Here is a 57,671-nt window from a genome sequence, read left to right as displayed (position 1 = left end):
TCCTATCCTGAGATAGAATATCAGGTGATTTCGGCCAAGTTTACCGAGGTTTTTTCCACAAGGTCAAAAGTGCTGAAGCTTATGAAGCAGGAAAATAATGGAGTTACTGTATGCATAGGTTTTACAGCTCCTTACTTTTTACCAGGGAGCAAAAGCGGAGTTCATATTTGGTGCATCAATGGTATCCCGGAAGAATCCCTTCTTCATCGAAATACTTTCTCAAAAAGACTGGAAGTGTCTTTAAAATGGAAACTCTTAGGGATGCTGTATACTCCCAATCTAGTGATAACTGTATCGGACCGGATGAGTCGCTATGTCTCCGAAAAAGTCTCTTGCCCAAATTTTTTTGCTATACCTCTTTGCGTTGATTTGGATCGGTTTTCGACAAAAAATAGAATTGAGCGCAAATATTTTACCTATTCAGGTTCTGGGGCCCCATGGCAAAACCTTACTCAATTGAGTGAAATTTGGGTTGAATTATTCAAGTTGGACAGCTCCCTCAAATTCAGGGTAATCAGTAGAGATGCTAGAGCTAAGATCCTTGGAAAATACTTGCCTGTCGAGGCAATTGAATTTGTCGGGACCTCCGATTTGGATGAATTAGCCTCCTTAATGGATCAAGCTGAAGCCGGATTTCTGATCCGAAAAGACTCCTTGGTGAATCGGGTATCTTTTCCCACCAAACTGTCCGAATATTTAGCTTCTGGCGCTTGGGCTGTAGTTTCGGATATCGATTGGGATGTTTCGAAATACATCAAAAAAAATCAAGTCGGTGTTTTAGTGAATCCCCAAGCGGCTTCATCCCTTATCGCAAAAGAAATACTGGAAGCAAGAAGACGATTCAAACAGGATGAGGGGATTGATCAAAGGCTGAAAAACACAGTGGTTGAATTAGGTAAAAAACATTGGCTTAAGGTGGGAAATGGCATTTTAATGGATTCGGGTTATTTTATTTAAAAGGGATGATAGTTTGAATTCTCTTCAATGTGTTTCAATAACCTCAATGCTTTCAACAATTATTAGGCGTTTGGAATAAATTTATTATGGCACGTTATGAAACTGAAAGAACTTGTTTTTAGGTCATTAGGATATCGATTACAAAACCTTTCCTCTTGGTTTAAATCCTTAGACATCCAAAGAGATTTTGGAAAGATGATGATCAGAAAGGGAAGTTCTGATATTCGAGTCTTTAAGCAGATTTTTTTGGATGAGGTATACCATTTTTTTCCGGCAGATTTCAATCCCGAAGTCATTGTAGATGCCGGAGCCAATGTTGGCTATTCTGCGGTTTGGTTTGCGTCAAAATTTCCGAATTCAAAGATTTATGCAATAGAGCCGGAGGCCTCCAATTTTGAGATTTTACAGGAAAATGTAAAAAGCAGATCGACCATATTTCCAATCAAGGCCGGGTTGTGGCATGAAAATACCTTTCTGAAAATTCATGACTCAAAGGCAGGAAGTTGGGCTTTTGAAACAAAATTGACTAAAGACGGTGAGAAGTCTGATATAGTCACGATTACGATCCCTCAATTGATTCGAGAAAATGATCTTGATCAAATTGATTTATTGAAAATAGATATTGAAGGATCGGAATTTGAATTATTTAAAAATCGGGCAGAGGAGTGGTTACCGGTTGTGACAATGATAATGATTGAAACTCACGACCGAATCAAACCGGGATGCAGTGAATTGATTGACCAAGTGGTCAAACCATTTGGGTATTCGAAATTCACCACTAAGGAATTGTCTATTTATTACAGATTTTGAGTTGGAAAAAGTAGCGCTGATTATCGTCACCTTTAATCGACTGGATACATTAAAAATGAATCTGGAACATATCAGGAAACAAAGCAGAAAGCCTGACAATGTATTAATTGTTGAGAATGGGAGTAATGACGGTACACTCGAATATTTGACAAACCAGAGTGAGTTTGATTTTTTACCCATGGGCCAGAATATCGGTTGGTCAGGAGGCTTGGATATTGGGATGCGTGAGGCAAATCGAAAATGGGGTGTTGATTTTTTTTGGTTGATGGATGATGATAGTTTTCCAAGTCCGATGGTCTTGGAAAGTTTATTGAATGCTTCCCGATCAATTAGTGAAAATGCGATCATAGGATTGGAAGGATATATTTTCAAGAAGGGGATACCAAGACGGCAAGAGGCCAATGACGGGTTGATTCCTGTGGATTTCGTATTGGTTGACAATGCTCTTGTTCCCAAAAAACTAATGGAAGTAGTAGGAACCCCTGACCCGGATTATTTTATCATGGCTGAGGATTATGAATATTGCCAAAGAGCCAAAAGGAATGGATTTCAGGTTTTTCTCCTTTGCACAAAGGAGAAATTGGTCAATAGGTTGCATTTGGGGAGTCAAGCTTCGTCCAAGTCATTGATTTGGAGGGGATACTATCAATCTAGAAATCACATTTTTGTATTGCGCGATCAGTTTTCTTGGAAGCGTTTGATGGGCTACATCAACCGACAACTTCGGTTTATCATTCATGCAATGATATTCGGGAAAACGCCCGTCCAAACGGTGAAATACAGATTGATGGGGATCTGGGATGGAATAATAAACAAAAGAGGGAAAACGATTGATCCATTAACTTTGAAAAGGATTTTTTGATATGAAACTCCTCCTCACCCAAGACGCCCTAGTCAACGCCGGAGCAGAGCGCAGCCATTTGGAGATTCTCTACCGTTTTTCGCAGGATATTGAAGTTACTGTAGTCTATTTTTACCCCAAACACGAGTTAAAAGAAGCCTACGAAAAAGCCGATATCCGGCTCATTTTTTTAGATATTCCGGAGTCATACCATTTTGTAAAGGCGATAACTAAGCTTGTGCGGTTGATCAAGCAGGAAAAACCTGATCTGTTGATTTCCTGCTTATGGCGTGCAGATATCATTACCCGAATGGCTTCTCTACTAACAAGAGTGCCTTTGGTCGGTACATTGGTGAATGATTCATACGCTCCAATTGCTTGGAAAGATAAACACGGCTTGAAATATAAGTTGGTGTATTGGCTGGATCGATTGACTGCAGAAATCCCCATCCATTGGATTGCCAATGCCCAAGCCTTGGCTGATTCCCATGTCAAGACCTTAGGAATTGCCAAAGAAAAAATTTCGGTTGTTTACCGTGGACGGCCTGTTCCTGCCCAGTCCAGACCACACAAGACTGAACCAATCAAACACTTTATTTCCTTCGGTCGCCTCCTCGAACGGAAGGGATTTCAAGATGCCATTGAAGCCTTTGCCCAAATCCTACCAAGCAATCCTGACTGTACCCTAACAATTTTTGGAGAAGGACCATTTCGTAAACAACTGGAGACCAAAATTAACAGCTTGGGGTTAAGCAATTCAGTCTTCCTCCCAGGAAAAATAGCCGATCCAATGAAAGTCTTACTTCGAGGATATAGTCCAGAGGCTACGGTTAACGGTCAACAGTCAACTGACAACTGTCCACCGTTCACTGATCACTGTTCACTATTCACTCCTGACTGTTTTCTATTCCCTTCCTGGTACGAGGGTTTTTCAGGTGCTTTAGTAGAAGCAATGATGGCGGGTATGCCCATTATTGCATCGGATATTCCCATGAATTTGGAGGCCGTTAACGATCAAGAATCGGCTCTGATTTACCCAGTAGGTAACAGCCAAGTTCTTGCTCAAAAAATAGCTTGGCTACAAAGTGATCCCCAACTGGCAAAAACAATGGGACAAAGGGCTCGAATAATTGCACTCGAACGATTTACTATTGAGACTATTGCACAAACCTATGAGCAAATATTGCATAGAATTTTTGATTTTCGTACGAAAAAATCCCTTAAAGTAGTTTGAAGATGGCTATGTACCGAATTGGAATTATGGTAGACCAATTACATCTTCAAGCTTGGCAGCTCAATTGTGTCCAAGAATTGCAGCTTTCTGGACTTGCACGGATAGAAGTGATTATCTTGAATCAACATCCCTTATCCAGTAAAAAATCATCTAATTTTTTGTACAAACTCTACCGAAAAGTAGATCGCTTTTTATTCAAGCCAGCTCAAGATGCTTTTAAGAAACAATTCATTTATAGCTTACTAGAAAAAACTACTCCTGTAATTCCAGTCCAACCCATCCAAAGCAAGTATCGTGATGCATTCAGTTCGGAAAATCTAAACGAAATAGCATCATTTCACTTAGATATAATCTTGCGTTTTGGTTTTAGAATACTTTCTGGTCCTATCTTAGCGCTTCCACGTTTGGGTATATGGTCTTTTCATCATGGCAATCCCCGATATTATCGCGGTGGTCCACCCGCCTTTTGGGAAGTTATGGAAAAACAGGCATCTACAGGAGTGGTTCTCATGCGACTCTCGGAAGCATTAGATCAAGGAGAAATCTTATATGAAAGCCTTACCCAAACCGATCCATTAAGTGTAGAAAGAAATGCCCAAAAACTTTTTTGGGTTTCTTCATTTTTTCCTGTTCGTGTCTTAAAACGATTCGCACTAGATCCATTAGTTGTCCCAGCTAGTTCACCCATTGCACCTCCTGCTCCGCTCAAAAGGAATCCAAGCAATTGGCAAATGCTTGCTCTTTTAACAAAGCACTTATGGAATACAATTGATAGGAAATTCGATGAATGGAAATTACCCGCACACTGGGAAGTAGGATCTGCCAATGTTGAAATTATTCAGATTTCTGGAAACACCGTAATTCCACCGAAGAGTTTTCTAAAAAATCCATTTCCAAACACATACTTAGCTGATCCATTTCCCGTGAAAGAAGGAAAAACAACATGGATTTTTGCCGAGTGCTATGACAAAAAATCAGCTAAGGGATCAATCGTAGTATTAGACGGCAATGGACTAGGTCATCGAGTGCTGGAAGAATCCTGGCATGTATCTTATCCATTTATTTTTTCAGTAAATGATACTTTTTTTATGGTACCTGAATCTTCACAGGTTGGGAAACTATACTTATATGAAGCCATCAAATTTCCTTTTCACTGGGAAAGAAAATCCATTCTATTAGCAATAGAGGGCTATGATCCTACTATTTATAAAAATGAAAAAGGATTTTGGCTTTTTGTTAATCAAAAATCGCATGAGCTATCTTCTCCTTTCGACGAGTTGCACCTGTACTTTTCTCCAACCTTAACTCAAGCTCATTGGGAACCTTCCCCACTGAATCCCATCGTATCCGATGTGAGAAAAGCTAGGCCTGCTGGTAACATTTTTAACTGGGGAGATCAATTGATAAGACCTGCTCAAGATTCTGAATTACGTTACGGTCATCGCATTCGATTAATGGAGATTACCAATCTTTCCCTTACCCATTATCAAGAGCAAGAAATTGGTAGGGTAGAGGCTGATGCCCCAGCTTTAGGAATCCATACACTCAACTTTCAAGAAGAAACAGCTTGGGTAGATTTTTATTTTAGAAAATGAGAATTTTACTCCTAATCCAACGTCCCCAAGCGAGAGGGCAAGAGCTGTTTGCTTCTCAAATAGGCAATGAATTGCTTAAACACGGTCATCACGTGCAGTTGCTCACCTTATACCAACAAGGAACATTTGATTTACCATTTACAGGAACTCAGAATTCCCTGAATCTACATGCTAAACGTAATTTATTGCATTGGAGGCCTTGGCTTAGGCTACATTCGATCATAAAAGAATTTCAACCGGATATCGTTCAGGCTAATGGAGGTGATACCTTATTAGTGGCATCTTTAGCCAAAAAATTAGGAATAATTACCAGCAAATTGATTTTCAATAATGGGGGAGTAGTCAATTATTACATCCACTCGTACTTACATAGCCTACTCTACAAATTCCTAGCGCAAGAATTGAATGCATGTGTTCATGTATCCGATTTTTCCTACCAAGATTTTCAATCCATCAAAAAAGGAAAATATATTGACTGTAGTAGTATGGTTTTTGAACAAGATTCAAAATCAACAATTTTCAACCGATCTCACCAAAGAATTCCACAAACAGTCATCCCTATAGGTGTATCGCATACCACACTCACAAAGCCATATACATCAGATGATGGTATTTCACTAGTTTGCATAGCCGGATTTACAGCTGAAAAAAACCAACGATGGTTAATTGAAAATTTTGAATTTCTACTAAATAGCAATCCTACAATTACCTGTACCTTTTTTGGGGATGGTCCATGCTTAGCTGAATGTCAACAACTGGCTAGGGAAAAATTTACAGATCGATTGATTTTTAAAGGTGCGATCGAGCATCCTTGGGAACAAATTCCTTCCAATGCCTATTTGATTCTTCCATCAGCTATTGAAGGCTGCCCAGCCGTAATTGCCGAAGCGATGCGTTATCACATTCCAGTATTTGCATCTCATGTGGGAGGAATCCCTGAAATGATTGAAGATGGAACCGCATGTTTTACGTATGACTATAATTCCATGAGTTCCTTACTCGAAAAGTTGAAAAAATGGGAAGTAATGCCACTAGAAGAAAAATGTACTCGATTAAAACAAGGTTTTAGTGTAGCTATAGAAAAATTTTCTCTCCCTGTCCAAGCTAAACGATTCTTGAACTTTTATCAGTCGGTATGCGGATAGTTCAAGTCATCACAAGACCTCAGCGAAGAGGTGCGGAAATATTCGCTGTGCAATTAGCCGAGCAGTTAACCAAACTTGGACATGAGGTTATCGTGATTTCTTTGTTTCAAGGGTCAGGAGAGCTTTTGTATACAGGGAAATTTATTCAATTGAATTGTAGGAATGAGTCAAAATTGGCATTTGAAGCTCCTAAGCAATTGGCAAAAGTACTTCGAGATTTTTCTCCCGAGATCGTTCAGGCTAATGCCTCCCATACGCTTAGGGTGTGTGTCATGGCTAGATTTTTTGGAAAGGTAACGTATGCACTGATTTATAGGAATGCCAATAAGATGAGTGATTTTATAAAGAATTCACCGAAAAAGCTCTTATACAAGTATTTTTTAAGTCAAATAGACGGGATTGTTTCTGTTAGTAATGCAACGAAATCAGATTTGCTGGGTTTCTTTAAAATTTCAAAAAAACCATGTGTGGTGATTACAATTGGGATAGATGAAAAAAAGCTTCGAAAACTATCGCAAACATTGGATTCATTTTCTAAAATAACTTCATATCTGCTTCAGTTAGGTAGTTTAGTTCCTGAAAAAAATCCTCTGAATATGATATCAATATTTGAAAAATCGGAAAATCAATCAATTAAATTAATGTTAGTTGGAGATGGGGCTTTAAAAAATGCTCTCATTGAAAAAGTTAATCAATTAAATCTAGTACAAAGAATTCACATTTTACCTAATCTAAGCAATCCATATACTATTCTTAAACATGCAAAAGCTTTGGTAATGCCATCATCTATCGAAGGGCTCCCTGCGGTGATTTTGGAAGCCATGGCCCTGCGGGTTCCTGTAATTGCCTATGGGGTAGGAGGGATTCCCGAGGTTTTAAATAAACAAACTGGCTACTGTGTCCAACCAGGAAATGATAAAGCCTTTATCCAAGCCATCCATACTTGCCTGCTTTCTGATAATACCCCAAAGTTGGATGCAGCACAAAAACTAGTATTGGAGCATTATACGATTGAAAAGATTGCAAAGCAATTTGAAGGATTCTACATGGAATTGCGCTCGCAGAAGACACGGAAATAAAGGGAATGGATATTGGTGAGGAGAGATTTTGGGAGTTTGAAAAAGGAAATATGCTTCGCGAAATAAGGTAGAAATAGATTGAAAAATGTTTCGCGAAATAAAGTGGAAATAAATTGAAATATGCTTCGCGAAATAAAGTTGAAATATTTTTTGCCATCCATGTTACAATCTGCCAAATCTCCTCTATCAATGAAAATTTTACGTATAAAATCTGTTCAATCTCCTTTATCTGCGAGAAACTCTTCTGCATGAAATCTGCTCAATCTCCTTTATCTGTGAGAGATAGGAGCTTGCGACGTTCGGCTTCCACGATTCGATTATAAATTTCTCCCCGCTTTTTAATACGCTGCGTTTTTTGCCAATCCAGAAAGGCTGCCACCACAAAAAGCATGTAAAACATGATTTGGGATTTTTGGCGGATGATAATACCTAGATTGGACATGATATAGGTCATTGAGATGGAGATGGAGAAAAATACAATTCCCGACATCTTTACCATGGCAGGGGCATCTTTGATATATTTAATAAAGTCCTTGTGAAAGATTTTGCTAAACATGTACAGGTAAAGCACATTTTCAATAGAAACCACAATTCCCAAAGCATTGGGTGAGTCTACAAATAATGGCCTAAACCAAAAAGTAAATAGTTTCATGGGTAAACTATAATTACTCATATCCACCCCAGAACCAGCCGACTGTAAGCGTTGTGCATTTAAGGCTGACTCCTCTTCAAAGCTTTCAAGCAGGTTATTGGGGTCGTAGCCCAAGTACAAAATGATTTTTTCATAAAATAGAACCGATAGCACAATCCCCGCTATCGCTGTGAGGTATTTTTGATACAAAGGTACTTTTTCCCTTCCCAATACATATCCCACCGCCATTCCTATCAGCACCGCAAAGAAAATATGTGGGCGAATCATGTACACTAAAAATCCCCCAATGAGCAATTGAGGGATTCTTTTGGCAGGAAAGGATAAACCATAAGTCAATAAGCCCAATCCTCCAAAAATAATGGCACCTTTTCCCAACGAAGAAGTCCAAAAATGCATATTCGGTAGAAACATAAAAATGGTAATCGCATCCCAACCTTCAAATTTGGGGTTGAAACGAAGATTTTCTTTAAAAAAACAGTAAAAGTAAATAAAACCAAGGAATCCAATCCAGGTGCAGAAAAACATGATCATTTCATAGTTGAAAAAAAGATAATTGACAAAAGGATAGGCAAACCATTCAACAAATTCCGTACCGGCATGAAAGGCATCAAACCAGTTGTTATAACCGTTTTTTGCCATTTTAAAATAGTTTTTTGAATCGGATGGATTAAAAACTGCATAAGTGTAATACACCAATCCAAAAAACATGTGATACCAGTACATTTGGTTGAGGAGACCTGCTTTGAGATAGGGATGTTTTTGTTGCAACCCATTCATAATAGGCTGCGAAACCCCAAATAGGACTATGATTAAAAATATGGCACCAAACATTATGGAAAGGTAAATAGAAATTGGGAATTTGAAAATTTAGTCATTGGTTAATTTTTTGCTTGTTGGGTTGGCAAGGGGAGATCTGTTGTCGATGTTTATTTTTGTAAGAAAACCTAGCAAAGGTATAGAATTGACAAAATCCTAATCTTATGCAGAGTAGCTAGTATGTTATATATTTTTTAATTGATCATTTATACTGCTATCCTAACCATAATTGTTTGTTCCACATCATTTTTCTACATTTGATTTCAAACTTGGCAGTTCATCCCTTGCTAGTTCACCCAAAGCATGTCACAAAAAATAAGAGTGCTTCACCTCATCAAGTCTTTAGGCAGAGGAGGGGCAGAGAAGCTAATACCGGAAACGGTGTTAATGCACCATAAGGATAAATTCGAGTTCCATTGCATTTATTTCTATCATCAGGAAGAAAACATAGTTGATGAGTTGGAAGGTGCCGGTGTGCGTGTTCACTTAATCCCTTCTGGGAATTTGGGCTTGTTTTTTCAAATTTCTAAGGTTAGAAAGTACTTACATGCGCATGGTATAAATTTGATACATTCCCACTTACCTTGGGCAGGTATTTTGGCCCGTTTGGTTGGGAGAAATCAGTCAATACCCATTGTTTACACAGAGCATAATACCTGGGATCGATATAATAAGCTTTCGTACTAGGGAAATAGGCTGACGTTCAAAATGCAGGATGTGGCTATCGCGGTATCCAATGAAGTCGCTCTTTCGATGCAGTTGAATCTTTTGTTGAGCCCTTTAAGACCTCATGGGAGATTGCGCGTGCGAACCGTTCAAAATGGTGTCAATATTCATCAGTTTGCTAGGTCCACCAAGCAAGCCATGGAGCTGCGCAGGGCATTGGGCATTCCCGAGGAGGCTTTTGTGGTGGGCAAAGTGGCTGTTTTCAGGAGTCAAAAACGCTTATGGTTGTGGGTTGAGGTTGCTTTAGAATTGTTGAAAAATGCACCTGATACTCATTTTTTATTAGTGGGTGATGGAGATTGGAAAGAAAAGATTTTGAATCAGATTCAAGTTTCTGGAAAAGCAGCCAATTTTCATTGTGTAGGTGTTCAAAAGCAAGTGGTTCCGTATTTGTCCTGCATGGATGTGTACATGAGTTCATCTGAATTTGAGGGATTACCTATTGCTATGTTGGAAGCAATGGCCTGTGGCGTGCCTGTGGTAGCTACCCGTGCTGGAGGTATTGGGGAAGTAATTCAAGATGGAGTGGAAGGGTTTTTATGTAATGTGGAAAACTGGCAGGAATTGAAACCATTAGTTCTTAGGCTGATTCAGGATAGAAATTTGCAGGAGAAATTTTCTGCCGCAGCCCGGAAAAGAGTAGAGGAGGAGTTTTCCATGGAAACTATGGTTCAGCAATTGGAAGAAATTTATTACCAAGTTCTTGAAAAGTATTCCTATGCTTGAAGTAAGAAAAGCGACCGATCAAGACTTAGCTGAGATAGTACAGGTACTGAAGGCTTCATTAGGTGATTCCTTGATGCCCAAGTCCGAAACCTTGTGGCTCTGGAAACATCAACAAAACCCTTTCGGTGTTTCACCTGTTTTACTGGCCTGTGAAAACGGAAAGATAATCGGTGTCAGAGCCTTTCTCCGTTGGGAATGGATGTACGGAAGTAAGAAATATCAAGCTTTGAGAGCAGTGGACACGGCTGTACTGCCGACGTATCAAGGTAAGGGGATTTTTTCAAAGCTTACCAAGCAGCTAATAGATGAGGTGAGAATTGATGGTTTTGATTTCATTTTTAATACTCCTAATCAATATTCTGAACCTGGCTATTTAAAACTTGGATGGAGAAAAATTGGTTCTCTGGCTGTTGGGATTAAGCCAACTTGGTTGTTGGGAGCTCGGATTGGGCAGGTGGAAAGTAACTGGGAAGCTTTAGAAGGATTTGACTTTTCTAAATTTGAACAAACGTATCATTGGCAGACTGTTTTATCTAAGGATTTTCTTTATTGGAGGTATTTACACTGTCCTGTTTCTACTTATGTATGCCTTAGTAATGGAAAAGATTTTTTTTGCATTTATCGAATCAAGCAATTGAAAGGATTGAGGGAATTAAGAATAGTTGAGCTAGGATTTACATCTTTTGGGAATGGGGAAGAAGTTTTTTTAAATCAGTTGAAACATGCAATTTCCACAGAAAGGGCGCATTTACTTACGGCTTCTTCTCTTCATGCCAAGAAATTACAGCAATTGGGTATCGGAAGATTTTGGGTATTCAATGGCCCTGGTCTGACAGTTAAAAATTTAACCAAGGATTTTCCTACGGAACTCTTTCAGTTACAAGCCTGGACTACTGCATTGGGAGACATGGAGGTTTTTTAGGACACTGCCATTCTCTTTCAACTAGAAAAGAGATCTATGCCCATACTACAGAAGGGCTTTTTTAATGGATCTGTGGGGTAATGAGTCCTGCCGAGGTGTCATGCATGGATGATGAAATGAGTGACTTCATGGAATGGGATTCCATGCCATATTTGCTTTTTAACAGTTGAAAATGCTGAAGTATCTGTTCAAGCTCTTGAAGGGATGTTTGGGGATTTTTTCCAAAATTATGAGGATGCCACCATAAATGGTACATTTTTTTGGATTGGGCACTAAGGGTCAATTCATTGAGGATTCTTTGTATGCGCAATTTATTGATAAGGGTATTTGATTCTTTGTGTGGGCGTAATAAACGGGAGGCAGGCACGATCCAAGGACCATTTTCATATGGATAAATTTGTGCGGGAGTAACCAAGGAACTCGTTCCAATTGGAATGAAGCAATCAACAGTTCTAGATACTTTTTTCAGTAATGATTCGTGCTGGGTTTCCTGCCAATACCAATTTAATGGATTGCCTCTGACAAAATCAAACCCTTCCTGCTTGCATATACTCAAGTATTGCAGGTGCATATGATTTCTAGGAAACACCAAGGATTGTAAAGAAATACCTAACTTTTCCTTGGCAATGCGCTGTGCGGCTTGAAGGTCTTTTCTGAACTGCAAGGGTGTCTGACCACGCATTAACGTGTAATAATGGGCAAATGTATGGCTACCTATTTCTTGTCCGGGAGTTTTGAATATTTCTTCAATAAGTTGGAATGCAAAGTGTAAATCTTTGTCAAGTCCATTTTTTGTAGTCCATTCATAAGCTGAAAAAGCAGGGTTTCTATAAGAAGGCTTGTACTCAGGTTGATAGGAAAGCCATTCTTCCTCATTTTCTGCAAATAACATCCCTACCGTAGCCCAAGTAGCTTGGATCTGATATTTTTCAAATAAATCCAGAATTTTGGGTATGGTATTGCGAGTATTTAAAAAATAGGTTTTATCAATTTTAGAACCCACTTTGTCAAACACTCCCCATAATAATTCGAAGTCTAAGCTAATTACAAAAGCACTACTTGTATTCATGGTTGAAAGTTAGAAATTTTCCTCATTTTTGATGGTATTTCATTAGTTTTAAATTAATCTGCGAAATTTGATTTGTGAAAATCGGTAAGACATTTACTATTGTCATCTGGACAGTTTTTCTCCTTCACTTGGTATTGGTGATAGTAGCGATACCTAGGGGATTTGATTTTTCTGATGAAGGGTTGTATGGATTGATGGCATCTCCTGACCAAGAAAATGTACAGCGCATATTGAATTACGATGTGTTTTTTAAATTGATTTTTCAATTTACCTCCATAGAGTTTTCTATCATTGAGTTAAGGTTTCTTCGCCTCTTAGTTACTGGAGTTTCCTGGATAGCAGCCATGCAAGCATTGCGAATACTCGAGAGCAAAGTTGAAAGTTGGCAGCTTGTGATGCTTGGAATCAGTGTATTGCTGTCTTACACATTTCTCCCACAATCGCTTTCTTACAATCATTTGACGGTGATGTCAGGTCTGTGTATGCTTCCCATAATTATCAAATGGTACCACTACAAAAAGTCCAGCTTACTGGATGTCATTGTGATTGGATTGCTGTTGGCTTTATTGGCATATGTCAAAGTAACGGCAGCCTTGGGTATGGGTCTATTGATGGTTGGGTTATTGGTGAGGTCGAAGCAACTGTTCAATTGGAAAAATTTGTTTTTATATCTGCCCTTTTGTTTGATGGAAACCATCAGCTACTTTTTTTTGGGTGAAAGTAGGTTTTATGAGGTGTTTATACAATTGATGGGAGGAGTGGTGCTTGTGCATTATCCTACTTCTTATGTTGTCAAAACATTGGTAGTTGGTTTTTTATGGTTCATGTGGATTTTTTTAGCAGGAAAACTCATTGGAACAACTTCACAATTTATTGGCAATCCTTGGATTCGGTGGAGTTTTGGGTTCCTTATGATTGGTTGGAGTGCCTATGTCACGTTCATCGTTCCGGAACCAAGTATCCTTTTTGTTGTAATTTTTATAAGTATTCTGGGCATGTTAAGTACTTCAGCTATTTCTTCTTCTTCTTCTGTTGGATTAACTTTGCTATTAGTCGGTATTCCATGGCTACTACATGCAGGGAGTAATGTGTATTTTTTCCGAATGGCTATTCATTATTTACCATTTTGGATGCTTTTTCTGTTGTCTTTGGAAAACACAAGACCACGTGTTTTTAAGCGTTTTTTTTGGTTTTTCCCTTTCGCTAGTCTAGGGCTAATGGTTTATGCTTTGTGGCTACATCCCTTTAGGCAGCCTTCCTTATTGCTGCAAAACAGGATTTACACCATGGGTAATGGTCAGGAGATTTTGATGGATAAAGCAAGAATGGAGTTTTTGCATGATATTCGTGCATACATGGAGCAGTATGACGTTGGTACTGATGAGCTGTTTTCCTTTTATCAAAATCCTGGTGTTCTCTATGTACTTGGCTTAGTCCATCCCAAAGTTCCTGGAGTATGGAATGCAGCTCAATTAGAGATGTTAGCTATGGATTGGAAGGATTATAAGTTGCTGATATTTTCTCCTGAGGGAGGCTCGACTTTTCCATGGGATGCGTATTTTGAGCAAAAATATATCTATGAATTTGAAGGAGAGCGATTCGAAATTTGGATTAGAACAAATGAGTAGTTTACAAAGAAATTCTGTCATTTTTGTGGGTTTAGGAGGCTTTTTGCTAGCACTTTTGGTGGTGTTGCCTTATCTGTTTTTAGGAAAAGATGTGCATGTAATTGTTTCTGATAATTTAGATTCTAATTTTGTATGGTTGCGTAATTTGGCATCTCAAGGGAAGCTTTTGGCTCATCCTTCCTCTGAGGTAGAAGGATTTTTACTAGTGACACCTCGCTTTTCTTTTCCTTCCGGTATTCATGGTTTTGCGTTACTGTATGCTTTCATGGATTCTTTTTGGGCTTTTGCAGTTCAGAAATTCTTAATAAGTTGGATTGCCTTTGTGTCCATGTATTATTGGTCAGGAAGGTTATTATGCAATGCAAACATTGTCGACCGCTTAGCACTTGCTGCGATATGGGCAAGCCTGGTATTTTACCCTCACAGAGGCATAAGTTTGGCTGCAATTCCATTGCTTGCTTGGTTATTTACAAGCTACAAAGACCAGAAAATTGATACTCAAGCAATTATTTTTCTTTTATTTTATGGCTTTTATTCGACACCCTTATTGAGTGGTTGGTATGTATGGTTTGGTTTTTTTGCTTACACGATTTTTTATAGTATTTCTTCCAAAAAGACGGCATGGAGCTTGGTGTTGTTTCTTGGATTGTGGTTGCTTTGTTACCTGATTCAGGAATATCATTATCTATATCAGTTTTTTGTGGAAGATGAATTTATTTCACATCGGACGGAATTCAGCTATTACGAATACCTTTGGAAAGATTGGAATCCTATTTCGCTAATCTTATATGGTGACTATAGTGGGATTGTTTATAGTTTGATCTATCCTGTAATGGTTTTTTTCGGTCTTCTTTTTTTTGGGATGCAAAAGAAACTTTATGGTATTCCTCGAGTATTTACATTGTTGTTGATTTTTATTCTTGGATTTTGTTGGCTGATATCCCGTTATTTTTCCTGGAGTCTTGGAAGTATTGACCTTCCAATCTTACAATCACTCAATCTGCTTAGATTTAACCATTGGATACCCTTTCTTTTATTTTCTGTTTTGGGATATTGGATTTTGCAGATGCAGTTTAGTGGGAAGCGCTTGATATTAGTCGTATTAGTGGGTATAAATTGTTTGGTTTATCAATATGAATGGAGGCATAGCTTTTCCTATGCTTCTTTATTATCCGAGTACAGGACTCCTTCTTTTCGGGAGTATTTTGCCGAAAAATCATATGATGAGATTAAAGCATTTTTGGGTCCGGATTGGTCATCCTTGCGTTTAATACATGTGAATATGCCTCCAGCCGTGAGTGTCTATAATGGTATGAGAAGTTTGGATGGTTATATACAGAATTATGCTTTAGAGCATAAGTATGCGGTAGGAAAAGTTATTGCAGAGGAAATTCGTGGAAATGAATTTTTAGAATGGCAATTTTGGAGATGGGGTAATAAATGCTATTTTCAAAACAGCACCTATCCTGATGATTATATGCGGTATCAATGGCTGGATTTTTCTCCAATTATGGAATTGTCCTGGGATTTTGAATATCTCAAACAAGTCTTGGGAGCAGACATAGTTCTTTCATCTGTACCCATTGACATTCAAGAGTTAGAATTTTTGAATAGATTTGAACATCCAAACTCTGCTTGGAAGATTTATATTTATTCCATACGATGAAAGTTAAGTTGTCCACCCATCATCAATTATTGATTTTTTGCCTTGGATTACATGTGCTGTTGTATTTCACTCCATTTAGATTTCAGGTCAATGACGATGTTTTGATGATGTGGTTAGTTAACGGCGCATATACAGGTGAGGTCGAATATTATGCAGTGTTTATCCATCCTATTTTATCTGGATTATTAGCAAGTTTATATACTATTTCCAGCAGTGTGGAATGGTATGTATTGGCTTGGTTTGCGGTTATGATGCTTGCAAGCTATGAATGGATGAAATTGGTATTTGCTAATTTCAAAGATAATGGTCACAGGCTTTTTTGGTCTTGTATATTTTTGGCCTACCATATCCATCATGTTTATTTTTTACAGTTTACAGCTGTTGCTGGCATTGCAGCATTTGTAGGGACTATTGGTATAATTTCCAATTTAAAGCATGTAGGTCAACAGAATTCATTGGGCGGATATTACTTTTTAATTATTGCAGCAGTTTTGATTCGAGCGGATTCATTTCTTTTTGTGTTGTTCGGTTGGCTGATTTATTGGCTTGTTTTTGAGGATTTTCGCAAAATTCTGAATATCATTAATCAGCATAGAAGCTTGCTTCTTGTTTTGATATTGTTGATTTCGGTTCATTCCGGCTTTCGGTTTTCTTTGAAATATGGAGCCTTTGAAAAATTTAATAAAGCTCGTGCAGGCGTAATTGATCATCCCTTTTTCCAATTCACAGATCCTGATAAGGAAGATCCTTCCCAACTTAAGTGGGTTTACTTTAAAGAGTGGCTATTTGAAAAATCAGATGTTCCAACAATACAGGAGCTTAAAGCCAAAAGAAGTGAGCTTCATAAAGGTTTTTTGTCTTCTGACTTTGCTAGGGCATTTGGAGAAAGGATTTTTTTACGAATGAAGTATGAGTATTACAAATCCTTTTTTTTGATCAGTTTATTGGGAGCAATTTCCTTTTTGGGTTTTCGATATCCCAAATTGATCATTTTTGGATTTTTATGGGGCTTAAGTTACGTTCTTTTCAATTACTTCTTGTTATTAGCAGGGAGAGTGCAGACGTTGTTTGGGCTTATCATGCTGGGTGTATTGTTTTTATTTCACCTAAGCAAAAAGAAAAACGCTCAAACTGGTTTTTTTTATGTGGTAAGTTATTTGCTTGCTACCTTAGTGATGATTCACTCAGTTAATGTGTGGGTTTCCAAAAGTAAATGGGAGCGCTGGAATAGGGATGTTTATGCTTGTCTTGCGCAAGTACCTGCTGGAGAGCTGATATTTATTCATGGGCTGAATGCGGAATTACATCATGTTACTTATAGCTCACAAAATCCAATACCTTTCAGTATGCTGGGATGGATTTCTAGAAGTCCTATGCAGCATAAGCATTTTGAACGGTTTGGAATCCGTAGTTTAGAAGAAGCTGAAAAAGTCTACCTCATTCAAAGCAAGGTTGATTTACCAAGTTATCTGCCAGCTTACCTGAATGATTTTTATGGGGATTATACGGTTTCAAATATCTTTTCCACTGGTAAGTTTGAACTCTTATTGTTGCAGAAGTGAAGGTATATCCCACAAATTGAATTTTTTTCAGATCGTTTAAATAAACGGGGGGGAAATTTAAAGTTTAATCTAGAATCAACTTATCAAAGTCCAATTTGTAAATCTTTCCGAGCATAAATTGTGCAGGTTGTGCTTTCTTCAAGTCAGATTCTTTCTCTATCTTTGGTTTCTGTTGAAATGTTCACATGGTAAGAATCAGTGCCTTTATTATATTTATTTTCTTTTTTGCAAGTTCCTGTATCAGCAACAAAAAGATTACCTACTTACAAAATCTTCCCGGGAATAAGCCAATTGAATTGAATGAATTTATTCCTTATGCGAAGGTGGATTATGTATATATTCTTCAGCCTTTTGATATAGTGGATATTGATTTTGCTTCATCTGATGAAGAGCTTTTGCAGGGGTTTGTATTGCAAGGAGCACAGGGCATGCGCGGAGGAGGAGGAATGATGATGGGCGGAGGCGGAGGTGGCTCTGATATCTTTTATTTCACGGGATACACTATTGATCAAGATGGTTTTGTAGAATTGCCAAGGCTGGGAAAATTAAAAATCGGAGGAATGTCCGAAGAGCAAGCCCGAAACATAGTTCAAGAAGCTATCAATACATACTTCAAAGAAGATGTTTTTGTTAGACTTAGAACAGCAGGCATCAGATACACTACCTTGGGAGAATTTGGCTCTGTCGGAACAAAGGTTATTTTCAGAAATAGGGCAACAATTTTTGACGCATTGGCGGCATCAGGAGAAACAAATATTTTAGCAAAGCGGGAAAAGCTCTTTTTAATTCGTCAATATGATGGAGGTACCCAATTGCATCAGATTAATTTAAATGATCGAGCCTTATTAGGTTCTCCTTTATATTTTATCCAAAACAATGATATCCTATATCTGGAACCCAGAAAAATAAGACAGATTGGAACAGCTGACAATCTACTTGGGGCCGTACAGATAGGTGTTGCGACATTGTTAACAGGATTGTTGTTAGTCACTATTTTTGTTGGAAATTAGGTATGGAAAAACTAGATCTTAGCCAACTAGATAATGAGGAGAAAGCGCTCGAAATACGCTATGTAGTTGCGAAATACATTCGTTACTGGCCTTGGTATGTGCTCTTTGTATTGTTTTTCGTCATTGGAACGTATATTTTTCACAGATACACGGTAGATGAATATTCTGTAGCAGGTACTATTGTCATCAAGGCGAATAATACACCCGAAGCCAAGATTTTAGATAGATCAAGAATTTTTTCTGGACAATACAATCTTGAAAATGACATTTTGATGTTGTCTTCTAAGCAGTTGGCAAAGGAGACGCTTGCCAAGCTTCATTTTGATGTGGAGTATTATGCAAAGACAAATATTAAAGAAATAGAATTATATGACCGTAGCCCCATTCGGATTGAAGTAGATTGGGATCATTTACAAATCACGGATGTTCCTGTTCAGTTGGATATTTTGACAGATAAAACCTTTAAGTTGAAGCCAGATGAAGGTGGATTTTTTGATTTCAATCCTGCGAGAGCATCGGGAAATGAAGAGCTATTCAATAGGGTTTTTACCTTTGGAGAAGACATACAGACTTCCCGAGCAAAATTTAAAGTTTACTTATTTAACCCGGGAAGGGTTGGGGAAACAATTGTATATGTGCTCAGGAATCCTCAAGCTTTGGAAGATAGGATGGCTAGGTCTATTGGCATTACCCTTGTCAATGCGATGGCATCAGTTCTCGAAATCCGCACGACGACCACTGTGGTAGATAAAGGTAGAGACTATATCAATGCCTTGATGGAGAGTTACCTAGACTATGAGTTGAGGGAAAAAAACAGGAATGCCGAAAATACCTTACGATTTATTGAAGAACAGCTTGGGTACTTAGAAGACTCTTTGAGAAGAAAAGAACGTGAGCTTCAAAATTTTAAGGTTGAGAATAGGATGATTAATGTATCGGCTGAATTTTCAGACATTCTCAACCGAATGAATCGATTAGATGAGCAGGCTCAAGAGCTTGATTTTCAACTATCTTATTTTGCTTCCATCAAGAAGTATATGGAAGGAAAGACCAAGGATTATTCCCAGGTGATTGCACCTTCTGTAGTGGGGATTCCGGATCCTTTGCTCAATGGACTTATTCAAACCCTGGTTACTTTGTCACAAGATAGAAGGAAGTTGTTAGCCTCAGTTAATGATAACCACCCGGACATCACAAAAATTGATGTACAAATGGATAAAGTCCAAGATGCTTTGGTGGAAAATATCGATAACTTGATATCAAATACCCGTGAAAAACGAGAATTACTCCAACAAGATATCATGGTCTATGAGGATCAGTTTAGGGCACTTCCTGAGGCTGAATCCAGATATTCTGCCATTTTTAGAGAGTATCAATTGCGTGAAAATTTATATACATATTTGCTGGAAAAGCGTGCGGAAGCCGGTATTGCGCGGGCCTCTAATGTATCTGATAATGCCATCCTTGATTATGCAAAAAGAGGTACATTAGTATTCCCGAAGAAGCAACAAAATTACATAATGGCTATTGCTCTCGGTTTTTTAATTCCATTTGGGTTTTTGGTGATCAGAGATGTTTTTGATGATAGGATTAAAGATCAGAGAGGATTGAAAAAGCACTTTATGATTCCACAATTAGGGATTATTGGGTATAGTAAAAAGGATACGAACATGGTCGTATTAGAGCATCCCAAGTCAGCTGTTTCGGAGTCTTTTAGATCGTTAAGATCGGCGATTAATTATCTGGCATCTGATAAAGAAAGTAAGAAGATACTAGTCACTTCATCAGTTTCCGGGGAGGGAAAAACTTTTACCTCTCTTAACCTTGCTTCTGTAATGGCCCTAGGTTCCAAAAAAACTGTGGTGGTTGGTGCTGATTTGAGGCGGCCCAAACTTGGTTCATATTTTAATCACTCAGAAAAGAAAGGATTATCTTCATTCTTGATTGGAAAGGTTAGTGAAGAAGATATTATCATCCCAACAGCAAACGAAAACTTATTCTTTGTACCCTCAGGCATAATCCCTCCAAATCCTGCAGAATTACTACAGACAGAAAAATTAAAGCAATTTATTTTATATTTAGAAGAGCGGTTTGATATAGTTATATTCGATACTCCACCGCTTGGATTGGTGTCAGAAACCATTGATTTGATGCGCCTGTTTGATATCAATTTATATGTTGTAAGACAGAATTATACTATGAAAGATCATTTGGTAATGATCAATGATTTGTTTAATAACAAGCAGGTTAACAATGTTTACGGTGTTTTCAATGGTATTTTAGATTCGGGGTACTATTATGAGGGATACAATTATGGGTATGGTAACACCTACCTCTACTCCCAAAATAATAAATATATGTATAATTATTACGGTGAGGATTTGGAAGAAAAGAAAAAGCGTTTTAAACGGAGCAAAAACTGGCTGAAGACCTTTTGGCAAAAATTTAAAAAAGGTTTAAATGGTGAATGATTCAATGAATAGAATCATGTGAAACTTCCGGCCATCAAGAACGTGATTTTTTGATGGTTTTTTTTTGTGATCAGTTCTAATGATCAATGGAGTAGACAGCAAATCCCTTAACCAAGCGATATTTTTTGTGTATATTTGCACTTGATTTATAAACCCAAAAATTTAGGATATGCAACAGGATTTTCTCCCAATCAATGGGACAGATTATGTAGAATTGTATGTAGGTAATGCCAAACAATCTGCACTTTACTATCAATATGCATTTGGTTATGAATTGGTGGCTTATGCCGGACCTGAAACTGGTATCCGTGACAAAGCATCCTATGTTTTAAAACAGGATAAAATCCGTTTAGTATTGACCACTCCATTGAAAGAGGATCATCCAATAGCTGATCATATTAAAAAACATGGAGATGGTGTGAAAGTATTGGCTCTTTGGGTGGATGATGCAGAGCAATCTTGGAAAGAAACTACCTCGAGAGGAGCGGTTTCTTACGCAGAACCACAAACCTTAACTGATGAGTATGGTGAGGTAAAAGTAGCCTCTATTCGTACTTATGGAGAAACAATCCATACTTTTGTTGAGCGTAAAAACTATTCAGGGGTATTTTTACCAGGTTTCAAATCCCGAAAGAGCGAGTATCAGGCTGTACCGATCGGATTGAAATTTATTGATCATTGTGTAGGAAATGTTGGATGGGGTGAAATGAATCAATGGGTTGATTTTTATGAGAAGGTAATGGGCTTCAATTTGTTAATAACATTTGATGATAAAGATATTTCAACAGAATACTCAGCTTTAATGTCAAAAGTGGTTTCCAATGGTAATGGATATATCAAGTTTCCAATCAATGAGCCCGCTGAAGGTAAGAAGAAGTCACAAATAGAAGAATATTTGGATTTTTACAATGGTCCTGGGGTACAGCATATGGCAATCGCAACCGATGATATTATCCATACCGTTTCCGAATTAAGGAAAAGAGGAGTGGAATTTTTAGAGGTTCCGAGTTCTTATTACGATGATCTACTGGATAGGGTAGGTGCTATTGAAGAAGACCTACAACCACTTAAGGATTTGAATATTTTAGTAGATAGAGATGAAGAAGGATACCTTCTTCAGATATTTACTAAGCCGGTGCAGGACAGACCAACGCTCTTTTTTGAAATTATCCAGCGCAAAGGAGCCAAATCTTTTGGTAAAGGAAATTTTAAAGCACTATTTGAAGCTATTGAAAGAGAGCAAGAGCTAAGGGGTAACCTGTAAGTAAAACCGCTATTTATTACCGTCAAAGAAAAGTAGGTTTGGAAACAGGCCTACTTTTTTTTGATTTAGTTTATTCTTGTCGGCTCTGATTACTTAAAACTGACAACATACTGAGTAAGATCCAGCAATATCCTACTATCGGAAGTCCAATAAGTGAAAAAAAGGATGGTACAAGTAGAAGTAATATAGGATATCCTACAAGCCCAATTATAAACTTAAATGTTGCTTGAAAAACAGGGTCCTGAATACTCGGTTTCACTTTTTTCCAAATTAGTTGCAAAGGCCAGTGTATCCATCTGAAAAATATTTTACTAGGTAAGGGAGCAGTGGGCAAGGTTAGTTGATTGTCTGTATCTAAACTTGGAATTGCCTTTCTTACCGCTACTGGATTACTTAAATCAATTTTTTGATTGATGAGATGATGCAATGTATGCTCATATTTGTTCAAAGGTAATTGGGTGACTAATGGATCCAATGCTCTACTAGTGGCAGCCATTAATGCCTCATGTTGATATAAATAAGGTTTAACGGAGATTGAATTTCCAACCATTAAAGTGACTTTTCCACCTGATTGTGTATGATTGGTATAATTGATACCAATAGGAAGGATTACCAAATCAAGATTGGGGCGTTGTTCAAGTGTTTGGAAAGCAATTCGGGTAAATCCCTTTTTTAAACTTCGGAGACTTCGTTCGTGGCTGTGTCCACCTTCTGCAAAAATCAATACAGACCCCAGCTTAGATAAGATTGATACAGATAGGTCAAAGGTTTCATTATTTTTCTCCATATTTTCTTTGCCATCACGAACCCGGTAGACGGGAATCATACGGATAAATCGCAGTAAAGTGTTGGCAATTGGGTTTTTAAATGCTGCTGCTCTAGTAAGAAAATGTGGTTTTAAATGTGTTTGGGTAGCAATTAGCAAAGGGTCAATCAATGCGTTTTGATGATTACATACGATGATTACTGCTTTTTTTGAAGGGATATTATTTTTTCCCAAAAGGACAATTTTCCTGTAAAACAAAAATAGAGCTAACTTAACAAGTAATCTAAGTATCCAATTAAACAGATCTTTCATGAATGTCTAGTTGCTGCTGTTTTGAACAATAATTTTTGTTTTCTTTTTCCAGAGAAATGCCAAACTCATCCCTGATATAATATGCCAAATACCCCACCAGGCTGCGATAATTGCCATCCCGCCAAGACCATCAAAATACGTAAATATTAATACTAATGCCAAACCAGAGTTTTGAATTCCTGTTTCTATGGTAAGAGTTTTGGTGTCTTCCTGTGATAAACTAAAAACCTTAGCTAAACCAAATCCAGCAAACAACGCTGTGAAGTTATGAGCCAAAACCCAGAAGAATATTAATCCAATGAATTGAAGGAAGAGTTTGTAGTTGCCTGTAAATGCCACTGTTACAAATCCAGCAAAAATTATGATGCTGAGTGGTTTAAGAATTTTAGTTGCCTTTAAAGCCCAGTTAGGATATTTCCTGCTCACATACATTCCAAGTAATAGTGGAATTCCAAGAATTAAAGCGACTGTTTGGAAGACCTCCAGGTAAGATAAAGATATGCTTTTTAACATGGCGTCGGCAGGGGAGTAAAATGAGGCCCATAAAGTGAAATTTAAAGGTGTAAGCACTATTGAAAATACAGTTGAAAAAGCAGTTAAAGAAACAGATAGTGCAGTATTGCCTTTGGCTAGGTGAGTTATAAAATTAGAGACATTTCCACCGGGACATGCAGCTACCAAAAACATCCCTAATGATACTGATGCAGGTAGATGTAAAATATGGGCCAAAACAAGTGTAAGTGCTGGTAAAAAAAGAAACTGGGATAAAATACCGGCAATAAAAGATTTTGGTTGTTTTGCTATGTAACGAAAATCATTAAATTTCAAATCAAGTGCGACTCCAAACATGATGATAGCCAAGGAAAAATTCAATATTCTTAAAGAATCCTGATTGAAATTAAGTACGCTGCCATCTAGCTGTTCGATCATATACTAAAGAAAATAAAGAACTAGAAAATATGAGATAAGCGGGTTAAATCGAAAGTTATATACTGCTGTAAACTTAATCTTTTACACTTGGATAGTATGTTTTTTCAGTAATGTTTTTTACAACCTCATCGAGTTCCAGTGCAGATTTTTCCAAGCTTGCCAAAGCATTTAGTCTATCCTTTTCCGATACATCGCTGTCTTTCAAAAAATTAATAAGACCTAGTATCCGTGCAACTGGGGCTCTTACTACATGTGATTGAACCCAAGCTATTTCCTTTAAGGTGTCTAGATTTGCTTGTATTTCTTTATTTCTTTCTGTTAGTTGCGCAGTTCTCTCTTCTACTATAGTTTCTAAGTTTAAGTTTTGCTTTTTCAATTGCTTGAAAAGAAGGGAATTTATGAGCAGGTTTTTTATTCTCAATGATACTTCAACCAAATCAAACGGTTTTGTTAAAAAATCATGTGCTCCTAAGGTTAAAGCTTGTTGTTTTGTGAAATTTGCAATATCTGCTGTTAATACCAGGACTTTTAGATCAGCAGATCTTTGTTTTTTTTGAAGTAACATCAGAATATCAAACCCTGATACATTTGGCATCATGAGATCTAACAAGAGAATATCCGGATTAAAAGTGTCTATTGTCTCCATAGCTAATTTGGAGTCAATGAGCGTTTTAATTTGCTGATACCCATGGTAATTCAAGAGGTCCACCAAAAGGTCCACATTTGATTGTTTATCATCAATTATCAAGATTTTTAATTGCTTTATATCCTCTTCCATTTGAACTTTAATTGATAAATTGATCAATTTGAACTAATAAATTTTCGATATCGATTGGTTTAGTGATATAGGCTTTAGCCCCCAGTAAAGTTAAATTTTGTATTTGAAGTTCGATGGCATCCGCACTAATAATTAACACAGGTGTATTTTTAGTTTCTTCCATGGATTGTAATTCCTTCATGACATCACTTCCATGCATATCAGGTAAATTAAGATCTAAGAGAATAAGATTAGGTTTGTGTTCTTGTGCTAACTTCAAGCCTTGAGTTGCATTAATAGATGTGATTAGCTGATAAGAAGGCCTTGCTAAATATAGTATATTTTCAACCAGTTCTAAGTTTGAGGAACTATCCTCAATGTAAAGAATAATCCCTTCACTTGTTGATTTTGCGAGATGATTTAAAGGTAAATGTTGGAAAGGTTGTTTGGTTGGTAATTCCTCTAGGTTGATTTTTTTAGATTCCAATATAAAAGTGCTACCAACACCAAGTTCACTTTCCAAAGATATTTTACAATTCATCAGTTCGCTGAGTCTTTTTACAACAGCCAATCCTAATCCCGTTCCTTCAATTTCTTCTTTGGAATGCATAACACGTTCGAAAGGATCAAAAATACGAGTAAAATCATCTTTGGATATTCCAATTCCTGTATCTTTCACAAAAATTTTAACATACTCTTGGTTATCAGATGCTTTGTATAATTCACAGTTCAAAATTACATTTCCTCCAACCTTGTTATATTTAATAGCGTTGTTGATTAGGTTTAATAGTACTTGTTTTAACCGTTGTTTATCTGCCAAAATGTAGGAGTCAAACTCTTTGGAATAGATTACTTCTAAATCGATATGATTTTTCATTGCTAAAGGAGCAACTACATCAAACATTTCAGTAATGATAGATCCAATATGAACAGGTTCCATGACCACTGAAATCTTGCCTGCATCAATTTTGGAAATATCTAATATTTCATTGATAAGATTGAGTAAATGTTTTCCACTAGTGAGAATTTGTCCAATATTTTTTGATTGCTTGTCAGTCAATTGATCCAGTTCTAATAGCTGCGCAAAACCAAGTATTGAATTCATGGGGGTTCGCAATTCATGGCTCATTCGGGATAAAAACTCACTTTTTGCAGAGTTTGCTCTTTCCGCCTCCTTTTTTGCAAAATTCAATTCCTTTGTCCGTTCGATTACTCGTTCCTCCAAAATTGAATTTAATTCAATTCTTTCTTTTTCTACTTTAACTTTTTCGGAAACATTTCTTATAAAAGCCAATACTCTATTACTGGATAAAGGCACCATTCTTGATTCATAGTATTCTGTTTTTCCCTTTATAAGCATTTCATACTCATATGTGGTCAGTTTTTGAGTGCTTATGCAGGTGTGCATGTGATTGCTGTGAATTACCTTTTCCTCTTTACCAAAAATATTTTCCAAACTTAATCCTATAACGTCGCTAGGTTCAAATAATAAATCATCATTGTTGCTAGCGTAAAACGATGTTATTTGTTCATTTTTGTCCAAGATAAAAATTAAATCAGGATTGGCTGAAATGATAGCATTTAAACGGTCGTTTTGCTCTTTTAATTCTTCTTTAGCAAGTTTTTTCTCAGTTACATCACTGTCTGATCCTCGGTATCCCACAATGTTTTGGTTAGAATCCAATATTGGGGTAGCATTAGTAGATACCCAAATTATTATTCCATCTTTGCGCATGATGGGGTTTTCAAAATCCTTGATCGTACTTCTTGCTTCCACTAATTGGATAGCATCTTTTTTAAAAGTTGGTCGAAGTTCTTCTGGATGCATGTCGAAAAAGTATTTTTTCCCAATTAATTCGTCTGGCTTATAACCAAAAACTTTTTCTGCCACTGGGGAAACATAGGTATATAAACCGTTTAAATCTACCTCCCATATAACTGTTTGGCTTTGTTCCGCAATTTGCCGAAATCGCTCTTCACTTAGCGCTAAATTCCTTTCCGTAGCAAGCTTATTGGTTATATCCTCTTTGATGGCAACGTAATGAGAAATTGCCCCATTTTCATCTTTAATTGGCCCTATTGTTGCCTTTTCAACGTAGATTTCTCCATTTTTTCTCATGTTATGTAAAATACCCTGCCATAAGTTCCCATGTGTGATGCTATTCCATAACTTTTCATGCTCATCAGGAGGTGTAAGACCTGATTTCAAAATCCTAGGATTTTGTCCGATTAGTTCGCTGTTGTTATACCCTGTGATGTGGTAGGAGGCAGTGTTTGCATATTCAATATTACCTTCTAAGTTAGTGATAATAATGCTCAATGGGTTTTGTTCAACAGCCATTGAGAGCTTTCGTAGTTTTTCCTCTGATTTTTTCTTGTCTGTAATATCATCCCATACCACAAACATTAAATTCCGTTCATCAATAGCAAGATTTGAAATAAAGACTTTAACAATCAAAGGGTCTCCATTTTGCTTGGTATGTACCCACTCAAATGAAAAGTTTTGTTTATCTCGTTCATAATTGATCATAGCTTCAAGGTAATCACTTGATTTTTGGCCATTAAGTTGATACTCAGGAGAAATATCCAATGGATTTTTACCAATAATATATTCACTTGTACTGCAAGTCATATCCAATGCAGCTTGATTACATTCAATAAATAGTTGACCTTCCATTAACAAGATTCCAAAGGGAGATTTGTTAAATAGAAAACGATATTTCAATTCACTGTTAATTAAATTTGATTCTGCAATTTTCCTCTCAGTGATATCAATACCCATACTTTGAATTTCAAGTGGTTCACCAGTTGATTCGTTAACGAGGCAAACGAACTCCCATAATGTACTTTGATTACCCCCTGTTCTCTTGGGTTTGTCTAATTCAACTTGAAAAATTTTACCCGGGTTTTGTATGCAGCTATCTACTGTTTCAATTGTCCGTTGATGGTGATAAGGCTGAATCGAAATAAGAGCATAATGTTCGCTTGGAGGAATATCCTTGTAAATCCAACCAAATGTTTGTTCAAATGTATCGTTCCAGTAGGTGACTATGCCTTCAAGATTTGTTCTAAGCACATAGTTTGATTGAGACTTGAGAAGATTCTGAAGTCTATGTTGACTTTTTTGCAGGGCTATTATACTCTTTTTTTTGATCAGTCTGTGACCTATATTTTTTACTATGGTATCTAAAAACAATTCTTCCTCTATTGTAAATGGTATAGCTCTTCCAATTTCAAGGAAAAAGTCTCCAGTAAATTGAGAGCTAAATTGTTGTTGTATTTTGTAGGAAGTTTGGGATTTTCTTTTCGATTGAAAAATTTCATTTTCAAATTTGAGTAATACAGAAATTGTTTCCGGAAACCTAAAACCTCTAGCAACAATATGAACCACCTTCGTTAAAAAGTCAGGAATTGGCATCAAATGAATGTTGCTAAGTGTTGCCAAATCGTTTAAGCAATTGATGCTGGGTATTTGATCATGGATGTGTTTTTCATGGGAGGCAGCTTCAGCATAAAGTTTATATACCTTATGTAAGCTTTTAATAAGATCTATATCAGGTAGTTCACTCTCTGTATTTAATCCAATTCCTATCAGTGAAACGCAATCAATAGGATTGCTTTTTTGAATCACGTACGAAATTTTCAAATCTGTCAAAATTTCATTTACCTGTCCAAGCTCATTGATTTTTAAAGGATGGCCATCTTTTAATAAGTCAATAAATGCATTTGGAAATAAGTCGAGAGTGGTTGATTTGAGAAATTCCAAGGAATCAATGACTTTCGATTCCTTCCAGCCAATAAAATGATCCAATCTCTTTGTTTGTGGATTCCAATCAAAAAAATATAGGGAAGATAGTTCTAAATATTCTGAAATCAGTCCCGCCCTAACTGTCCACCAATTAATCATTTCCTCTTTTGTCAATTCGGAGGGTTTATTTAAAATATCTTTCAACAAACTATTCTCTAAGACTAGTTTTTTGTTTGCTGATTCTAAAGCAGATAAATCATTCATAAAATATGATTTGTGAACATTTGTAAAATGTTCACAAAATCTACTGAAAAATGATTGAAATTCAAAAGTTAAGGTACTTGACAGCTAAGTTTATGTTAATTCCCTCAGATCCACAGGAACCACTCTAGAAACTCCTGCTTCTATCATGGTGATTCCATAAATAATATCGGTACTAGCCATCGTTCGTTTATTATGGGTGACAATAATAAATTGAGACTCTTTGGAGAAATTTTGAATGATATTATTGAATTTATCAATATTGGCATCATCCAATGGGGCATCTACCTCATCAAAAATACAGAATGGAGCAGGCTTTAATAAATAAATGGCAAATAGAAGAGAAGTCGCCGTTAAGGTTTTTTCACCACCAGATAATTGATTGATGGTCAGCGGTCTTTTTCCCTTAGGCTTGGCGATGATTTCAATCGTACTTTCTAAAGGGCGCTCTGGATCAACCAAAATTAGGTCACATTGATCTTCCTCAGTAAATAAGGATCTAAAGACTTTGATGAAGTTTGTTTTGATTGCTGAAAATGCATTAAGGAATGTTTCCTGAGCTACTTTTTCGATTTCTTCTATAGTTTCTACTAATGAAGCTTTCGCTACCAACAAATCATCTTTTTGGGCAGTAATGAAAGTGTGACGCTCGTTGATTTCATCATAGGCTTCCATTGCCATGGGATTGATAGGACCAATTTTTTCCAGACGTTCTCTGTTTTTACCTACCATTTGTCTTAGCTCCTGTTCTGGAATGTCCACAAAGGCTTCTGCAACTTGAGGATTTTCTTCCATGAGTTTCTCTAAGTCTATTTCAAACTCCACTTCTAAACGCTCCTTCATACTAGCTAGCTTGAGCTTAACCTCGTTCATGCTTTGTTCAAGCTGATGAATCACTGTTTCAAAGTTTTCTTTGGATTTTTGGAGTTCCCGTATCTGTTTATCTATTAAATCAATGTCACCTCTGCAAGCATAATATTCTTTTTCAGCTTCAATAACCCCCTGGTCAATACTTTCTTTTTCTGCATACAATTCTATCAGTTCATCATCCTTTATTTCATTGTTTTCAAGTAGACCTCTGATTTCCGAATCTATATGACTGAGTTCCCCTTGGGATTTTTCTATTCTGTCTTTACTCGACTCAAAAGCTGCCTGCTTGAACTCTATTTCCTGAGTTAAACTGCTTACTTTATTGAGCTGCTGATGGTATAGAATATTTTCTTGATTGAAGAACGTTGACTTTTCAGATAATTTGGCCGTTTCTTCTGACAAGTGAATTTCCATTTCTTCCAAGACCAATGTCAATTCATCCAAAGCCGCCCGTTCATCGATAAGGTCTGGAGTAAGTGTAGCTAAACTGATTTCAAGGTTTTCAATTCTTTCTAGTATATCTTCCCGTTTATTGGCATTAGAGTTTAAGAGTTCAGCCAACTGTTCCTTTTTTGTGCGGATTGAGACATACTGTTGATTTAGCTCATTGATTTCATTTTGCAGTGCTTCAATACGATTACGATAGCTAACTTCTTTGAGCTTGATCATATCGCTGACCTTATTATCGAGGTTAGCTCTGATACTGCTCAATTTCTTATTTAGCTCTTTAATCTCTTTTTCAAGTTTTTCCAGGTTTTTTGCACGTCCGATTCTTTTCCCTTCAAAGAGTCCAACAGAACCACCGCTAAGACTGAATCTCTTTTTAGTATATTTACCACTTTCGGAAAGAAATATAGCATCCTGACCAACAGGGAAATCTTTATAGTCTCCTTGTACGATATATACATCATCCAGAATAAAGGCAATCAATTTGGCATATTTTTCATCATACTCGATAATCTCAGTGGCGGGGATTGCATTTGAGAAAAGCTTCGTTTGTGATGATTGAAAATTTTTGAAATGTTCCAGTACAAAGAAATTAGCTTTACCTTTTGCAGCATCACTCAGCAAGTTTACCGCTGTTAAGGCCTGTTGTTCTGTATCGACTACATAATAATTCATGTAGGTCTCCAGATAGTTTTCAACGGTGACACGGTATCGCTCATCCGTGGTTAATACATCGGAGAGTAGGGGAGTATCTTTTGCCCAGTCAGAGTTTTTCTTTAAAAATTTAATGGCTTCTGGAAAACCTTCCAGATTTTCTACCAAAGATTTGGTTAGATTAAACTCATTTTGTTTGGCATCAAGCTTTCGGGAAACTTGTGTCACCTCTTCTCGAATCATATCAAGAATGCGGTTGCCTTCCTCCAGCTTCTGAAGATGTTCTTCTTCCTTAGTCTTTAATCCATGCAACGTAGACAAGCGCTCGTCCAATTCTTCCTTAAGGGTTTGGATTTTGTCTTCAAACTCCAATAAGCTACTTTCTTGGGTTGTATCATCTACGGCTGTTTTTTCTAACTCCTGCTTCAAGGTAGAAAGCTGAATTTGTTTGATTTCCTGCTCTTTTGAAAGTTGGTATACGCGTTCTTTCTTGGTGCTGTGTAATCGTACATTTTCTTTTTGCTCCTCTTGAATTTGATGTTGCGCTCTTTTCTGTTGCTCGTAATCTTGCTTTAATTCATCAATTACTATGGTTTTTTCTGCTAGTTGTTTTTCTGATGATTCTTTTTCCTGTTCGAGTGAACGGATACTAAACCCAGCCCTGTCATTGGATTTACGGTCTGCATCAATCTGTTCTCGGAGTTTTTGCGCACGATCTTCTAAAAAGCGTAATCGCTCATTCTTTATTTTTTTATCACTCTCAAATTGTCTGATCTTATTGACATGTTCATTGAGTGTTTTTTGCCTGCTTGATAGTAACTTTTCTTTTTGGATCAAATCGGTCTTTAATTGTTCCAGGCGTGCTTCTAAACTTGTGATTTGGGTGTGTATCCCTCTTTTTTGGTCATTTTCAGTTACTATCTTCCCATGCAACGCTATCAGTTGATCTTGATATTTTTGAACTGATTTTTTGGCTAGATTAATACTTGCTTCTTTATATTCTGCTTTGATTTCAAAATACTTGGCAGTTTGTTTCGCTTGTTTTTCTAAGCTTTTTAGATTTTTTCCAATTTCATACAAAATATCTTCCACCCGGTCCAAATCCGCATCAGTGTCTTCCAACTTCCGCATAGTTTCTTTTTTGCGAGTTTTGAATTTGGATATACCGGCTGCCTCTTCGAAAAGATCTCTTCTTGAATTGTTTTTATCGTTTAACAACTCATCAATCATTTTCAATTCAATAATGGCATAACTATTAGAGTTGATACCAGTATCCATAAAAAGATTGGTGATATCTTTCAGACGACAAGTTACACCATTGAGTAAGTACTCACTTTCACCACTTCTGTAGTACCTTCTGGTAATCGTAACATGTGTATACTCTGTTGGAAGAAGATTTTTGGTATTTTCAAATGTCAATGATACTTCGGCCATATTCGTAGGCTTACGGTTTTTAGTACCATTGAAAATAACATTTTCCATTTTATCAGAGCGCAGCATACGGGTTTTCTGCTCTCCTAATACCCAGCGTATAGCATCTACTACGTTTGACTTGCCACAGCCATTCGGACCAACTACCCCAGTAATCCCTTTATCAAAATGGATGACCATACGATCACCAAAACTTTTAAAACCTTTTATTTCAAGTTTGCTCAGTAGCATATACTTTCAGGACTAAGTTGATTTTCCTTCTGGATCCAAAGATGCAGTTTTGTAAGTTATATAGTTGAATAAATTGCTTTCAATAAGCTAATTACCAATCAAATCCAGGCCTTATAAATTGGTCCGCATCAGGAAACTGCTCTGATACTTGTTCTTCAATAGCTGTCAATAGTTGAAGAGCAGTAGATACTTGCACTGGAACTTGTATGAATAATTCGGATAATTGGTCCCAAGCCTCCTTGGATTCCTGCACGCAAACTTTAACTAATTTGGCAACGCCATTATAATGTCTTTCTTGAATGGGGTATTGATCCCAAAAATCTGCCTCCTCTTTAGAACTTAATGCAACGTGAATTTTGGAAGGGATCATAGTCATATACCATCGAATGACTTCCATGCTTTCGTCTCTAATTGCTTCTAATTCATTGATTTTACCCGATGCTTGAAGCTGAATATGCATATGTAAGGATTCCCAGATTTCTTGATTTTTTACCCAAGCTAAGCAGTTGTCTAGGTAAGAATTAGCTAAAGCTGTCAAAGGATTGATATTTACCATTAGCTCATTGACCTGCATTTCATGATAGGCTTCTTCCTGTTCCTCGGCTGTCACTTCATTTAAATCAATTCCCTGCTCCTCAGCTAACTCTTGTAACATTTCAATGGAGTTTTCTAAGTTGCCTTTCAGCTTATCCCAAAAAGAATCTTCATTCATATCAGCATCTTCATCAGGCCACTCTTCTTGTTCCTGTTGGTAAAGTGTGCATCGATCTGAAAAGGGACAACGTTCGCACCAACGATTGCAATAATTGAAAATTCCTGGAATATTATTTGGATCTGGTTTTTTCATGTTTCATCGAGTATCTCTTAATTAAAGAGGCTTTTCCATAATGTAGTCGTCCATTACAAACCCTCTACCAATGTCTATAACCTCTTGAGCAACTTCTATAAAACCAATATACTGATAAAACTTAATTGCTTGTTCATTGTATTTATTTACATTTAAGAAAAGCGCCTGATCATTTATTTTAGTGGCAAGTATTTGTATATGTTCTACAAGTTTCTTACCTACGCCCTTACCCTGTTGGCCAGCTTTGATATACAGTTTATGTATTTTTGTTTTTTGGTCTTTGGCAGCATGCTGAATACCCGCAAAGCCTATGAATATCTTGAGGTCACTGTCAAAAGCAAGTAAGAATATATGCCCCTCGTATTGCATTTGATTTTCAAGCATTTCAGTACTATACATCCAGTCAAGCATGTATGTAATTTGCTCTTTACTTAATATTTCACCAAAGGTAAGAGGCCATGTTTCAAGGGCAATTTTTTGAATCTCAGGGATATCAGATGAAGTTGCCAATCTAATTTCTATCATAGATAAAGTAGACTTCTGAGATTTTCTTATTTTCTATCTTATAAATAGCTATAGCCCGAATAGGGGCTTGGCTTTTATCAATGGTCACTAGCTCCTGATCAATTACCGTATTTCCCATAACCATTCTATTGACTAAATGGCAATGCAAATCAGGAGTCCTTACAAACATGCGCCCATAAATTTCTGACATTCTGCTTTTTCCTGTGTATTGTAGCTTGTCAGGAAACTCAAATACCTTAACGTCGTCAGCATAGGGAATAAGAAATGCCTCTAGGTCTCTGTTATTGTATGCGTCTAATTGAGCCTGAGCTAATTGCTCTGACAGTTTTTCGATATCATCTTGACCAACAGCTACTGAAGCTACAGACAATATCAATAGGATAGAAACGATTACCTTATACACGTTTGGTGTCCTCCTTCCAGTGTTGGATTTTTTTCTTTATCTCCTTACTTCTAAGTCCTTCTTTTATGGTTTTGTCCAGTAATTGCAGAAACTCTTCGTTTCCTGCAAATCGAAGAGCAATGATTTGGCTGGTTCTAAGTTTGCGTTCATATTCATGGAAGCTTTTTCCAGTCATTTCAAAATACTGTTGCCTCATTTCCAAGCGAATGATTCTATCTTGATTTTTTATAGCATAGATTCTTGATAATAGCGGTAATAAAACAACAATTACTGCTCCCAAGGTATGAAATAAGGCATGGTTTTGATCCTCGGTTCCCCAAACATTTATTAAGCTATATATACTCCAACCCAAATAAACTAGGGTTAAAGGTGTGATAATGAAGTGATGTAAGGGATAATAACGTGTATGATTTTTGTAATTCTGCATTGTTGGGATTTCGGTTATTTGGCTGTACTATGATATTTGGATGCCAAAATACATATGAATTATGTAATCCAAAACTCATTATCTTAAAATACTGCACAGAATAGTATAATTTTAAAGAATCTTGGTTTGCCTTGTCAGATTCTCTACCTTCGTAAAAAAAAGTGATTTAAAAAAGATGGATTTCAAAAAACTTGACCAAGATTTAACTGCAATAGTCGAAAAAAGAATCGAATTAAGTAAACTTTCCTACGCAGATGAAGCCTATGATGATATAGAAGAGGAGTTACATGATTTAGAAGATGATTTTAATGATGATTATGGTGATGAATTGGAAGAAGCTTTAGATAAAATTTATGCTCAATTGAAGTCTGATAATGAGGTTTTGCTTCCTTCTGCATATTTGGCGAATAGTTATGTACCTATGAAAGCGGACTCAAAAGGGCAAGTAACTTACGAAGTCAAAGGACTGCAAGGAGTTCCTCTGGAGTCAGAGCAATTTGATAAAATGGATGTCCGCTTAGTTTTAGTTCCTAATCCTACACGTTTTGTTCTTCAGATTAATGGCAAATCAATGAAGGACATTTGGGTAGCAAAGTAAATCAAGGTTGAGAAGGGTACTAATGTTTGAAAACTATTCATGAATTCAGCTTCCAAAAACAAGCCTTTTATAGAAATCGACAAGGTTATCCAAAATAAGAATCCAAAGCTGTACAAATGGCTTCCAAGTTTTGTATTGTCCTATATCAAGCGAATTGCGCATGAAAAAGATATTAACCAAGTCATGTACAATATCGGGCATTTGCAAGGCTTTGACTTTGTAAATGCTTTAGTTGGTGAGTTTGGGGTAGCGGTTGAACTTACCGGTGCTGAAAACATTCCTTTGGAAGAACCCGTGATTTTTGCGGCCAATCATCCTTTGGGAGGGATGGATGGAATCGCTTTTATGTATGCCTTGGGAAAGTACAGAACAGATATCCGATTTTTGGTCAATGATATCTTGACCAATATTAAAAACTTTGAGCCTATCTTTATTCCTGTAAATAAACACGGCAGCAATAGCCGCGATGTCAGTCGATTAATAGAAGAAACTTATGCGGGAAATCATGCGGTGTTAGTGTTTCCAGCGGGTTTGGTCTCAAGAAAGCAGGCCCACGGAATTGAAGATTTGGATTGGCACAAAAGCTTTGTAAGCAAAGCAAAACGTTATAATAAGAATATTGTCCCAGTATATATTGAAGGTAAAAATTCCGATTTTTTTTATAACCTTGCAAGGTTCCGTAAGCAAGTCGGAGTTAAAGCAAATGTTGAAATGTTTTACTTAGCAGATGAAATGTTTTCTCAACGTGGTAAAAAAGTTACTATTCATGTAGGAAAACCGATTTCTTACGAGTATTTTGATAAGTCAAAAACAGAGTCATCTTGGGCAGCTGAAATTAAAAAAGTTGTGTATAATTTGGCTCCAAAAGTTTAGTATATGCAAGCAATTATTCCCGCAATTGATAGGAATTTGATTAAAGGAGAGTTGACAGAGGCTAGGTTTCTGAGGTATACCAATAATGGTAACAACCATATCTATTTGGTCGATCATCATAATTCCCCTCATACGGTCCAAGAAATAGGGAGATTACGCGAATTAACCTTTCGAGCAGCCGGTGGTGGGACAGGTTTACCTATTGATTTGGATGAAAATGATACCAATGAAACTTGCTATCAACAGTTGATTACTTGGAATCCTGAAGAAGAGGAAATTGTGGCCGGCTATCGACTGATTTATTGCAAAAATGCTGGTTTTACTGATGATGGGCACTTAGATTTATCAACAGCTCATCTGTTTTCATTTTCTGAAAAATTCATTCAGGAATATATACCCTATACTATCGAACTAGGGCGCTCTTTTGTGCAGCCTAAATTTCAACCAAGTTTGGATAATCGTAAAGGTCTTTTTTCCTTGGATAATTTATGGGATGGTCTTGGGGCAGTGGTTATGCTTCATCCGGATGTAAAATATTTGTTCGGCAAAGTAACCATGTATCCACATTTCAATAGAGAAGCTAGGGATTTATTGCTGTATTTTATGAATCACTATTTTCCGGATACCGAAAAACTCGTACAGCCACATCCAAGTCTACTCCTTGGATATGAAACAGATAAAACGTTATTTGAAGGGATTTTTGATGGATTAGAATATAAAGAGGGTTACAAATTGCTCAATACTCGGGTAAGGGCTTTGGGAGAAAATATTCCTCCTTTGATCAATACTTATATGAACCTTTCTCCATCCATGAAAACTTTTGGAACAGCGTTGAATGATGAATTTGGTGCAGTGGAAGAAACGGGCATTTTGATTACGATCGATGATATCTATGAAAGCAAGAAACAGCGCCACATGGAAACTTTTGAGCGCGATCGACGCTTAGGAAGTAGAGATTAATGCTATGAAAAAAACTGTTATCATTGGTGCAACACCCAATCCGTCCCGGTATGCGTACGTAGTAGCTGAAATGCTTCATGAGCGTAAAATCCCGTTTGTTCCTGTTGGGATTAAATCAGGAACAGTTTTCGGGGAAGAAATACTCAATCTTCGCGAAAAACCCTCTATTACTGATGTGCATACAGTGACACTATACGTTGGTCCTGATAATCAAAAAGAGTGGTACGATTACATAATTTCCTTGAAACCACAGCGGATTGTATTTAATCCAGGAACTGAAAATCCAGAACTCATGAATCTTGCCAAAGCAGCAGGGGTAGATGTTTGGCCTGCATGTAATTTAGTATTGTTGAGCACAGGTCAATTTTGAGGGTTTCCCATCAAAAACTTATCCATGTACCAAATGTGAGGAGCAGATACCAAAGAAATCATTACAAAGAAGATAAAAATAAGGGTATCCGAACTGACTCTATTCGCTAGGAAGAAGATCATAATAGCCATACCAACAAGTGCAATAACCGTGAAAGGCAGTAATTGAAACAAGAATTTTTTGATACGGTTACTTGGCCATTGTTTTTTGAGCACCTCATATTCAACCATCATGCTTGGAAGTGAATGCCAAAAGCCAAAGTAAATAGCAAATCCCAGTAAAAGTGGTAAGTGAGAAAGTAATAGCGCTAGGATTATAATCTCTGGCAGTGATTTTAAGAAACTTCTACCGAAGTTAAATAGGCCACTGATGATGCTTAGAAATCCGGATAGTAACACCGCGTATAACAAATAATCTTGATACCCGTCAATTATAAGTACCGATCCAACAATAGCACTCGTCTGTTCGAAATCAGCCCAGAGAATCAACAGCAAAAAGAATAATCCCGTTAAAAAATAACTGAATTGAAATTTCTTATCTTGAACCTCATTCAAATAATGAGACTGCCCAAAGTGATAAGCTGACATGCTAATGAATAGGAGTAGACCTACTAATGGAAATAGAACCCAAACCAATAAATAAGCGCCCATAATCCCTAAATACTTCCCGACAAACAATAATAGCTCTTTTCCCCGTATAGTTGGGTTGACCAAAAGATGATCAATTGCCCCATGGGATATCCCTACAGTTAACATGACAAGGGTAAAAAATACATAGGAAATCCATTCTTTTTCCTGAAAAAAAAAGAGATAAAGCAATCCAAATGCAATTGCAAAGGTCTTGGATGAAGCTTCAATTTTTTTCATAATGAAGCAGAGATTTGATGAAAATACCGAATTTAAACCGTGCTAAAATCTGTAAATCTTCCCAAAGGCTTGTTTCTTCATGTAAAAAACGAAGCACTTGTTGACCTTGATTTTTCTGAAACATTTGAGCGAATATAGAAGGTAGGCTTTCTGGCCACTTTTTGGCTATATTCAGTAATATATTGTCGTAAAACTCAAACCGGGATTTTCGCATCCAACCCTTGAAGACGTGCTCTTCTTTCACAAGTTGTTGAACTAATGCTTCACTGTGTTTTTGAATATCATAAAAGGTATAACCCGTGGAAGGCTTGATGCATCCGGCAATAGAGCCAATATCAATAATATTTTTGCTAGATGTTTTTCCTTGGATTTTAGTACTCATGGGTATTGCGCCCTGTTCTTGAAATAGAATCTCATACGAACAGGTTAAAGTCGTTGACAAATACGAAACTAGCTTTTCTTTGAGTTTCTCAAGTGTTGTTTCTTGTGTGGTATACAGTGTATATTCTACCAATGCTGTGCTTTCATTGAAAGGAAGAATATAAAAGAATTCATTGGCAGTAAACTTCCCATTTGGAAAATGCATTAATGTTGGAACAGATGGGTCAAAAGCCGTTTGATCTGTTTTGATTTTCCAGCCTAAAAATACTTGTTTTAGTGTATTAGATTCCAATTGTTGGTTTAAAGGAATGCTATTAAATGTTTTTCCACCATAAATGACCATCCCATTTTCTAAATGTACAGCAGTGGATTGATCAACCAAGTTTTCGATAGTATTCACTTTGGCCTGTATAAAAGTTACATTTTCGTGTTTTTCGGCCAGTAACAAAATTTCTTTGTAAAAGTCAGAAGAACGGATATGAAAGTATCGTAACCTGTCCAACTGTTTAACAATTTTATGTTCTCCCACCTGCACTTGAACTGCATCCCAAGCGATTAATTCAGTGGATTTGGGATGAGTTGCTACTGGTTCTTTTGCCCAATAACACCAAGTTCGATCATTCGCTTTTTTGTTAGATTCATCTATGAGTGCAATACGTGCATTTTTAAAAGGACTCTGTAAGAGCTGATAGAGTAAACTCATACCCGCACAGCCAAAACCACAAATGATATAATCGTACCTGGTCATAGTTGGGTGTTGTTCATGTGAAAAGGCTGACAATTGCTGCTGTTTAGAAAAGTATCTAAGATTGCCTTCCGACACTTCATCCAACACTCGGCAATTGCCAGCCTTTAATAAATTAAGCTACTGCTTTTCTGTTTTTCGCAGTTTCTGCTACTGCTACGGAATAGATCACCAATCCAAATCCGATTTTGTTGATAGCATCTGCTAAGTTGTAGAACAAGTCAATGCTGCTTACATCAAATACACCTGATAATAGGTTGCCTGGCAATACCATGTAACCGATTGGATAGATTGACCAACCTAGCGTGATGAAGATTTTCAACAAGAACATCGCTCTTCCCAAGGCAGGGCTATTGGAATCCTTAGCTAGTTTAGCAACATCACCTGCAAATACTTCATACACAATGTATAAGTAACCTACAGTTGAAACCACACCCCAGAAGATATTATTATCTATTCCGGAAGTCTCTCCAATGTAACCAGTTACCAACATCAATAAAGAGGCTAGGATCAGTTTTGTCAAGGTACTACCTTTTGCACCAAACGGCTTGGTTAGCAAGTAGAACTCCACACACATCAACGGAACTGTTAATGTCCAGTCCACATATCTAAATGCCGTTGGACTAGTACCTGTTTCCAAGTAGAAATCACGCATATAGTAATAATGAACTGCTGCGATACCGGTAATCAAACCGGAAACAAGCAAGGAAAGCTTCCACTTTCCATCTACCGAGTTTCTTTCAGCAAAGAAGAATACTGCGGAAGCAAACATAGCCATGTACCCTATGAAGAAGGTAATGGCAACTGGGTCTGAGTTGATGATCTTGTCAAGACCAACCAAATCTGCGGTCAAAATGCTGTTCATAATAAGTTAATTTTGTTTAATTGGTTAATTGTTAAGATTTTATTTGGTGATTCTATGCCAGTAAAAGCTATCAGAATAATTTTTGTTTAACAAATAATACTAAAAGCTAAACAAAGGTATACAAACAGCTAAATTTCAGTTATGTAATGCTCGAAAAAGGTATCATTGAAATTATCGCATTCAATTAAAAATGGGTAAAAAACCAAATAAAATTCTATGGTAGAACACAGCAACCAAACCTTGCAAATGTAGCAATGTGATTACTTGGAATCACTTAAAATAACCCTGTGCCAAATGGTTTTTTTTGCGTATTATTACGGGTTAATTGAAGTAATTGGAAAACCTCTTTTTACATGTTAAAAGAGCATTTTAAAATCATATGAGCGAACAAAATGAAGGCAACCAGAAAGACTATGGAGCTAGTAATATCCAAGTCTTAGAAGGTTTAGAAGCAGTAAGAAAAAGACCCGCCATGTATATTGGCGATGTTGGAATCAAAGGATTACATCATTTAATTTGGGAAGTTGTCGATAACTCCATTGATGAGGCACTTGCAGGTCATTGCGATACCATTTATGTAACGGTCAACGAGGACAATTCCATCACTGTTGAGGACAATGGAAGGGGTATCCCTACGGATATGCACCCTAAAGAAAAAAAATCAGCTTTGGAGGTGGTAATGACCGTCCTACACGCTGGGGGTAAATTTGATAAAGACACCTATAAAGTATCCGGTGGTCTGCATGGAGTAGGGGTTTCCTGTGTAAATGCCTTGTCAACACTTTTAAAAGCTACAGTTCATCGTAATGGAAAAATCTTCGAACAAGAATATTCCATCGGTGTTCCTCAATATCCTGTAAGAGAAATTGGCACTACAGATAAGCGTGGCACTATTATTCAGTTTAAACCTGATTTAAGTATTTTCACCACTGGTGAATATAAATACGAAACTATTGCTACCCGTCTAAGGGAGTTAGCTTTCTTGAATGCCGGTATACATATTCATTTAAAAGATTTGCGTGAGAAAGAGGATGATGGTTCTTTCCGTTCTGATGTATTTTTCTCCGAAGGAGGTTTACAGGAATTTGTTCAATACTTAGATTCCACCCGCGAAAAAATCATCGAACTTCCAATCTACATCGATACGGAAAAGAATGGAGTTCCAGTCCAAGTTGCTTTAAGTTACAATAATTCTTACTCGGAGAATGTGGTTTCCTATGTGAATAATATCAATACACATGAAGGTGGAACACACGTTTCCGGTTTTAGAATGGCCTTGACGAGGACTTTGAAATCCTACGCCGATAAATCAGGCATGTTGGATAAGTTAAAAATAGACATTGCTGGTGATGACTTTAGAGAAGGATTGACTGCGGTTATATCTGTAAAAGTAGCAGAACCACAATTCGAAGGACAGACGAAAACCAAGCTTGGTAACTCTGATGTGCAAACTGCTGTGAATGCTGCTGTTTCAGAGACTTTACAGATTTGGTTGGAAGAACATCCAAAAGAATCCAAAATCATTGTTGGTAAGGTAGTCTTGGCTGCACAAGCAAGACATGCGGCAAGAAAAGCCCGCGAAATGGTGCAGCGTAAAAACGTACTTGGTGGGGGAGGTCTACCTGGAAAGTTGGCCGATTGTGCCAATTCTGATCCAACCGTTTGCGAATTGTACCTAGTAGAGGGTGACTCTGCGGGTGGGTCTGCAAAACAAGGTAGAGACCGTGATTTTCAGGCAATTTTACCATTAAAAGGAAAAATCCTGAATGTGGAAAAAGCGCATGAACACAAGATTTATGATAACGACGAAATCAAAAATATCCTTACGGCTCTTGGAGTAAAGTTTGGTACTGTCAATGATGAGAAGGAATTGGATTTATCCAATCTCCGCTACCATAAAATCATCATCATGACGGATGCTGATATTGACGGTTCGCATATCCGAACTTTGATCTTGACGTTGTTCTTCCGATACATGAAAACACTTATTGAGAAAGGCTATGTGTATATTGCACAGCCACCTTTGTATTTGCTTAAAAAGGGTAAAGATGAGCGTTACTGTTGGACGGAAGAAGAGCGTAAGCGTTTAATGACCGAAATGGCAGGAGAAGGAAAAGAGGAATCTGTTGGAATTCAGCGCTATAAAGGTTTGGGGGAAATGAATCCTGAGCAGCTATGGAGCACCACTATGGATCCGAACACGAGAACCTTAAAACAGGTAACGATTGAGTCAGCAGCAGAGGCTGACCACTTGTTCAGCATGTTGATGGGTGATGAAGTTGCCCCAAGAAGAGACTTCATCGAGCGGAATGCGAAGTACGCCAAGATCGATACATAAGATTTATAAAAAAGGGGCAGTAGCCCCTTTTTTTATTATTTTTTTATTGCTTAAACTTATAAAAATTTTCCTCGTGATAAGGATTGTATGGAAAACGTCATGGAAACTAAAACAATAACCCCTAGAGATAAATTTAACACCATTATCCAAAATTCGGATCTGGTCAGTAGAGACTTGAGTTGGCTAAAATTCAATGAACGCGTGCTTGATCAGTCGAAAAAAGAGTCTCGTTCTATTTTTGAGAAACTTAAGTTTTTGGCCATTACGGCTTCCAACTTGGATGAGTTTTTCATGATTCGGGTAGGTTCACTTTACAACTATTTGGATTATGATAAAGAGCGTGTGGACTATTCCGGTTTGAGGGAAGAGCCATTCAAGATGAAGCTGATGTTGGAATGCCAAAAATTCCATAAAGCCCAACAAGAACATTTTCAAAAGAATTTATTACCAAGCCTTCCAGAATTTGGCTTTATGCTGAGTAATGTGCGGAATCTACAGCCTTCAGAGCAGGAAATAATCCGTAATTACTTTATGAAGGCTGTATATCCCATGTTGACGCCTATGGTGTTTGATGGCTATCGTACCTTCCCAATTCTGATGAACAAGTTGTTGGTATTTGGGGTGGTAACCTTAGCTCCTGGGGACAAAAAAGAAAATCGTAAGCTTTCATTTGTGCAGATTCCTGCTAATATCCCACGATTCTTCGAGGTGGAGCGGGAAGATATGATGATTTATGTTCCAATAGAGGAAGTCATTCGAGAAAATATTATTTCACTTTTCCGCAATGTCAATATTGAGTCCATTAACCTTTTCAGGATTACGAGAAATGGGGATTTTACTCTAGAGGAATCGGAGGATATGGATGCAAACTTTTTGGAAGAAGTTAAAAGAAAGCTGAATGAGCGTAAGACCGGTAGGGTAGTAAGGATAGAAATTGAAGAAGGCTATTCCAAATGGATGATTAACCTCTTGAAGGAACGTTGGAATATTTTGGATGATAGTATTTTCAAGGTGGAGCGAGCTAGTATGATGGATTTCACGGGTTTATGGCAAATGATCGGCAACAGACGCTTTAAAGACAAATTGCCACAAATGCCTTCGCCTGTTCCTCCAGTTTCCTATCCGGAAGATGGTACAGATGATATCTTTCATGTATTAAAAGGTCGGGATATCCTGCTGCATCATCCGTACAACAATATTGATCCAATCTTAGAATTGATCGAAATGGCAGCGGATGACCCAAATGTGATGGCGATCAAAATGACCATCTACCGCTTGGCCAAAGATTCTAGAATTACCAAGGCCTTGCTCCGAGCTGCTGAAAGCGGTAAACATGTGTCCGTACTTTTCGAGGTCAAGGCAAGATTTGATGAGGAAAACAATATCCGAGAGGCGAAGAAACTCCAAAAGGCGGGTTGCTTTGTGATTTATGGAATATCCAACCTGAAAACACATACCAAACTTTTATTGATTGTCAAAAAAGATGAAAATTATGTCAAAAGATACGTACATCTAGGTTCAGGGAATTATAATGAGGATACAGCCCGTTTGTATACAGATATTGGATTATTGACAACAAATGAAACCTTGGCCAATGATGTATCTGAATTCTTCAATGTTATCACAGGTCATTCCATGCCTACAACGTATCAAAATCTAATCACCGCTCCTCGGGATATGCGGAATCAGCTGATTGAATTTATCGAAACTGAAGCAGAAAATGCTAGGAATGGTCTTCCTTCGGGAATTTTCATCAAGGTCAATTCATTGGAAGATTCAGAAATTATTTACGCTCTGTATCGTGCTTCCCAATCAGGAGTTCCTGTGAAGTTAATCATTCGAGGAATTTGCTGTTTAAGACCCGGAAGAAAAGGCCTCAGTGAAAATATTGAGGTTTTATCTATCGTAGGGGATTTCTTGGAACACTCTAGAATCTATCATTTCCATAATAATGGAACTACCAGAACCTATGCTGGAAGTGCAGATATGATGGTGCGTAGCTTTGATAAGCGATTGGAGTCACTCTTTAGAATTGAGGACCCTTTATTGGAAAAACAGCTGATGAATATTTTGGCATTCAACCTGAAGGATAATGTTAACTCATATATTATGCAGGAGGATGGAACCTATGTGCCCAAGCAGCCTAAGGAAGGTGAAGCAATCTTCAATATCCACCAAGAGTTTTTTAACCTCAAACTCGATGATGTTAAAAATGTCAAACTAGTAGATGTTTCCGTGGCATAGAAACCTTAAAAAATGCTTTTAAAAATTCTCCTGATAAGCTGTTAAATTCTCGAGACAGAACTCAATCGCTTATCAGGATTTTTTATTTGATTATAGATTTTTGAGCATTCAATTTCTTTAGGTTTTTTTCGTATAATACTTGCATTAAACCATCTTTCAATCCCACATCAGGAACCAGCATTTTGGAAGATGCAGCAGCCTTCATTGCGCTCAGATAAATGGTAGAAGCAGGGATGATGACGTCCGCTCGGTCATGATTTAAGTTCAGTTTATTTACACGCTCTTCGTAAGAAAAAGAGGCCAAATATTGCTGAATCTCTTCAATCTTTTTGATGGTCAAAAATTCTTTATTCTTCCGTGGATTGGAAAGTTCAAAAATCTTGGCAATGTTTCCACCTGTACCAATAGATACAACTTTATCTTTTGGTTGGATATGTTCATGAATAAAATCCTTCATGTGTTTCCAGGTAGATGGGTGTACAATATCTTCCATGGCTCGAACAGAGCCTATTTTAAAGGATTTGGCGGCTACTTTTTGCTTGTTTTTGTAAATGTTTAATTCCGTACTACCACCCCCCACATCAATATGTAAATAGGCCTGCTCATCAAGGTAACTTTTTAAAGCCAAATTAATCATTTCAGCCTCTTGATTTCCATCGATAATATGGATTTTGAGCCCGATATCTTCCTTGACTTCATGAGCGATATCTCTTCCATTTTCTGATTCCCGCATCGCAGAGGTAGCACAGACCATGTAATCATCTACCTCATACAGGTCAATCAGTAACTTGAAGGCTTTCATCAATTTGACAAATTTCCTTCGATTGGTGTCACTGATTCTTTTGGTATGAAATACATCAATTCCCAGACGTAGGGGAAAACGTAGGTATTCAAGCTTTTTAAAGTTGATTTGTCCTTCAAATTGGGTAACGTTGGTGATTTGGAGCCGGATGGCATTGGACCCAATATCTACAGCAGCAAGTCTCAAATAGGTTTTTGGTTGGTGAATGATTGTTTAATCTACTAATTTAATCGAATAAATGGAAATTTTGAGGCATAAATGCGCTCATTTACTATCTATGCTTTTTCCGCTTTAAACTTTCTCAAAGAAAAAACAATGCTCAAAAAGAGTACAATCCCTACCACGGCCAATGATATTGGGGAAGGCACATGATAAATAGCTGAAAGAATCATTTTTAAACCGATAAAGCTCAGAATGAATGCCAATCCATATTTCAGGTAGTGGAACATTTCAAACGTATTGGCCAGTAAAAAATATAAGGCCCTTAAGCCCAAAATGGCAAAAATATTTGAAGTATATAGAATGATCGGATCATCAGAAATGGCGAAAATAGCGGGAATAGAATCTACTGCAAATAACAAATCAGTAAACTCCACTACTGCCACGACTACCAATAATTGGGTAGCCATGCGTTTCCCATTGATTTTTACAAAGAAATTTCCTCCATGATACTTGGGGTCTACCCGGAATAACTGATGAATCAATCGGGTGCCTAGTGATTTGGAAAAATCCTTTTGTTCATCTTCCTCCTCAACCTTAAAAGATTTAATTCCTGCAATTAGCAAGAAAATCCCAAAGAGCGTCATGACTACATTCAGATTCACTTCTAATGACCCAAGAAAAAAGGTGGGTAAATAGGTTAAGCTGATGATTTTTACACCGGCAAAGATGAAAATCGCACGCATGACAATTGCACCTAAAATCCCGTAAAACAAAACCTTATGATGGTATTTATCAGGAACTTTGAAGTAGCGGAATATCAGGATAAATACAAAAAGGTTATCTACCGACAAGGCCTTTTCAATCAAAAAAGCGGAATAATATTGAGTGGCTTTTTCCCCTCCAAAATCGAGGTAGACATAAACTCCAAATAAAAGACCAATGCTGATCCATACCACAGACCAATTGAAGGCTTCCTTAGTGGAAACCTTGTGGTCTTCTTTGTTAAACACATAAAGATCAAGTCCTAGTAAGGCTATGATAACCAAACCAAAACCAATCAGCACATAACCTTCTTCTTGTAGGTAATTCAAGTGGGTGTGAATTAGGATGAAAACTGCTGCAAATTTGAGCTATTTTATCGATAATTCACTATGCTCACATTTTTTGATAATAATGTTTTTTCAGTTTTCGCTTGACCCTGTAATAGGTGAAAAAACCTAGGATAAACATCCCTATGCTCAATCCAAAAGAAACATATCCCAACTCTCTTACATGGTCTAGAGCCTGCACTTCAAATAAGGCAGTTCCAGAAACCAAAAAATACAAGGCAGTTCGGATATAGGATAATAAGGTTCTGTCATTGGCTAGGTAGGTCCGCTGACGGGCCAAATAATCCCGTACAATCAATTCTTCGTCAGTAAAGTTTTCTTTTGACATAATTCTAGTTGTTTTGCTGCAAACTTACGTATTTTTGAAGGCATAAAAGGTGATATTGATTACCTTTTAAGGATTTACTCAGGAGATAGTACGCATGGATAGACCACATTTTGACGATATTTTTATGGAATTGGCAGTGAATTTGGCCAAGCGTTCACACTGCATCAAAAAACATGTAGGGGCAGTTTTGACCAAAGAAACACGGATTATTTCTATTGGATACAATGGTCCACCTGCAGGTACTCATAACTGTGATGTTGAATTTCCCGATACAGGATGCGCACGGGATAGTAAGGGAAGTTGTACCTTAGCGATTCATGCTGAGCAGAATGCGATTTTATATGCGGTAAAAAATAATGCTTCTGTGGATGGCTCTACATTGTATGTAACACTGGCACCTTGTTTGGCTTGTGCCCGAATTATCTACAGTATGGGGATTGTTAAGGTGATTTACCTCTATTCCTACGCTGAATACAAAGGGTTACCAACAGATGAGGGCATTGATTTCTTAAGCAAATTTGGTGTAGAGGTGGTGAAATATTCAAAAACCATTGCCTTTGAAGATCCATTGATTTAAATAAAATTTACCTCTGGGTGTAGCATAATCCCGAATTTTCCGAAAACCGATGCTTGGATGTCCTTGCTGAGTTGAACGATTGCTTTGCCTTCTCCACCACCAAAATTCACCAAAACCAAAGGCTGATCCTTGTGAACCCCAATAGGGCCGAATACTTTCCCTTTCCAACCACATTGCTGAATCAACCAAGCAGCAGGAATTTTCACCCCTTGCTCAGTAGGAAAGGAAGGGATATCAGGATAAGACTTTTGTAACTGCTGAAATTGATGGCTGTATATCGTAGGATTTTTAAAAAAGCTTCCCGCATTTCCAATCACTTTAGGATCTGGCAATTTAGAAGAGCGAATTTCAATTACTGCATTACTAATATCCTGTATTGTAGGTGTTTTAATACCTTTTGTTTCAAGTGTAGCTTGAATAGCTCCATAGGAGGTATGGAGTGGATGATTTTGCTTGGTTAATTTAAACTGAACCGATAAAATGATGTATTTATCCTTATGGGTATTTTTAAAAATGCTTTCTCTATATCCAAACTGACAAGCTTCCGAATCGAAGACTTCCACAGTTAACGATTCGCGATTAAGCGCTTGTAACGAAATGAAGCTGTCTTTAATTTCTACTCCGTAGGCACCGATATTTTGCATGGGCGAGGCACCGACGGTTCCAGGGATAAGGGACAAATTCTCCAGTCCACCCCAATTATTTTCCAAGCAGTGCATGACAAATGCATGCCAATTTTCGCCGGCACCAGCTTCTACCCACACATGATTCTCATCTTCTTGTAATATCTCGATGCCCCTTAATTGATTGAACAATACCAAGCCGTCCCAATCTGCTGTCAATAAAATATTACTACCACCTCCAAGTATGAGTACATTCAGGGCATGTGTTTTTGCGTAATGAAGTCCATTTCTCAATTCTTCCAAAGTATTTACCACATAAAAAAAACGTGCTTTTTTATCGATTCCAAAGGTATTGTAGGGTTGTAGAGAAATGTTTTCTTGTATATTCATGCTGGAAAATTTACTCATGCGAATTAAGCAAGAATTTGACCAAAATCCGAAACCTAAGTAAAGACTGTATGAAAGAAATGGTAATCAATGGGGTAAAAATCAGGCCCGGCCAAAGCATTCAAATAGATATTGCCATCGCACGACTGCCAACGCATACCTTGATTGATTTACCTATTTTCATCCATCGTGCCAAAGAGGACGGTCCTACGGTATTGATTTCAGGAGGAGTTCATGGGGACGAAATCAATGGGATTGTCGCTGTCAAAAAGTTTTTGGAAGAGCCTGACTTGGAACTTATCAAAGGAACTGTGATTTTCATTCCTTTGGTGAATGTTTACGGGTTTTTGAGTAATTCACGTACTTTTCCAGATGGAAGGGACTTAAATAGAAGCTTCCCCGGAAGTAAAAAGGGGAGTTTGGCATCTCAAATCGCCTATATCTTAACCAATGAAATCATTCCGTTGATTGATTATGGAATAGATTTTCATACAGGTGGAAGAATGTTGTCAAATTATCCCCAAATCAGAGTTGATTATAAGGATAAAATGGGCTTTGAATTGGCTAAGGCCTTTGGTACACACTTTATCCTCAATTCAGCACATATTGATAAATCCTTCCGAAAAGAAGCTTACAAGCGTAGAAAGTCGATTATGGTATATGAGGGAGGGGAATCCATGAGACTTGATGCTTATGCAGTAGAAGAAGCAGTCAACGGAAGTAAGCGCCTATTGGCTCATTTAGGGATGATAGCAAGCAATGGACTTGAAAGTAAAAATACTATTGTACTTTCAGACAGTTCCTGGACAAGAGCCAAAGTATCAGGGATTTTTACCTCATCTGTTGAATTGGGGAATGAAGTAAAAAAGGGTCAGATATTGGCTAAAATATCAGACCCTTTTGGGAAAGTTCGTGTGCCTATCAAGGCAAGTTTCAATGGTTATATCGTAGGCTTAAACAATAATCCCGTAGTGAACGCAGGCGATGCACTAGTTCACATTGGCAGAATTTAGCCTGCTATTAGATATTTTCAACAAAGTTGGGCAAGAAGAATCTACCATTGGTGATTTGGATGGTTCTTCGCTGATTCAATGGCCTATCATCTTCCATATCAACTAAAACGCCATCAAATACACCCGTTGTGCCTTCAGCAGAGAAGTCTACTAAACGAATGGAAGCATTTTCGGGTGTTCCAGGATTTAATGATTCCAAATTTAATGCACCCCATGCTTTACCATTTTCATCTAGGTAAAAGAATGCAATAGATGGGGAGGTAACGCTATTGACTACTATGGGTACCTGCATTTGATAAGTAAATCCTAGCTCCAATCGTTCGATTGTTCTCAAGGCGATTACTATTGCATTTCTCTCAGTATTATTTCCTGTGACCATAGTCCATGTAGTGAGTCGAATATTGTTCTGACTATCATCAATGAACACAATATTAGCATCACGATTCGCACGGTGATTTTTTTCTACGCCATCTACGCTAAAGCTGTAGAAGTAATCCGGCCGATCGTCTTCACGGTCGCAAGCAGAGTTGAATAAAAGGATGATTCCAAGAAATAGGAGGGGTAAATAATTTTTCATAAGCGTACTCTTCATAGATTAGGTCTTTATTTGTTTCAATAGACCCCTCGCAAAAATATTCTATTTTTTTGCAACTAGCACACTTAACAACTAATAAAGTTGAAGGGAAACAAAAAAAATGACACCTTGAATAAGGTGCCATTTCTTCATAATGTAGTGTAAGCTTTTAGCTGAAATAGCTTTTCAACTTGTTGATTCTTCCTTCCAAGGATGCTTCTACTGTTTCATAGGCCTCCCTATTTTCCACAGGAGCATTTACAGAGAAATAATACTTGATTTTTGGTTCGGTACCGGATGGTCTTGCAGAAATTTTGCTTCCATCTTCTAAGTAAAACTGAATTACATTGGATTTATCCATTTTCAATTCCGTTTCGGTTCCGTTGACTGTATCGAATATTTTACTTTCCTTGACATCCACAACTTTTACTACAGGAATACCTGCCATCTCCGTAGGTCTATTGGTTCGGAAGCCAGCCATCAACGCTTGGATTTGTTCGGCACCGTCTTTTCCTTTCTTGGTCACGGAAATCAACGATTCCTTGTAGAAACCAAATTTGGTATAAATCTCAGCCAATACATCTCTTACAGACATTCCTTTGGATTTGTAATAGGCGACAATTTCAGCGACCATCGCACAGGCAGAAACGCCATCCTTATCACGTACAAAATCACCTACTAAGTACCCATAGCTTTCTTCACCACCACCAATATAGGTTGCTTTTCCCTCTAAGTTTCGAATAACTTCTGCAATATTTTTGAATCCTGTCAATACAGAATAGCAGGTAACTCCAAAGCCTTTACAGATTTCGTCAATAAGTTCGGTAGTTACAATGGTGTTGACCAGGAACTGATTTCCATCCAATTTTCCTTGCTCTTTCCACTTGCTCAACAGATAATATGTCAATAAAGAACCTGTTTGGTTACCATTTAATAACTCATAACCTCCTTTTCCATCAGGTACGCAAGCTGCATAGCGGTCACCATCTGGGTCACAGGCCAACACCAACTCAGCCCCAACTTCTTTACCCAAAGCTAATGCCATGGTCAAGGCTTCTGCTTCTTCAGGATTTGGATAGATTACGGTAGGGAAGGTACCATCGGGTTCGGCCTGTTCTTTGACCACATGCACATTTTCAAAACCAAATGCCTTTAAAGCAGCAGGCACCATTTTACCCGAAGCTCCGTGGATCGGAGAGAATACAATAGGCATAGATTTATTAGCCTGTATAGCATCTGAAGATAGACTTAATCCCTGAACTAGATTCAAATAAATTGCATCAAAGTCAGACTCTATATATTCTAACAATGCATCATTTTTATTCCAATTCACATCGTCTACAGATGTAATTTTCTGTACCTCAGCGATGATGTTTTTATCATGAGGAGCGACTACTTGCCCTCCATCGTTCCAATAGGCCTTGTAGCCATTGTATTCTTTTGGGTTGTGGGAAGCAGTGACCATTACACCACTTTTGCAGCTAAAATGACGGATAGCAAAAGAAAGCATGGGAGTAGGACGCATTTCACGGAAGTACTTCACTCGAATACCATTGGCAGTGAAAACATTGGCAGTAGTTTCCGCAAAAAGCGTATTGTTGATACGGCAGTCATGGGTGATTGCAACAGCAATATCCTCTCCTGGAAAGCTTTTTAAGAGGTAATTCGCAAGGCCTTGGGTAGCCATAGCAACGGTGTACACATTCATGCGGTTAGAGCCCACACCCATAATGCCTCTCAAACCTCCCGTACCAAACTCAAGTTCGGTGTAAAAGGAATCGACTAACTCAGTCGGGTCTTCGGACGCTAGCAAGGAACTGATTTGTGCCTTACTGTTTTCGTCAATGTTGCTATTCAGCCAAGATTCGGCTTTTGCGATGATCTTTGGATCTACTGTTGTCATTGTTTAGAAAAAGTTTTTGGTTGAAGTTTCTAAATTATACAATTTGATTAAATATTGCCACGTCAAGAAGAGAATATGCAGTTTCTTACCAAAGAATTTAAAAAGGATATCCAATTCCTATGTTGAATACGGCATTGCTTCTTCCCAATCGGGAAGTAAAAAACTCATTCAAGACAAATCGCTGCCCAATTTCTCTTGCTGGGTCTATAGCTTTGATACCCAAATCCAAACGCAGGACTAAAAAGTCAAAATCCATACGAAGCCCCAGTCCTGTACCTACGGCCAATTCCCTGTAGAATCTATTTAACTCAAAATTTGCCCCAGGTCGGGTAGGGTCCTCCAAAAAGGTCCATGAGTTACCGATATCCACAAAAAAAGCTCCGTCAAAGTACCCATAAATCTTTGAACGTAATTCAAACATACCTTCGAATAGGATATCTCCTGGTTGCTCAAATCGGTAATCAAACAAGCCATTTTCTAAGAGGGGAGGAGTAAAAGAACCTGGCCCCAACCGTCGTGGCTGCCATGCACGGATACCTGTACTACCACCTGCAAAGAAATATTTTTCGTAAGGCAATATTCCATTACTGACACCATATGGCCTAGCCAAACCCAAATTAAGTCGGTAAGCAAATGTTTGTTCTCTTGTCAGAGGAATATATCTTCTGAAATCTGCCTGAAACTTCAAAAATTGGAAATAGGCCAAATTCCTTTCCTCCACAAAACTATTATTAACCAAATTCAAGGTGGAACCGCCGCTTTCTGCAAATAGCCGTAATAAAGAGGCTTTGTTCCGCTGAAAAGCGCCGTATTGATTAAAATTAATGATTACCTGTCCCGAAATACTCGACACATAGGATGGGAGGAAAGAATTGATCAGGTTATTTCCCTGATTTTGTAAATTTTCCAGTATTTCCCGGAAATCATTGCTGAGATTAGAACGGATAAAGTTGGCATCCAGCACATTGAAGGTATATTGCTGCCGTAGGTTACGTGTATTCCAATTATAACTCAAGACTCCATTTACACTTTCCCGAATGTACTCAGGTCGGTCCACATAATTATAACCAATCAGCGTTCGTGTTCTTGGGTTGAATCTACCATATTTATCAAGGGAATTACTGGAAAATGGAAATAGAAATTGAGGAAAAATGATGGATGCAGAGGTATTCAGTTCTCGGCTTCGGAAAACCCCGCCTTCTCCGGTTGCAGAAACCACCCCTTCCAAACCAGCGCGGAAGAAAAACTCAAATATTTCGGCACCCCTGAAAAGGTTTCTGTTTCTCAGGGAATGTGAAAAGAACGGTCCCGGTACCTGTTCGGTGATACTTGCTCCCAATTGATTGGTAATTTGATACTTTTGGTTAGGTTGGGTGAAAATTCTGGGTCTTAAAACATCCCCTAAAGTATCAAATGCAATATTAACAAACCGAAATAAGTCTAAGTTGGCCAACTGCCGCTGTGTTTCGATCACATTGGTTTTATTGTACAAATCCCCTTTGTTTAGAAAGATACGGGAGGAGATAATTTTTTCAGAGTATTTATCATCATACAATTCAAAATTCACATCCCGATACTTGGTACGCTGAGTGTTTCTAAACAAGACATTTTCAGGAGCATCCAAGGAAAAGTAAATGGAGTCGAGCACAAAAACCTGATGCTTGTCTGCATAAATTGGCTTGCGGATGATTTGCTCAATATTGACCACATGAGAAACGGTGTCCTTATACACATTGTATTCAATGTAAGAGCGGGTAAACGTATAAAAACCATTGTCTTTTAATAAATCTTCTACCCGCTGACGTTCTTTGGTCAGATTGCTTTGTGCGTAGGAGGTTCCAGATGTGATAAAGGAATTTTGGTTTCTAGCCGTTAATAACCTGTAAATGTCTTCATTGTCTGATCGTGTGTAAAAGGAGTCAATTTTGTAGACTGCATTTTCTGAAATTAAATAGTCTACAACAGCTTTTTTCCCCTGTTTACGGACAATAAAATCAGTTTGTGCATCAAAAAAACCATTGTTTTGAAGATAATATAGCATTTGCCTGCTTGATTCAGCCGTGGTCATGGAATCGTAGACAACGCGTGGATTACCCGTCCGCATAAAGAAATTTCCATAGCTGAGCTTTTTCTCCAAAGATGCAAGGTTGTTGTTGATTTTGATAAATCGGCGTTGTTCCTTCCTGTCCCAAACAACAGTATCTCTTTTGGCCAAAAGAGTTCTGCGTTCTTGCTGAAAGTTATCCCGCCGGATTTCATGCTTGGCACTATCAAATATGGATAAGCCAAAATTATAAATAGAAACTCCTGCGGAAGTACCCAACAAAGGAATCGTGGTATTCGGTTGTTGCCTGATGAGGTTATTAAGCGCTCCTTTGTCTGCTTCATTGATGCCTTTAACATTCGTTTTTGTAAGCAAATATTCCCCTTCCTTGAGTCCACGTGTCAATGAACAGGAAGAAAATAAAAGTACAAGCAAGAGAAAGTTTATATATTTGGCTTTGATCACAACGAGGCAATTACCGAATGCTCAGCAAAAATACGCTTAAGTTTATTAAATCCTTACACCAAAAAAAATTCCGCAAACAGGAGCAGTCTTTTTTTGTGGAAGGTAGCAAAAATGTCACAGAATTGTTGCTTTCAGATTACGAAATCAGCCATTTACTGGTCACGGAGAAATTTGAAGGCGACTATGATAGATTACTGAGACAATCCAATGCTCAAGTGATTCCTGTAAAGAATCAGGAATTGGTTGCAGCAGGAACTTTTCAAAGCAATGATGCTGCCTTAGCTGTCGCCAAAGTCAAGACTAATCAAGCCTTCGGGATAGATGCGAATGAATGGGCAATTGCTTTGGACGATGTTCGTGATCCTGGGAATCTGGGAACGATTATTCGCATCGCAGATTGGTATGGAATCAAAAAAATCCTTTTATCAGAAGAATCCGCTGACTTCTACAACCCTAAAGTGCTGAATGCAAGCATGGGATCATTTACACGGGTGCAGGTACATTATTGTGATATGACAAGCTATTTGCAATCGTTAAAACTGCCTGTCTATGGAGCTTTTTTGGATGGTAGTTCTATATATGAAGCAAGTCTTCCTGAAGCAGGCATTCTGTTGATGGGTAATGAATCTCAGGGGATCTCAAAAGCGGTAGAAAAGTTTGTTACGAATAAGATTAAAATCCCAGCCTTTGGCAAGGCTGAGTCCTTAAATGTTGCCATAGCCACCGCTGTGTGTTGCGATAACATCCGAAGACAACAAGTTCCCAATCAACGCTAATCGAAGGAAAAGGAATGTCCAAAATCAGAAATACACTTACCAAAGTCGGTATCAATAATTTTTTCTTTTTGCTGGTAGGAATGATTATACTAGCAAAGTTCTTTCCACAATGGGGGACAAGTAATGGACCATTGCCATTGAAGGAAATTACCGCAGTCGGTATATCAGTGATATTCTTCTTTTATGGGGTCAAACTCAGTCCTCAAAAGCTTATGGAAGGTCTTAAAAACTGGAAGTTACATATCCTTATTCAGGCAACCACATTCCTGATTTTCCCTGTGTTTATTTTGCTATTGTATCAAATTTTCGGAGATGATAGTAATTATTTTTGGCTGGGAACTTTTTATTTAGCAGCTTTACCTTCAACAGTTTCTTCATCCGTGGTGATGGTATCCATAGCAGGAGGAAATCTTCCGGCTGCCATTTTCAATGCCAGCATTTCTAGCATGGTAGGAATTTTCATTACGCCTGTCTGGATGGATGTGATGCTTCCTGAAACGGCTGTAGCTTTTGACTTGACGGATACCTTTATCAAATTGAGTTTACAGGTTTTATTCCCTGTCATCATTGGTTTGTTTATGCATCAATACTTGATTGGTTTTGTCAATAAATTTTCCCAAGCCTTAAAAAACTTTGATCAGGGAATTATATTGTTGATCATTTTTACTGCTTTTGCTGAGTCATTTGCCGAGAAAATGTTTGACGGCCACAGTGCGGCAACTATCATAGGACTGGGAGGATTGATGTTACTATTGTTTATATTGATGGCTTTGGCTATGTGGGGCTTATCCTATGCTTTGAAGTTTTCCCGAGAAGATACCATCACTGTGGTATTCTGTGGAAGTAAAAAATCCTTGGTTCAGGGAGCTGTCATGGGTAGAGTCATGTTTCCTGACCCCGTGATGTTCGGTCTGATTTTGCTTCCGCTGATGATTTATCATGCTTTGCAATTGATGGCTGGTTCGGCATTAGCGCAGAAGTTGAGATTAGAGTAGGACAAAAGTACCAAGTACTATGTACAAAGTACCAAGTACTAAGTACCAAGTAGGGAGCTGTTCGAGATTTGAAATCTCGAACAAGAGATCATGAGGATTTATAATCCTCTAGGGGGATTGAGTAATGAAAGAGAGGAAAAATGTTGAATGATGAACGCCAAACGCCGAATTTCGAATGTTTTTAGAGTAGTAAATAGGATTATAGAAAATCAACAAGCAAAACCATTTATTAACTACTGAGTNTCAGCCTCCAAGAACGAGCTATTCAAGATTTGCAATCTTGTACAATAGATAATGAGGATTTGTAATCCTCTAGGGAGATTGAATAAGGAAAGAGAGAAAAAATGTCGAATGATGAACGTCAAACGCCGAATTTCGAATGTTTTTAGGGTAGTAAATTGTATTATAGAAAATCAACAAGTAAAACCATTTATTAACTACTGAGTCAAGCCATGGACCGTGGACAGTTAGCAGTGAAACTCTTAATGCAGGCTTCGACTCCGCTCAGCCTCCAAGAACGAGCTATTCAAGATTTGCAATCTTGTACAATAGATAATGAGGATTTGTAATCCTCTAGGGAGATTGAATAAGGAAAGAGAGAAAAAATGTCGAATGATGAACGTCAAACGCCGAATTTCGAATGTTTTTAGAGTAGTAAATTGGATTATAGAAAATCAACAAGTAAAACCATTTATTAACTACTGAGCCAAGCCATGGACCGTGGACAGTCAGCAGTGAAACTCTTAATGCAGGCTTCGACTCCGCTCAGCCTCCAAGAACGAGCTGTTCAAGATTTGCAATCTTGTACAATAGGTAATGAGGATTTGTAATCCTCTAGGGGGATTGAGTAATGAAAGAGAGGAAAAATGTTGAATGATGAACGCCAAACGC

47 protein-coding genes (1 of these 47 running past the window's edge) are annotated in these 57,671 nt (G+C 37.7%); 26 read left to right on the top strand and 21 right to left on the bottom strand.

The window, feature by feature from the left end:
- The 7 genes from IE080_RS00230 to IE080_RS00200 all read left to right on the top strand — a co-directional run.
- Window positions 1–957 carry the 3' portion of a glycosyltransferase gene (locus IE080_RS00230; protein WP_189578243.1) on the top strand. It extends 174 nt beyond the left edge of the window, so only the last 957 of its 1,131 coding nucleotides appear in the window; its start codon lies beyond the left edge, outside the window; the stop codon is at window positions 955–957.
- A gap of 96 nt (window positions 958–1,053) precedes the next feature.
- Window positions 1,054–1,767, top strand: a complete 714-nt coding sequence (locus tag IE080_RS00225; protein ID WP_189578241.1) for an FkbM family methyltransferase — start codon at window positions 1,054–1,056, stop codon at window positions 1,765–1,767.
- A complete protein-coding gene (locus IE080_RS00220) occupies window positions 1,715–2,629 on the top strand; it encodes a glycosyltransferase (RefSeq protein ID WP_189578239.1) in 915 nt (304 codons plus the stop codon). The genes IE080_RS00225 and IE080_RS00220 overlap by 53 nt, the downstream gene beginning before the upstream one ends.
- A gap of 1 nt (window position 2,630) precedes the next feature.
- Complete coding sequence (locus IE080_RS00215) at window positions 2,631–3,842, top strand: glycosyltransferase family 4 protein (RefSeq protein ID WP_189578238.1); 1,212 nt, start codon at window positions 2,631–2,633, stop codon at window positions 3,840–3,842.
- Between the two features lie 2 nt (window positions 3,843–3,844).
- Window positions 3,845–5,437: a glucosamine inositolphosphorylceramide transferase family protein gene (locus IE080_RS00210; RefSeq protein WP_189578236.1), complete on the top strand. Its 1,593-nt coding sequence runs from the start codon at window positions 3,845–3,847 to the stop codon at window positions 5,435–5,437.
- Window positions 5,434–6,582 (top strand): glycosyltransferase family 4 protein, encoded by a 1,149-nt coding sequence (locus IE080_RS00205; RefSeq protein WP_189578234.1) that lies wholly within the window; start codon window positions 5,434–5,436, stop codon window positions 6,580–6,582. The genes IE080_RS00210 and IE080_RS00205 overlap by 4 nt, the downstream gene beginning before the upstream one ends.
- Complete coding sequence (locus IE080_RS00200) at window positions 6,573–7,661, top strand: glycosyltransferase family 4 protein (protein WP_189578232.1); 1,089 nt, start codon at window positions 6,573–6,575, stop codon at window positions 7,659–7,661. The genes IE080_RS00205 and IE080_RS00200 overlap by 10 nt, the downstream gene beginning before the upstream one ends.
- A gap of 259 nt (window positions 7,662–7,920) precedes the next feature.
- Here the strand turns inward: IE080_RS00200 and IE080_RS00195 are convergent, their stop codons facing one another.
- Window positions 7,921–9,090, bottom strand: a complete 1,170-nt coding sequence (locus IE080_RS00195; protein WP_229800433.1) for a hypothetical protein — start codon at window positions 9,088–9,090, stop codon at window positions 7,921–7,923.
- Between the two features lie 342 nt (window positions 9,091–9,432).
- Here IE080_RS00195 and IE080_RS19415 point away from each other — a divergent pair, with 342 nt between their 5' ends.
- Genes IE080_RS19415 through IE080_RS00185 form a run of 3 tightly spaced genes read left to right on the top strand, consistent with a single transcriptional unit; the run spans window position 9,433 to window position 11,503 of the window.
- Window positions 9,433–9,816 (top strand): glycosyltransferase, encoded by a 384-nt coding sequence (locus tag IE080_RS19415; protein ID WP_229800432.1) that lies wholly within the window; start codon window positions 9,433–9,435, stop codon window positions 9,814–9,816.
- Between the two features lie 30 nt (window positions 9,817–9,846).
- On the top strand, window positions 9,847–10,581 hold the full coding sequence (locus IE080_RS19410) for a glycosyltransferase (protein ID WP_229800431.1): 735 nt from the start codon (window positions 9,847–9,849) through the stop codon (window positions 10,579–10,581).
- Window positions 10,574–11,503, top strand: coding sequence for a GNAT family N-acetyltransferase (locus IE080_RS00185; RefSeq protein WP_189578228.1), 930 nt, complete (start codon window positions 10,574–10,576; stop codon window positions 11,501–11,503). Before IE080_RS19410 ends, IE080_RS00185 begins: the two co-directional genes overlap by 8 nt.
- 61 nt (window positions 11,504–11,564) lie before the next feature.
- Here the strand turns inward: IE080_RS00185 and IE080_RS00180 are convergent, their stop codons facing one another.
- Window positions 11,565–12,572 carry a polysaccharide deacetylase family protein gene (locus IE080_RS00180; RefSeq protein ID WP_189578226.1) on the bottom strand — a complete coding sequence of 336 codons (1,008 nt, stop codon included), beginning with the start codon at window positions 12,570–12,572 and terminating at the stop codon, window positions 11,565–11,567.
- Window positions 12,573–12,646: 74 nt separating this feature from the next.
- Here IE080_RS00180 and IE080_RS00175 point away from each other — a divergent pair, with 74 nt between their 5' ends.
- The 6 genes from IE080_RS00175 to hppD all read left to right on the top strand — a co-directional run bounded on the left by IE080_RS00175 (window position 12,647) and on the right by hppD (window position 22,173).
- Window positions 12,647–14,200, top strand: coding sequence for a hypothetical protein (locus tag IE080_RS00175; RefSeq protein ID WP_189578224.1), 1,554 nt, complete (start codon window positions 12,647–12,649; stop codon window positions 14,198–14,200).
- Window positions 14,193–15,866 (top strand): DUF6044 family protein, encoded by a 1,674-nt coding sequence (locus IE080_RS00170; RefSeq protein WP_189578222.1) that lies wholly within the window; start codon window positions 14,193–14,195, stop codon window positions 15,864–15,866. Before IE080_RS00175 ends, IE080_RS00170 begins: the two co-directional genes overlap by 8 nt.
- Window positions 15,863–17,428 carry a hypothetical protein gene (locus IE080_RS00165; protein WP_189578220.1) on the top strand — a complete coding sequence of 522 codons (1,566 nt, stop codon included), beginning with the start codon at window positions 15,863–15,865 and terminating at the stop codon, window positions 17,426–17,428. The genes IE080_RS00170 and IE080_RS00165 overlap by 4 nt, the downstream gene beginning before the upstream one ends.
- Before the next feature lie 185 nt (window positions 17,429–17,613).
- A complete protein-coding gene (locus IE080_RS00160; RefSeq protein WP_189578218.1) occupies window positions 17,614–18,438 on the top strand; it encodes a polysaccharide biosynthesis/export family protein in 825 nt (274 codons plus the stop codon).
- Between the two features lie 2 nt (window positions 18,439–18,440).
- Window positions 18,441–20,909 carry a GumC family protein gene (locus IE080_RS00155; RefSeq protein ID WP_189578216.1) on the top strand — a complete coding sequence of 823 codons (2,469 nt, stop codon included), beginning with the start codon at window positions 18,441–18,443 and terminating at the stop codon, window positions 20,907–20,909.
- Window positions 20,910–21,078: 169 nt separating this feature from the next.
- Window positions 21,079–22,173, top strand: a complete 1,095-nt coding sequence (gene hppD, locus IE080_RS00150; protein WP_189578214.1) for a 4-hydroxyphenylpyruvate dioxygenase — start codon at window positions 21,079–21,081, stop codon at window positions 22,171–22,173.
- A 70-nt stretch (window positions 22,174–22,243) separates the two neighbouring features.
- Here hppD and IE080_RS00145 read toward each other — a convergent pair whose 3' ends face one another.
- From IE080_RS00145 to IE080_RS00105, 9 genes are all read right to left on the bottom strand, one after another.
- Complete coding sequence (locus IE080_RS00145; RefSeq protein WP_189578212.1) at window positions 22,244–23,251, bottom strand: 1-acyl-sn-glycerol-3-phosphate acyltransferase; 1,008 nt, start codon at window positions 23,249–23,251, stop codon at window positions 22,244–22,246.
- A 6-nt stretch (window positions 23,252–23,257) separates the two neighbouring features.
- On the bottom strand, window positions 23,258–24,181 hold the full coding sequence (locus tag IE080_RS00140) for a bile acid:sodium symporter family protein (protein ID WP_189578210.1): 924 nt from the start codon (window positions 24,179–24,181) through the stop codon (window positions 23,258–23,260).
- Window positions 24,182–24,254: 73 nt separating this feature from the next.
- The gene (locus IE080_RS00135) at window positions 24,255–24,959 is read right to left on the bottom strand and encodes a response regulator (RefSeq protein ID WP_189578208.1); all 705 of its coding nucleotides are present in this window, start codon (window positions 24,957–24,959) and stop codon (window positions 24,255–24,257) included.
- 7 nt (window positions 24,960–24,966) lie between these two features.
- The gene (locus tag IE080_RS00130; protein ID WP_189578206.1) at window positions 24,967–28,950 is read right to left on the bottom strand and encodes a PAS domain S-box protein; all 3,984 of its coding nucleotides are present in this window, start codon (window positions 28,948–28,950) and stop codon (window positions 24,967–24,969) included.
- A gap of 90 nt (window positions 28,951–29,040) precedes the next feature.
- Window positions 29,041–32,580 carry a chromosome segregation protein SMC gene (gene smc / locus IE080_RS00125; protein WP_189578204.1) on the bottom strand — a complete coding sequence of 1,180 codons (3,540 nt, stop codon included), beginning with the start codon at window positions 32,578–32,580 and terminating at the stop codon, window positions 29,041–29,043.
- A 91-nt stretch (window positions 32,581–32,671) separates the two neighbouring features.
- On the bottom strand, window positions 32,672–33,427 hold the full coding sequence (locus tag IE080_RS00120) for a hypothetical protein (protein ID WP_189578202.1): 756 nt from the start codon (window positions 33,425–33,427) through the stop codon (window positions 32,672–32,674).
- Between the two features lie 21 nt (window positions 33,428–33,448).
- Window positions 33,449–33,952: a GNAT family N-acetyltransferase gene (locus IE080_RS00115; RefSeq protein WP_189578200.1), complete on the bottom strand. Its 504-nt coding sequence runs from the start codon at window positions 33,950–33,952 to the stop codon at window positions 33,449–33,451.
- Window positions 33,939–34,355: a nuclear transport factor 2 family protein gene (locus tag IE080_RS00110; protein ID WP_189578198.1), complete on the bottom strand. Its 417-nt coding sequence runs from the start codon at window positions 34,353–34,355 to the stop codon at window positions 33,939–33,941. The genes IE080_RS00115 and IE080_RS00110 overlap by 14 nt, the downstream gene beginning before the upstream one ends.
- Complete coding sequence (locus IE080_RS00105; protein WP_189578196.1) at window positions 34,348–34,782, bottom strand: DUF6526 family protein; 435 nt, start codon at window positions 34,780–34,782, stop codon at window positions 34,348–34,350. Before IE080_RS00105 ends, IE080_RS00110 begins: the two co-directional genes overlap by 8 nt.
- A 175-nt stretch (window positions 34,783–34,957) precedes the next feature.
- Between IE080_RS00105 and IE080_RS00100 the strand changes: the two genes are divergently transcribed.
- From IE080_RS00100 to IE080_RS00085, 4 genes are read left to right on the top strand one after another with little or no spacing between them, the layout of a single operon-like run.
- On the top strand, window positions 34,958–35,380 hold the full coding sequence (locus IE080_RS00100; protein WP_189578194.1) for a hypothetical protein: 423 nt from the start codon (window positions 34,958–34,960) through the stop codon (window positions 35,378–35,380).
- A gap of 39 nt (window positions 35,381–35,419) precedes the next feature.
- A complete protein-coding gene (gene glsA / locus IE080_RS00095; RefSeq protein ID WP_189578192.1) occupies window positions 35,420–36,253 on the top strand; it encodes a lyso-glycine lipid O-acyltransferase GlsA in 834 nt (277 codons plus the stop codon).
- Window positions 36,254–36,256: 3 nt separating this feature from the next.
- Window positions 36,257–37,213: a glycine N(alpha)-acyltransferase GlsB gene (gene glsB, locus IE080_RS00090; protein WP_189578190.1), complete on the top strand. Its 957-nt coding sequence runs from the start codon at window positions 36,257–36,259 to the stop codon at window positions 37,211–37,213.
- A 4-nt stretch (window positions 37,214–37,217) separates the two neighbouring features.
- Window positions 37,218–37,583 (top strand): CoA-binding protein, encoded by a 366-nt coding sequence (locus IE080_RS00085; RefSeq protein ID WP_189578188.1) that lies wholly within the window; start codon window positions 37,218–37,220, stop codon window positions 37,581–37,583.
- Here IE080_RS00085 and IE080_RS00080 read toward each other — a convergent pair.
- The 3 genes from IE080_RS00080 to IE080_RS00070 all read right to left on the bottom strand — a co-directional run bounded on the left by IE080_RS00080 (window position 37,574) and on the right by IE080_RS00070 (window position 40,440).
- Window positions 37,574–38,449 carry a Brp/Blh family beta-carotene 15,15'-dioxygenase gene (locus IE080_RS00080; RefSeq protein WP_189578186.1) on the bottom strand — a complete coding sequence of 292 codons (876 nt, stop codon included), beginning with the start codon at window positions 38,447–38,449 and terminating at the stop codon, window positions 37,574–37,576. The genes IE080_RS00085 and IE080_RS00080 overlap by 10 nt on opposite strands.
- Window positions 38,436–39,578, bottom strand: a complete 1,143-nt coding sequence (locus IE080_RS00075; protein WP_189578185.1) for a lycopene cyclase family protein — start codon at window positions 39,576–39,578, stop codon at window positions 38,436–38,438. The genes IE080_RS00080 and IE080_RS00075 overlap by 14 nt, the downstream gene beginning before the upstream one ends.
- 112 nt (window positions 39,579–39,690) lie before the next feature.
- Window positions 39,691–40,440, bottom strand: coding sequence for a bacteriorhodopsin (locus IE080_RS00070; protein WP_189578183.1), 750 nt, complete (start codon window positions 40,438–40,440; stop codon window positions 39,691–39,693).
- Window positions 40,441–40,819: 379 nt separating this feature from the next.
- Here IE080_RS00070 and gyrB point away from each other — a divergent pair, with 379 nt between their 5' ends.
- Both gyrB and ppk1 read left to right on the top strand, forming a co-directional pair.
- Complete coding sequence (gyrB, locus tag IE080_RS00065; protein WP_189578181.1) at window positions 40,820–42,778, top strand: DNA topoisomerase (ATP-hydrolyzing) subunit B; 1,959 nt, start codon at window positions 40,820–40,822, stop codon at window positions 42,776–42,778.
- 99 nt (window positions 42,779–42,877) lie between these two features.
- Complete coding sequence (ppk1, locus tag IE080_RS00060; RefSeq protein WP_189578179.1) at window positions 42,878–45,022, top strand: polyphosphate kinase 1; 2,145 nt, start codon at window positions 42,878–42,880, stop codon at window positions 45,020–45,022.
- Window positions 45,023–45,104: 82 nt separating this feature from the next.
- Here the strand turns inward: ppk1 and IE080_RS00055 are convergent, their stop codons facing one another.
- The 3 genes from IE080_RS00055 to IE080_RS00045 form a co-directional block, all read right to left on the bottom strand.
- Window positions 45,105–46,010: a Ppx/GppA phosphatase family protein gene (locus IE080_RS00055; RefSeq protein ID WP_189578177.1), complete on the bottom strand. Its 906-nt coding sequence runs from the start codon at window positions 46,008–46,010 to the stop codon at window positions 45,105–45,107.
- An 89-nt stretch (window positions 46,011–46,099) separates the two neighbouring features.
- On the bottom strand, window positions 46,100–47,077 hold the full coding sequence (locus IE080_RS00050) for a TerC family protein (protein WP_189578175.1): 978 nt from the start codon (window positions 47,075–47,077) through the stop codon (window positions 46,100–46,102).
- 64 nt (window positions 47,078–47,141) lie between these two features.
- Window positions 47,142–47,423, bottom strand: coding sequence for a YidH family protein (locus IE080_RS00045; protein ID WP_189578173.1), 282 nt, complete (start codon window positions 47,421–47,423; stop codon window positions 47,142–47,144).
- A gap of 94 nt (window positions 47,424–47,517) precedes the next feature.
- On the opposite strand from IE080_RS00045, the gene IE080_RS00040 reads away from it, so the two are divergent.
- Window positions 47,518–48,000, top strand: a complete 483-nt coding sequence (locus IE080_RS00040; protein WP_189578171.1) for a deoxycytidylate deaminase — start codon at window positions 47,518–47,520, stop codon at window positions 47,998–48,000.
- Here IE080_RS00040 and murB read toward each other — a convergent pair.
- Entirely contained in the window at window positions 47,997–49,013 is a 1,017-nt protein-coding gene (gene murB / locus IE080_RS00035) for a UDP-N-acetylmuramate dehydrogenase (protein ID WP_189578170.1), read from the bottom strand. The genes IE080_RS00040 and murB overlap by 4 nt on opposite strands.
- A gap of 68 nt (window positions 49,014–49,081) precedes the next feature.
- Between murB and IE080_RS00030 the strand changes: the two genes are divergently transcribed.
- Window positions 49,082–50,023, top strand: a complete 942-nt coding sequence (locus IE080_RS00030; protein ID WP_189578168.1) for a succinylglutamate desuccinylase/aspartoacylase family protein — start codon at window positions 49,082–49,084, stop codon at window positions 50,021–50,023.
- A 7-nt stretch (window positions 50,024–50,030) separates the two neighbouring features.
- Here the strand turns inward: IE080_RS00030 and IE080_RS00025 are convergent, their stop codons facing one another.
- From IE080_RS00025 to tamL, 3 genes are all read right to left on the bottom strand, one after another.
- On the bottom strand, window positions 50,031–50,615 hold the full coding sequence (locus IE080_RS00025; RefSeq protein ID WP_229800430.1) for a hypothetical protein: 585 nt from the start codon (window positions 50,613–50,615) through the stop codon (window positions 50,031–50,033).
- 151 nt (window positions 50,616–50,766) lie between these two features.
- Window positions 50,767–52,500 carry a phospho-sugar mutase gene (locus IE080_RS00020; protein ID WP_189578166.1) on the bottom strand — a complete coding sequence of 578 codons (1,734 nt, stop codon included), beginning with the start codon at window positions 52,498–52,500 and terminating at the stop codon, window positions 50,767–50,769.
- A 97-nt stretch (window positions 52,501–52,597) separates the two neighbouring features.
- Window positions 52,598–54,979, bottom strand: coding sequence for a translocation and assembly module lipoprotein TamL (gene tamL, locus IE080_RS00015; RefSeq protein WP_229800429.1), 2,382 nt, complete (start codon window positions 54,977–54,979; stop codon window positions 52,598–52,600).
- Window positions 54,980–55,026: 47 nt separating this feature from the next.
- Between tamL and IE080_RS00010 the strand changes: the two genes are divergently transcribed.
- A complete protein-coding gene (locus IE080_RS00010) occupies window positions 55,027–55,785 on the top strand; it encodes an RNA methyltransferase (RefSeq protein WP_189578162.1) in 759 nt (252 codons plus the stop codon).
- 14 nt (window positions 55,786–55,799) lie between these two features.
- Window positions 55,800–56,780 (top strand): bile acid:sodium symporter family protein, encoded by a 981-nt coding sequence (locus IE080_RS00005; RefSeq protein WP_189578160.1) that lies wholly within the window; start codon window positions 55,800–55,802, stop codon window positions 56,778–56,780.
- Window positions 56,781–57,671: the final 891 nt, after the last annotated feature.

Origin of the sequence: Mongoliitalea lutea (genome assembly GCF_014652135.1) — a bacterium.
Lineage (GTDB): Bacteria > Bacteroidota > Bacteroidia > Cytophagales > Cyclobacteriaceae > Mongoliitalea > Mongoliitalea lutea.
The sequence above is the reverse complement of the archived record's forward strand: the minus strand, read 5'-3'. Positions and strand labels throughout refer to the sequence as shown.

Excerpts from the sequence above, each read along its gene's own strand:
- hppD (WP_189578214.1), top strand. The coding sequence starts at position 21,079 with ATGCAACAGGATTTTCTCCCAATCAATGGGACAGATTATGTAGAATTG.
- IE080_RS00185 (WP_189578228.1), top strand. The coding sequence starts at position 10,574 with ATGCTTGAAGTAAGAAAAGCGACCGATCAAGACTTAGCTGAGATAGTA.
- IE080_RS00145 (WP_189578212.1), bottom strand. The coding sequence starts at position 23,251 with ATGAAAGATCTGTTTAATTGGATACTTAGATTACTTGTTAAGTTAGCT.
- IE080_RS00210 (WP_189578236.1), top strand. The coding sequence starts at position 3,845 with ATGGCTATGTACCGAATTGGAATTATGGTAGACCAATTACATCTTCAA.
- IE080_RS00100 (WP_189578194.1), top strand. The coding sequence starts at position 34,958 with ATGGATTTCAAAAAACTTGACCAAGATTTAACTGCAATAGTCGAAAAA.
- IE080_RS00025 (WP_229800430.1), bottom strand. The coding sequence starts at position 50,615 with ATGAAGAGTACGCTTATGAAAAATTATTTACCCCTCCTATTTCTTGGA.
- IE080_RS00200 (WP_189578232.1), top strand. The coding sequence starts at position 6,573 with ATGCGGATAGTTCAAGTCATCACAAGACCTCAGCGAAGAGGTGCGGAA.
- IE080_RS00080 (WP_189578186.1), bottom strand. The coding sequence starts at position 38,449 with ATGAAAAAAATTGAAGCTTCATCCAAGACCTTTGCAATTGCATTTGGA.
- IE080_RS00120 (WP_189578202.1), bottom strand. The coding sequence starts at position 33,427 with ATGAAAAAACCAGATCCAAATAATATTCCAGGAATTTTCAATTATTGC.
- IE080_RS00165 (WP_189578220.1), top strand. The coding sequence starts at position 15,863 with ATGAAAGTTAAGTTGTCCACCCATCATCAATTATTGATTTTTTGCCTT.
- IE080_RS00180 (WP_189578226.1), bottom strand. The coding sequence starts at position 12,572 with ATGAATACAAGTAGTGCTTTTGTAATTAGCTTAGACTTCGAATTATTA.
- IE080_RS00040 (WP_189578171.1), top strand. The coding sequence starts at position 47,518 with ATGGATAGACCACATTTTGACGATATTTTTATGGAATTGGCAGTGAAT.
- IE080_RS00010 (WP_189578162.1), top strand. The coding sequence starts at position 55,027 with ATGCTCAGCAAAAATACGCTTAAGTTTATTAAATCCTTACACCAAAAA.
- IE080_RS00195 (WP_229800433.1), bottom strand. The coding sequence starts at position 9,090 with ATGAATGGGTTGCAACAAAAACATCCCTATCTCAAAGCAGGTCTCCTC.
- IE080_RS00155 (WP_189578216.1), top strand. The coding sequence starts at position 18,441 with ATGGAAAAACTAGATCTTAGCCAACTAGATAATGAGGAGAAAGCGCTC.
- IE080_RS00075 (WP_189578185.1), bottom strand. The coding sequence starts at position 39,578 with ATGACCAGGTACGATTATATCATTTGTGGTTTTGGCTGTGCGGGTATG.
- IE080_RS00130 (WP_189578206.1), bottom strand. The coding sequence starts at position 28,950 with ATGAATGATTTATCTGCTTTAGAATCAGCAAACAAAAAACTAGTCTTA.
- IE080_RS00105 (WP_189578196.1), bottom strand. The coding sequence starts at position 34,782 with ATGCAGAATTACAAAAATCATACACGTTATTATCCCTTACATCACTTC.
- IE080_RS00170 (WP_189578222.1), top strand. The coding sequence starts at position 14,193 with ATGAGTAGTTTACAAAGAAATTCTGTCATTTTTGTGGGTTTAGGAGGC.
- IE080_RS00005 (WP_189578160.1), top strand. The coding sequence starts at position 55,800 with ATGTCCAAAATCAGAAATACACTTACCAAAGTCGGTATCAATAATTTT.
- gyrB (WP_189578181.1), top strand. The coding sequence starts at position 40,820 with ATGAGCGAACAAAATGAAGGCAACCAGAAAGACTATGGAGCTAGTAAT.
- IE080_RS00045 (WP_189578173.1), bottom strand. The coding sequence starts at position 47,423 with ATGTCAAAAGAAAACTTTACTGACGAAGAATTGATTGTACGGGATTAT.
- murB (WP_189578170.1), bottom strand. The coding sequence starts at position 49,013 with ATGAATATACAAGAAAACATTTCTCTACAACCCTACAATACCTTTGGA.
- IE080_RS00085 (WP_189578188.1), top strand. The coding sequence starts at position 37,218 with ATGAAAAAAACTGTTATCATTGGTGCAACACCCAATCCGTCCCGGTAT.
- smc (WP_189578204.1), bottom strand. The coding sequence starts at position 32,580 with ATGCTACTGAGCAAACTTGAAATAAAAGGTTTTAAAAGTTTTGGTGAT.
- IE080_RS00160 (WP_189578218.1), top strand. The coding sequence starts at position 17,614 with ATGGTAAGAATCAGTGCCTTTATTATATTTATTTTCTTTTTTGCAAGT.
- glsB (WP_189578190.1), top strand. The coding sequence starts at position 36,257 with ATGCAAGCAATTATTCCCGCAATTGATAGGAATTTGATTAAAGGAGAG.
- IE080_RS19415 (WP_229800432.1), top strand. The coding sequence starts at position 9,433 with ATGTCACAAAAAATAAGAGTGCTTCACCTCATCAAGTCTTTAGGCAGA.
- IE080_RS00215 (WP_189578238.1), top strand. The coding sequence starts at position 2,631 with ATGAAACTCCTCCTCACCCAAGACGCCCTAGTCAACGCCGGAGCAGAG.
- IE080_RS00020 (WP_189578166.1), bottom strand. The coding sequence starts at position 52,500 with ATGACAACAGTAGATCCAAAGATCATCGCAAAAGCCGAATCTTGGCTG.
- IE080_RS00070 (WP_189578183.1), bottom strand. The coding sequence starts at position 40,440 with ATGAACAGCATTTTGACCGCAGATTTGGTTGGTCTTGACAAGATCATC.
- IE080_RS00140 (WP_189578210.1), bottom strand. The coding sequence starts at position 24,181 with ATGATCGAACAGCTAGATGGCAGCGTACTTAATTTCAATCAGGATTCT.
- ppk1 (WP_189578179.1), top strand. The coding sequence starts at position 42,878 with ATGGAAACTAAAACAATAACCCCTAGAGATAAATTTAACACCATTATC.
- IE080_RS00205 (WP_189578234.1), top strand. The coding sequence starts at position 5,434 with ATGAGAATTTTACTCCTAATCCAACGTCCCCAAGCGAGAGGGCAAGAG.
- IE080_RS00115 (WP_189578200.1), bottom strand. The coding sequence starts at position 33,952 with ATGATAGAAATTAGATTGGCAACTTCATCTGATATCCCTGAGATTCAA.
- IE080_RS00225 (WP_189578241.1), top strand. The coding sequence starts at position 1,054 with ATGAAACTGAAAGAACTTGTTTTTAGGTCATTAGGATATCGATTACAA.
- IE080_RS00135 (WP_189578208.1), bottom strand. The coding sequence starts at position 24,959 with ATGGAAGAGGATATAAAGCAATTAAAAATCTTGATAATTGATGATAAA.
- glsA (WP_189578192.1), top strand. The coding sequence starts at position 35,420 with ATGAATTCAGCTTCCAAAAACAAGCCTTTTATAGAAATCGACAAGGTT.
- IE080_RS00030 (WP_189578168.1), top strand. The coding sequence starts at position 49,082 with ATGAAAGAAATGGTAATCAATGGGGTAAAAATCAGGCCCGGCCAAAGC.